The following is a 57,671-nucleotide window of genomic DNA, read 5'->3' on the forward strand; positions in this document are numbered from 1 at the left end:
TAAAGATTTCAATGACGAAGACAAACGTATCCATCGAGAGTGTACTGCGTGAACTTGAAAAACAAAGCGAGTATACTTTCTTCTACAATGACAATCAGGTAAAGCTGAACAAGAAAGTATCCATCAATGTGTCGGATGCTCCGATCGAAACTGTACTGAACGAAGTATTCAAGAATTCGGGATACACTTATAAGATCGTGGATAATCAGATCGTAGTATCTGCGACGAAAGAAGCGACAAAAGACGTACAGACAACTCAGCAACAAAAGCAGAGAAAAGTTTCGGGAGTTGTAAAAGATGCAATGGGTGAAGCCATCATTGGAGCATCAGTAGTAGAAAAAGGAGCTCCTTCTAATGGTACTATAACAGATATTAACGGACAATTCAGTCTGACAGTAGGCGGCAACGAATTACAAATTACCTATATCGGTTATATGCCTGAAACAGTATCGTTGAAACCAGGTGTTACTTCTTACAATGTTACCATGAAAGAAGATACAAAGACCCTTGACGAGGTAGTTGTAGTAGGTTACGGCGTACAGAAAAAAGCAAATTTAACAGGTGCAGTATCATCCATTAATGCTGAAGCACTGGAATCTCGTTCTGTATCAAGTGTTTCTGCAGCAATGGCTGGAACAATGCCGGGTGTAACAGCTATCCAATCTTCCGGTGCTCCGGGATTACAAACCGGAACAATTACCGTACGTGGTAAAAACTCGGTGAATGCGGCCAATCCGTTAGTCATCGTAGACGGTGTACCGGGTAGTATGAATACCATTGACCCACAGGATATCGAAAGTTTGACAGTATTGAAAGATGCTGCTTCTGCCGCAATCTACGGTGTACAGGCTGCCAACGGTGTAATCTTGATTACAACTAAAAAAGGTAAGAAAGGACAAGATGCCAAAGTATCCTATTCGGGTAGTGTAGCATGGGCAACTCCTACAACAAAACTAAACTTCCTTGGTTCGGCAGACTATGCTATGCTGTACAATGAAGCTGTAAAAAATGAAAATCCCAATGCCGCCCTTCCGTATAGCGATGAAGATATCGAGCTTTTCCGGAATGGAACTGATCCAATCGGACACCCCAATACAGACTGGTATAAAGAGACATTTAAAAATTTTGCATTTGAACAACAACACAATTTCTCAATCAATGGTGGCTCTGAAAAAACAAATTACAGTGCATCGGTTGGTTATCTCTATCAAGGTGGTTTAACAAACGAAAATGATTATAATCGTTTCACCGGTCGTATCAACGTTGAATCAGAAATCAGCAAATGGTTTTCTGCCGGACTGAATGTATCCGGATATAGAGGAACACGTGAGGATGGAGCTGTCGGATTTGCTACACTGATGAGTGAAGTGACCCGTAACAGCCCGACACTACCGGTTTACAATGAAGATGGTACATTTAATTATAGCGGAAAAGCCAATCCGGTAGCAGAATTAGGAAGAACCGGTTTTTATCGTCAGATGGACCAGCAGTTGAATGCTATCCTACATGCAACCGTACACATCTTACCGGAATTGAGCGTTAAGGGATTATTCTCTGTACGTAATGATATTCGTAACATCGATTACTTCAAGAAACATTATTCATATGGTACCGGATCAAATATTTCTGATTCTGGTTTGAGAGAAGGATACGATAAATATTATATCTGGAACGAATATACATCTCAGTTGTTGGTGAACTATAACAAAACGTTCAAGCAACATACTATCGGTGCATTGTTTGGCTTTGAGCAGTGGGAGCAACTTTATAAATATACAGAAGCCACACGTAAGGGTGGTGGTAGCGATGAACTAACAGAGTCATTGAATACACTGGATAAATCATCTCAAACCAATTCTGACGGTGGCACGGAGTTAGCCCGTCGTTCATACTTTGGCCGTATCCAATACGATTACGCTGACAAATATTTATTTGAAGCGAATCTGCGTGCAGATGCTTCTTCACGTTTCCCGAAAGATAATCGTTGGGGTGTATTCCCTGCATTCTCTGCCGGATGGAGAATCTCAGAGGAAAACTTTATTAAAGACAATCTGAACTGGATGAGTAACTTGAAGTTACGTTTAGGTTGGGGTCGTACCGGTAACGAAGAATTGAGCGATATCTACCCTGCAGTAGCGACTTATGCTTATGGTTCTTATATGTTTGGTAATACATTGAACACAACCGCCTATGAAGCGAGATATGTAAACAGTGCACTTCAGTGGGCCACAGTTACTAATTACGAAGTTGGATTAGACGCAGGATTCTTAGATAATAAACTTGGATTTGAACTGTCTGTATACAAGAAAAAAACAGATGACATGCTATTGAAACTTCCGGTACAGGGTATTTTAGGTATGTCAGCACCGGTTCAGAATGCAGGTAGTGTAGAAAATACAGGTTTCGATTTGAACATTTTCCACAATAACCGTATCAATAAAGATTTCAGCTATGCTGTAAATTTAAATCTGGCTTATGTAAAAAACCGTATCACAAACCTTGAGGGTACTGAAGGAGAAGATCCTGACAACAATAAATTATGGCGTTTAGAAGGTTATCCCATCGGTTCATTCTATGGTTACAAAGCAATCGGTTATTTCAATACTGAAGAGGAACTGGCCAACGAACCGAAACGTACAGGAACAGAAAAATTGGGTGATATCAAATATGCTGATTTGAATGGTGATGGTAAAATTGATGCTGCGAATGACCGTACAGTGATCGGTCAAAACTTCCCGAGCTGGACAGGTGGTTTAAGCATTAACCTGTATTGGAAAGACTTCGACTTCTCTGCTCTGTTCCAAGGTGCATTCGATGTCGATAAATACTGTGAAGCCGAATCTTCATACGCATTCTATAATGGTGGTAAAGTGCTGAAAAAACACTTAGATCGATGGACTCCGGAAAATCATAATGCCAGCTATCCTCGTATCACAAAAGATTCACAAACTAACTTCGTAACTTCTTCTTTCTGGTTGGAAGACGCGTCTTATGTACGTTTGAAGAATGTGTCATTAGGCTACAATCTGCCTAAGAGTTGGCTGAACAGAATTGGCGTTAGCAGAATCAAAGTCTATGTAGCTGGTGAAAACTTACTGACATTCTGTGGTCTTGAAGACATTGACCCGGAAGAATCAAGTACACGCGGATGGTCATATACCAACGTGAAGAAAGTTTCATTAGGCCTAAAAGTTTCATTCTAAATCCCTCAATACTATAAAAATATGAAAAAGAATTACTTATATATATTTGCAACAGCCCTTATAGTAGGGTTCAGCTCTTGTAGCGACTTTCTGGATCGCTATCCTCAGGAAGAGCTTTCTGATGGTAGCTTCTGGAAAACGCCGGATGACGCAAACAAAGTAGTCTCAGACCTCTATGGCTATCTGTCTACATGGGATCAAGACAACGACATTAATTCAGACAATGCCACAATGGGTATCAAATGGGCTGCAGGTAATATTTCCAAAGGAATTTATGACCCGGCAGACCAAGGTTGGAGCGGTGATTATGCAAATGTCCGTCAGTGTAACCTGATTCTTTCAAAAATAGATGAGATTCCTGATTATCCTGAAGCAGATAAAACCAAAGCACTCGGACAGGTATATTTCTTCAGAGCGTATATTTACTTTAATCTGATCCGTTCATTCGGAGACGTTCCATACATTGATAAACCTCTGGACTTAAAAGACATGGAAGGAATCACACGTATGCCAAGAGCAGAAGTATATGAGAAAGTCATGGCTGATTTTGACAGAGCAATTGCTGCCCTTCCAACAGAATGGCCTGCTTCTGACTATGGACGAATTACTAAAGGAGCCGCTATGGCAATGAAAGCAAGAGCTGCTTTATACTACGGAAATTGGGATGTAGCTGCCAAAGAAGCCAAAAATGTAATGGATTTAGGCTTGTATGAACTTTATGATAAAGACAATACAGGCAAATATGCTGAACTTTTCTGGGAAAAAGCCGATGGTTGTGACGAATTCATACTTGTTACCCAATTTAACTACCCGGACAAAACTCACTACCTGATGGGTTGGGAATGTTTCCCTACAAAAGGTTGGGGTGGCATGAACCCCACTCAAAGTCTGGTGGACGCATTCGAAGATAGTGAAGGCGCTCCGATCAGTAAATCTAAAATATACGATTCAACAGATCCATTCAAAAACCGTGACCCACGTTTGGAGGTAGACATTTTGCACGATGGTGAGGAAATGTATGGCGTAACAATAAAAGTCGCTCCTTTGGCTTCAAGCGGTAGCACAGGCATCAACCAACATAATGATGCTACAGAAACCGGATATTATGGCCAGAAATGGCTGGACCCAAGTTTAGATCCTCAGTCTGATGGCTGGAACATGGGTAAGGACTGGGTACATATCCGTTATGCTGAAGTACTCTTAACTTATGCTGAAGCCATGAACGAACTTAAGGGGTTGGATCCGGCTGCATTTGATGCTGTCAATCAGGTAAGACGTCGTGTAGGTATGCCTGAACTTCAGAATACGGATGCCAGCAAGCCTACTTATTGTGCTACTCAGGATGATCTCCGTCAACGTATCCGTAACGAATGGCGTGTAGAATTTTGTCTGGAAGGCGGAAAACGTATGTGGGATATCCGTCGTTGGGGAATTGCCAAAGACGTATTGAATGCACCATTCGAAGGATTGAAATATAAGATTGTAGACAACCCGAATGATCCCGACAAAAAAGTAGATGGTGGAAAAATGTGTATCCTTTATCAGGGAGAACCGATTAAGTTGGTAGGAAGCAGATACTCGGACAATAACTATTTGTTCCCTGTACCGCAAAGCGAAATTGACTTGAATCCTGCTCTGACACAGAATCCGGGTTATTAATAATAGTGTTTAGACAATGGGGGCATTCCAATCAGGGAGTGCCCTCATTTCTCTTATTATCTTGCATCTATACTTATGAAGCGGTTACCATACCTACTTTTTTTACTACTTTTCATTACCTATTTCCTTTGTTACCAAGGGGTACTTTCACATGTGATTTATTATCACGAACAACACCATTTGTTCCTGTTCTCTAAAGAATACTTCTTCAAACAAATTCATACGGAAGGGTTGATCGCATATCTGAATGATTTCGTCGTTCAATTCTTTTATATACCCATATTGGGAAGTGCAATATTATCCGGGATATTGGCGGGAATATATCTGTTGACGCACTATTCTTTCAAAAAAATAACAGGACAAACAGACCTGTTACAATTATCCTTGTTTCCCTCTATATGTCTTTTCATTTATACAATGCCTGTAGATCATTCATTAACACCTGTCGTGGGAGTTTTCTTGGGGCTTTTGTTACTTGCCGGAATTAATATCTTCATAACCAAACAATGGAAATGTTTCATCCGCATTCCATGGATTAATGTTCATGGAAATAAAAAGAATATGGCAATTTCCACAATTTCTACAATCATATATGCCATTGCCGCATGTTATATATTCGTACAATCATATAATATGCCGGAACGCATCATGTTGATGGCTGAGAAAAGCGTAAAAGAGAGAAATTGGGAAAACACATTGACACAAACAGAAAAATATATAAATTCAGGGAGAACCAATCAACTGATCTCCTATTTTCACAACCTGGCTTTATATCACACAGGAAAGCTACCTTACCACCTATTTGATTATCCACAAAAATTAGGAGTCAAAAGTCTGTACTTCCCATGGAATAGTGACAGCCGTGAAAGCGAATATGGACATTTCATTTATGAAGACCTGGGATATATCAACGAGGCACAACGGTGGGAGTTCGAATCGATGGTTGTCTGGGGAGAGACCGCTCCGCACCTGATTAACCTGGCACGGTATAACATAGCCAATAAACGTCCCAAAGTGGCACAGAGGTTTATCAACCTGCTTAAACAATCTCTTTTCTACAAGAAAGAGGCCGAAGCATTGGAGAAATGGCTACCGACAGGAAATGTTCCCGGGTTGAAAGTATCACCCGGCAAGACCTCCAACACGCCTGTACGATTCGCGAATGTTATAAATATAGGACCGGAACTGCAATATCTGTGCGAACAAGACTCAACAAACCGGATGGCTTTCGAATATCTGATGGGTAACTTACTGTTGAGCAACAATGTCATACGTTTTGTGAATAACCTGAAGTTCATACATAATTTCGATTACCCTCAAATGCCACCCGCTTACGAAGAGGCACTCTATATCTATAAATTAGGAGTAGGCGAAGAAACTTTTTCAAAATCAGGTTTCACTGTAAGCGAACAAACCGAAAAACGATTCCAACAATATTATGGTTTATATAAAAACAGAGAAATGCAAAGGTTGAAATCCGAGTTTGGAAACACCTATTGGTACTATCTGAACTTCATCAGTCCCTATGGAGATAAAATCATTAAGAATTAATCTGCACTGATATGAAAACTACCTATATTCTTTTTATGATGGCTCTTGCCTGGATACTACAAGCCTGCACAGAGCAATGTCAAAGGCCGGACTTATATACAGATAGTATTCCCTGTATATACCCGGATTATACAGGAGTCACCTTCCCGGTTAATATTGCTCCGCCAAATTTCATTATCAAGGAAGAAGCTGATGTTTTTCAAACAGAAATTGGTGTAGAAAAAGTGACAAATATTCTATATACCAGCAAGCAACCGGAAGTGATTATCCCATCCAAAGCCTGGAAAAAACTTCTCCAAAAGGCAGCCGGAAAGGAAATCTTTATTCGAATCACCCTCCTGAAAGATGGAAAATGGACACGCTTCGCAGATATTACAGATACCGTTTCTAATGAAATGATAGATCCATACCTCGCCTACCGGCTACTCTACCCGGGATATGAACTCTGGAACGAGATGGGAATCTATCAACGAAACCTGACTAATTATGAGGAAACTCCCATAGCGGAGAATAAAGCATTTGAAAAACAATGCATAAATTGCCATACGTTCAACCGGAACTCGCCCGAAACCATGATGATACATGTACGTGGAAAATCGGGAGGAACACTGATATCAAAGAATGGAAAAGTAGAAAAAGTCAATACAAAACCGGAAGGAGCCAAGAATGGAGGAACCTATGCAGCATGGCATCCTACAGGGCGATATATTGCTTTCTCTATGAATGAGATACAACAGTTCTTCCATTCATCGGGACAAAAACCCATCGAGGTGTCAGACCTGGCCGCCGACTTGATGGTATATGACACGCAAAAGAAAACGTTCCTCACGGACTCCCTGATTTATGGGGATAAATACATGGAGACATTTCCGAACTGGACACCGGACGGGAAGACGCTATACTTCTGCCGTGGAAACGCTTATAAAGAAAAGATGCCGCTGGACAGTATTCATTATGACCTATGCCGGATTGGATTCGACCCCGAATCAGGTAAGTTCGGGAGCTTGGAGTGTGTATATAAAGCTTCGGAACAGGGGAAGAGCGTGTCTTTTCCAAGAGTTTCTCCGGATGGCAGATACCTGATGTTCACTCTATCTGATTATGGTAACTTTTCTATCTGGCATCCGGAAAGCGAGCTTTGCCTTTTAACGATAGATACCGGAGAGATACGGCTTTTAAACGAGGTGAACAGTGATGACGTGGAAAGCTTCCATACCTGGTCGTCATCCGGAAAGTGGTTCGTATTCAGCAGCAAACGACTGGACGGACTTTGGGCACGACCATTCTTCGCCAGTTTCAATCCGGAAACAGGAAAAGCGGGAAAACCGTTTTTATTGCCACAGAAAGATCCGCGTTTCTATGATACGTTTACTAAAACGTATAATTTACCGGAGCTGATTAAAGAACCGGTGCGTAACGGAAATGAACTGATAAAAGCTATACATTAATTTAACACACTTTACCCCGAAAGAGAGGGCTTTCCATTTTGCAGTAAGCCCTCTTTTTTAGAACTTTGCGACATCACTCAATAAACATTTAATTCAAAGAAAACACATGAAAAACATTTTCCTTACCTTAAGTTTGGCTATCGGATTGCTTTTACCTTGCAATCTGTATGCTCAAAGCCAGTATCCGTTCCAAAACACGACATTATCTACCGAAGAAAGAGTAAATGACCTTATCGGACGTATGACCCTTGAAGAGAAAATAGATTTGCTTGCCGGATACAACGATTTCTATCTGCACCCGTGCGAACGATTGGGAATACCGGCATTCAAACTGGCTGACGGTCCGCTGGGCGTTGCCTCCTGGGGATTGTTCGGACGTGCTACCGCATTTCCATCGGCACTTTCTCTGGCTGCCTCATGGAACAAAAATCTGGCAGAAAAGACAGGAGCCATGTATGCCCAGGAATGGCGTGCGAGAGGTATTCATTTTCTTTTAGCTCCGGGGGTAAACAACTACAGGGCTTCCAAAGGAGCCCGTAATTTCGAGTATTTCGGCGAAGATCCCTATCTGACATCCGAAATGGTAGTCCCTTTTATTAAAGCGGTACAAGACGGAGGAGTAATCGCCACCATAAAACACTTCGCAGCCAACGATCAGGAGTTTGACCGCTATACAGTCAGTACGGAAGTATCCGAACGCGCGCTGCAGGAAATTTACCTTCCACCTTTTAAAGCTGCCGTACAAAAAGCAGGTGTCAAAGCCGTCATGACGGGTTACAACTTAGTGAACGGAACACATTGTACTGAAAACAAACATCTGATCGATATTTTAAAGAAGGACTGGGGTTTCAAAGGCATGTTGATGTCAGACTGGGCATGTACCTATTCCGCTGACAATGCCGCAAACTACGGTTTGGATCTTGAAATGGGCAGCAACGACTGGTTCACCCGCAAAGAACTTCTCCCACTTATTAAAGAAGGAAAGGTTACAGAGGAAGTGATCAACGATAAAGTACGCCGTATTTACGGAGCCTGCATCTCAATGGGATTTTTTGATCGGCCTCAGCAAGACACCCATATCCCGACTTTCAACCCACAAGCCAATCAAATGGCATTGAATGCCGCCTGTGAAGGTATCATCCTGTTAAAGAACGAACAAAACACATTACCCATCCGCCAACCTAAAGTAATTGCCGTGATCGGTCCTACAGCCAATCCGGCGATTGTTTCGGACAGAATATACAATGTCAACAGCATTGTGTATGGCGGAGGTGGAAGTTCTAAAGTTCACCCCTGGTATGTCGTTTCAGCATTAGAGGGTATCTGCCAGGAATTTCCGGAAGCAACAGTATATTACACCGAAGGAATATCCAACCAGTTCAAACCCCGGTTGTTCCGTAACAGTAAGTTCCGTACCAAAGATGGTAAACCCGGACTGGAAGCCAGTTATTATGCATTGTCATCTGACAGTTCTGCTATGCTCTCCGACAAAATGATCCAGCAACAGGCAGTAGCTGCCGGAAGAACAGTAAACAGCAATCAACCGAGCAACACAGCATCCGGAAACGGTAAAGATGAAAACGGACTGATCATTCGCCGTATCGACCGCACAGTAAATTACGAATGGTGGGGATACCCTTTCAACGAGAGCAAATTGGGAAGTGACTACCGGATATGTTGGGAAGGATACGTGGATGCCGAGAAGACAGACAGCCTCCGGTTCTTTGTCGATGCACAGGGAGCGTATCGCTTGTGGATAGACGGAACATTGGCATTGGACGCTTCCCGGTCTCAATCGTTCGACGTACGCAATATTGCCGTTTCAGTACGGAAAGGAGATACCAAACACGTTCAACTGGAATTCTGTAACCAACGTAGCACCCCGGCAGAGATCCGGATGGGATATGCTTATCAAAGCGACATTGACTTTTCTGAAGCAAAGCGACTGGCCGAGAAAGCCGATCTCGTGGTGTTCTGTGCCGGATTGGACGGAAGCATCGAACTGGAGGGGCGCGACCGACCGTTCGATTTGCCTTATGGACAAGACCTGCTAATCGAGGAATTGATTAAAGTAAACCCCAAACTGATAGTAGCTATTCATGCCGGAGGCGGAGTAAACATGACCCGGTGGATCAATCAGGTACCCGCTGTAGTACATGCCCTCTATCCCGGGCAGGAGGGTGGACACGCATTAGCCCACATTCTTTCGGGCAAAGTAAATCCGTCAGCCAAACTCCCGTTCACAATCGAAAAAAAATGGGAAGATTCGCCGGCATACGGGCACTATGATGAAACCCGAAAAGAAAAGAAGGTATATTATACAGAAGGAATCTTCACCGGTTACCGGGGATACGACGAAAAAGGTATCGAACCTCTTTTCCCATTTGGATTCGGACTCTCGTATACCACTTTTGATTATACGGACCTCAATATCCGTATTACAGATAAAAAACAGAAGAAAGTCACAGTTTCGTTTACCATAACCAATACCGGGCAGCAAGACGGATACGAAATTGCCCAACTTTATGTACATGATATACAGTCTAAAGAGCCCCGTCCACAGAAAGAATTAAAAGGCTTTGACAAAGTATATCTGAAGGCAGGAGAAAGCAAACAGGTAGAGATCGAACTGGATGAAGACGCATTCCGGTATTTCAATGCCCGACAAAACCGTTGGGTATTTGAGAAAGGAGAGTTTGAAATCCTGGTAGGTGCCTCTTCCAGAGACATCAAACTGACAGGAAAGATCAAGATATAATCTTTATCAGTTGACGGGGAAAAGCGATAACCGGCTTTCCCCGTCAGCCTGATCTCTTCTATCCTTTTTTCACCTTCTTATATTCTCTGGGAGACATACCCATTATCTGGCTAAACAGCCGTGAAAAGTAATAAGCATCTTCAATACCTACCCGATAGCATACCTGATTCACTTTCATATCCGTAAAATCGAGAAACTGACAGGCTTTCTGAATCTTGATCTGATTGAAATAACTCAATGGTGCATAGCCCGTACGTTTCAAAAATAAATTAGAGAAGTACGAAGGCGAATATCCTGTATAATCTGCCAACTCGGCTAAAGTCAGCTTCTTACCCAAATTCTCCTTCATATAATGAATGGCTGCACTAACGGGATCTTCCTCACCCATCAGGCGGTGTTCTGAAAAAGCCTCCCGATACTCCCTGAGATAACGTAAAGAACCCAGATAATGATGAAATACAGAGCTGGCATACGAAAGATTCTCCAGACTGTACCCCATTTTCAGTACCCGAAATATTTCCTCAAACAATTCTGTCCGGTAACTGATTCGCGAATGCATTCCCGGCTTTATTTCCGTGAGCCGGCAAGTTCGGTGCGTACAATAGAGTGAAGCCAGTGTTCCCCCGAAGTGAATCCAATAAATTGTCCATGGTTCTTTTTCATCGGCGCCATAGGCATGAGGGAGTCCTGCCGGAAGTATGAAGTATTGATTGGGAGCTACCGGGTGCTTCTGCCCATCCAGGCTGAACCACCCCCTACCCTCCGTACAATAGATAAATACATATTGGTCAATCGGAACATCCCGTTCCCGAAAATGATTATAAGCCTTTGGATAATAGCCTATATCGGTAATATACAGTACAGAGGTCGCAGGCTCTGTCTTCATGCGTTGTACAATGGCCGGAGGCAATACCAATGCCTGTTCGCCGAGAAAACCGTCTTTTTGTTTTGCCATACTAACAGATTCATAGATTCACGTCACAAATATACATATAAAAAAGAAAGATAGTCCATCTTTTTAGCTGGTTTCTCTATTTATTTTCACCTCCAAACCCGCTTACTTTGCATTAATCATTTAAACCATTTAATAACATGAAACAGACACAAGGCTATTTACTACTAATCTGCATCGTCTCAGCTATGGGCGGGCTGTTGTTCGGCTATGATTGGGTTGTCATCGGTGGAGCTAAAATCTTCTACGAACCTTTCTTCGGAATTGAAAATTCAGCAGTTCTACGCGGCTGGGCCATGAGCAGCGCATTGATAGGCTGCCTGGTAGGGGCTTTGCTATCGGGTGTTTGGAGTGACAAGTACGGACGTAAAAAGATGCTCATCATAGCCTCCTTCCTGTTTGCGCTTTCAGCTTTAGGTACGGGAATAGTCGATAGTTTTTCCTATTTTATCTTCTATCGCATTGTAGGAGGACTGGGTATCGGCATCGCATCCAACGTTTCCCCCGTCTATATCGCAGAAGTTTCCCCTGCCCATGTACGAGGTAAATTCGTATCACTCAACCAGCTTACCATCGTATTAGGCATTTTACTGGCGCAACTGGCAAACTGGCAGATAGGAGAATACTATACACACGGTTCCGACGTACTGAGTGACACCAGTATAGAGTGGGCCTGGCGATGGATGTTCTGGGCAGAACTGATTCCGGCAGGAATCTTCTTTCTATTATCATTCGTCATCCCTGAAAGTCCCCGCTGGCTGGCTACTGTCCATCAACAGGAGAAAGCACGGAAAACACTGATGCGCATCGGAGGAGAAACCTATGCCCGGCAGACCCTGGAAGAACTGACACAAGTAACCCGGGGGCAAGACGGAAAACAAGATTACGAATGGAAAGCTGTCTTTCGCCCGGAAATGCGCAAAGTGCTGATCATCGGCATCGTCCTGGCTATATTCCAACAATGGTGTGGCATCAATGTAATCTTCAATTATGCACATGAAATCTTTTCATCGGCCGGTTATGCCGTTTCCGATGTGTTGATGAACATTGTAGTGACCGGAATCACCAATGTGATATTTACCTTCGTAGCCATCTATACAGTGGATAAATGGGGACGTCGCACCCTGATGCTTATCGGTTCTGCCGGATTGGCACTGATTTACCTGACACTGGGAACTTGCTACTTTCTGGATGTAAGCGGTCTGCCCATGCTCCTGCTGGTAGTGCTTGCCATTGCCTGCTATGCCATGTCACTCGCTCCGGTAGTCTGGGTGGTTTTATCCGAAATTTTCCCCGTGAAAATACGAGGTATGGCCATGGCCCTCTCCACCTTCTTCCTTTGGGTAGCTTGCTTTGTACTGACCTATACCTTCCCCGTTTTGAATGAAAGTATAGGTGCCGAAGGTACTTTCTGGCTGTATGGTGGCATCTGTCTGGCCGGATTCCTGTTCATACGCCGGAAGCTGCCAGAAACCAAAGGGAAAACACTGGAAGAAATAGAAAAAGAATTAATCAAATAATCCATAAAATAAGATGAAAGAGAATGTAAAAGTATGGGAGGAGGACATCCTGCTCCCTACCTATGGCATCGGACGTCCCGAAAAGAACCCGATGTTTCTGGAAAAGCGTGTCTATCAAGGCAGCAGCGGAGTAGTATACCCGTATCCGGTCATCGAGAAGATTGAAGACACTTGTGAAGAGAAAAGCTATCATGCCGTATGGTTGGAAAATGAATACCTCAAAGTCATGATTCTGCCCGAATTAGGAGGACGCATCCAGATGGCTTTCGATAAAATAAAGCAACGGCATTTTATTTATTACAACCACGTGATAAAACCGGCTTTGGTAGGACTGACCGGTCCCTGGATTTCAGGGGGCATTGAGTTCAACTGGCCTCAACACCACCGCCCCAGCACATTCCTGCCGGTAGATTACAGCATTGAACAATGCAAAGACGGAAGTGTCATTGTATGGGTAAGCGAACGGGAACGGATGTTCGGCCAGAAAGGAACAGCCGGATTCACACTCCGCCCCGGCCGGGCTGTACTCGAGATACAGGGAAAAGTTTCTAACCCGACTCCTCTGCCACAGACTTTCCTGTGGTGGGCCAATCCGGCAGTAGCAGTCAACGCAGACTATCAGTCTGTATTCCCCTCGGATGTTAACGCCGTATTCGACCATGGAAAGCGGGATGTATCCCGTTATCCTATCGCTACCGGAACCTACTACAAGATGGACTATTCCGCCGGAGTGGATATTTCAAGATATAAAAACATCCCTGTACCGACTTCCTACATGGCAATCCGGTCCGAATACAACTTTGTGGGCGGATACGAAAACGACACCCAGGCAGGTGTTCTGCATGTTGCCAATCATCACATATCTCCAGGAAAGAAACAATGGACGTGGGGAAACGGAGATTTCGGACAAGCATGGGACCGCAATCTGACGGATGCCGACGGACCGTATATAGAGCTGATGACAGGAGTCTATACGGACAATCAACCGGATTTCAGCTGGCTGCAACCCTATGAAGAGAAGACTTTTACACAATACTTCATGCCCTACCGGGAACTGGGAGTTGTGAAAAACGCCTCCTCGGAACTCCTGATGAATCTGGAGCCCGAAGGAACAGAGAGCAGGTTAAAGCTCTTTGCTACCTCTGCCCAACAGGGATTACACATCGTAGTCCGGAAAGCAGGAAACATCTGTTTTGAACAAACCTGCGACCTCTCTCCGGAACAAGTGTTCGACAGACTGGTCCCCGTCAACGACCTTAGTGAAACAGAAGTCATCATCTACGATACCAACGGACGGGAGAAGCTCAGTTGGAGGGCTGAACCGGAAACTATCAAAGAGGTTCCGGAAGCAGCCCGACCCGCCCTCGCACCGGAAGAAATTAAAACAAATGAGGAACTCTACCTAACCGGACTGCATCTGGAACAATACCGACATGCAACTTATTGTCCGACCGATTATTATTTGGAAGCACTCCGCCGTGACAATGAAGACGCCCGTTGTAACAATGCCATGGGGCTGTGGCTTATACGCAAAGGACAGTTCGCGCAAGCAGAGCCCTACCTGCGGAAAGCGATTTCCCGACTGACCGAGAAGAATCCTAATCCGTATGATGGTGAAGCTTTCTACAACCTTGGGCTTGCGCTGAAATTCCAGGGAAAAAACGATGAAGCATACAATTCATTCTATAAATCGTGCTGGAACGCGGCATGGCAGGATGCAGGCTATTATTCACTGGCTCAAATCTCCGTTTCACGCGGCAACTGGGAAGAAGCTTTCGGAGAAATTGAAAAATCCTTATTACGCAATTGGCACAACCTGCGCGGTCGCCATCTGAAAGCAATGATCCTCCGCCATCTTGAACGTCCGGAGGAAGCTCTTGCCTGGATAGAAGACTCCCTGAAAATCGACGCATTCAACTTTGGCTGCCTGTTCGAAAAATATCTGATAACCCGGGAAGAAACCGTACTGTCCCAACTCCGACACCTGATAAAACGCGGCGCACCCGACTACGAGGCATTAGTGCTCGACTATACCTCTGCAGGACGATTTGAAGAAGCACTGGCCGTTGCCGAGTTGGCTATCGGCCAACCCATCGGCGAACAGACTCTGCTGCACTATTACAAGAGTTGGTGCCTGATTCGTTTAGGAGAAACAGACAAGGCGCGAACAGCCATCAGGCTTGCTGAAAAAGAACCGGCCGACTACTGCTTTCCCAATGCCCTGGAAGCGATAGAAGCTCTTCAGTGTGTGGCCGACTTTATGGGAGAAGCCCCGAAAGCCCTCTATTATTTGGGAAATCTTTGGTATGACAAACGCCAGTATACCCCTGCCATCGCAGCTTGGGAACGTTCTTCGCGTGAGGACGAAACATTTCCTACCGTATGGCGTAACCTGGCTCTGGCCTACTTCAACAAATTGAATCGCCCGGAAGAAGCCGTCCTCTTGCTGGAAAAAGCATTCCGCCTGGATCCGACCGACGCCCGCGTACTGATGGAACTCGATCAGCTGTATAAACGGCTGAACCGCCCGCACACAGAAAGAATGGCTTTTCTGGAACAACATATGGATATCGTAATAACTCGTGACGATTTATATCTGGAATATGTCACCTTGCTGAACCAGACCGGACAATACAGGGAAGCCATCCGCCGGATCGATCAGCGAAAATTCCATCCGTGGGAAGGCGGTGAGGGAAAAGTTCCCGCACAATATCAGATAGCCCGCCTGGAACTGGCAAAGGAACTGATCGCACGTAAAGAATACGATGAGGCACTCATCCGGATAGAAGAGTGCTACGCATACCCACCACATCTGGGTGAAGGCAAACTCCCGGGAGCACAGGAGAATGACTTCAATTATTACAAAGCCTGCATCCTGCAACAACTGGGCAAACAGAAAGAGGCACACGACCTGTTCCTCAAAGCCAGCATGGGAGACAGTCAGCCAGCCGCTGCCATGTATTACAACGACCAAAAACCGGACAAGATCTTCTATCAAGGACTTGCATTCCGAAAACTGGGACAAGAGAAAGAGGCACGCAGCCGCTTCAACAAATTAATCACTTATGGAGAAGAACATCTCTTCGACATATTCCAGATGGATTATTTTGCCGTATCTTTACCCGACCTTCTGATCTGGGAAGACGATATGGATAAGAAGAACCGCATCCACTGTAACTATCTGATGGCTCTGGGACATCTGGGACTGGGAAATACGGCAAAAGCCGAACACTTCTTTGAAGTAGCCGCTTCGATGGATAACAATCATCAGGGGATACAGATTCACCGGAAATTAATGAATACATAAAAGAAATGAGGCCTCACCACAGAATACACAGATTAGTACAGAACATTTAATCTTACCAATCAAAAAGAAATAAACGATTAATCTGTGAAAATCCGTGTAATCTGTGGTGAATAAAACCATACAATCATGAAAAAACCAAATCAAAACACCCGACATCGAGCCATCCTGATCCTGACCGGATGCCTGCTCGCCATGGCCGTTATGGCACAATCGACAAAAAATGATGTCCTCGACCTGTCAGGTATGTGGCGCTTTCAACTGGACCCGATGGGATTCGGCAAGACTCCCGGCTCCGAGCTCTATCTGGACAAACTCTCGGAAACCATCATGCTGCCCGGATCGACGGACCAGGGTGGCAAAGGAATCAAAAACACCGCACGTTATGTAGACCGCCTGAGTCGAAAATTCGAGTATCAGGGGGCTGCCTGGTACCAACGGGAAGTAGTGATCCCCGAGGACTGGTCCGGCCGTGAGATTTACCTGAAGCTGGAGCGTTGTCATTGGGAAACAACTGTCTACGTAGACGATAAGGAAGTAGGTGTCATGGAGCACCTGAGTACTCCAAACACATTCGTACTGACTCCGGTGCTCAGCCCCGGCATCCATACGCTGACCATCTGCGTAAACAATACGCTCAAATATCCAATGGATCAGTGGAACCACGGAACTACCGAATATACACAAACCAACTGGAATGGAATAGTCGGTGACATTTCACTGTATGCCAAAGAAAAAGCGCACATCCGCCGGATTAATGTATATCCCGATGTGACAGCAAAAGAAGTGGAAATAGCAGTACAACCCGCCCCCCTGAAGCACGGGCAAACGGGAACGCTGGAGCTATGTATCCGGGAGAAAGGGGGCAAAGTGATAGTTCGCCAGAGCATGAGTGCAGATAGCCTGCAGGCACATGCCGGCATTCGGCAAACCCTTCCGATGGGTAAACAGGTGAAACTCTGGGATGAATTTACACCTTATTTGTATGAGCTTGAGGCCAGCTGGAACGTAGATGGCAAGACAGACACCCAAACCCGGACTTTCGGCATGCGAAATGTGGAACAAGGCAAGCATCACATCCGTCTGAACGGAAGAGACATTCACTTGCGCGGAGTGCTGGACTGCGCGGTTTTCCCTCTGACCGGCTATCCGTCGACAAACGTCGATGACTGGAAGCGTATCTTCAACACCATCAAGGAATATGGAATGAACCACGTACGTTTCCACTCCTGGTGCCCGCCGGAAGCCGCATTCGAAGCGGGCGACGAAACAGGCATGTACCTCCAGGCCGAACTCCCCATGTGGATCAAAGACGTGGGCAAATATCCTGCCCGACGCGATTTCTTCGAAAAAGAGATGTATGCCATTCTCGACGCTTATGGCAATCATCCCTCTTTCATCCTGATGTGTAACGGAAACGAAAATGAAGGTGATTTTGCCGTATTGGAAGATCTGGTGAAAAAAGCACAGGCTTATGACAACCGACGTCTTTACAGCGCCTCAACCGCCCGCACACACACTCCCTCGGATCAATATTATGTGTCGCACGTCACTTCGAAAGGATGGATCACCGTATACGAAGGGAAACCCTCGACTGACTGGGATCGTTGCAAGGAGTCGGACATCGATGTTCCGGTGATTGCCCACGAAACGGGACAGCGCTGCATGTACCCCAACTTCGAAGAAATAAAGAAATATACAGGCGTAGTCGAAGCACGCAACTTTGAAGTGTTTCGCGAACGACTTGCCAGAAACGGCATGTTGCATCAAGCCGATGATTTCTTCAAAGCAACCGGAGCACACACAGTGCTGCAATATAAAGAGGTGAACGAATCGTTGCTGCGCACTCGCAATTCCGGTGGGTTCCAATTATTGGGACTGGCCGATTTCCCAGGACAGGGCAGCGCTTTTGTCGGTATCCTCGATGCCTTTTGGGAAAGTAAAGGCCTCGTATCCCCCGAAAAGTTCAGAGAATCGTGTGCCCCTACCGTGCTTCTGGCACGCCTGCCCCAACGTACTTTCAAGACCGGAGAGAATCTGAAAGCAAAGATGGAGATTTACCATTACGGCAAGAATGCCCTGAAAGACCGGAAACTGAACTGGACATTGACAGGAGAAGATGGAACCGTGTACCGTAAGGGAAGCCTGAAAGTAAAAGAAATACAACCCGCCACGGTAGATTCGCTTGGGATCATCGAATTATCTCTGAATGGTGTGGAGAGTGCCCGCAAGCTGACACTGAAGGCTGAATTGGGAAGTTGTCGCAATGAATGGGACGTATGGGTATACCCCGAACAGCCAAAAGTTGAAGAGACTAACTTTATCTACACCCGTACCTGGAATGACAAGACCAAACAGTGGCTCGACGAAGGAAAGAGCGTACTGTTGATCCCCGAAAAGTGCCAAGGACGCAAAGCACACTTCGCCAGCCACTTCTGGAATCCGATTATGTTCAACTGGAACCCGATGATCGTAGGTACACTGATCGATAACGAGCACCCTGCTTTCCGCGATTTCCCCACGGGAAGCTATGCTGACTGGCAATGGTGGGATATCCTTAACTATTCGACAGCTCTGGAACTGGACGAACTGAAAGAAATCACTCCACTGATACAAAGCATCGACTCTTATGAAACCAACCAAAAGCTGGGAATCTCGTTTGAGGCGAATGTAGGAAAAGGAAAATTGTTCGTGCTCTGCGCCGATCCTGAAAAGAAAATCGGTGAAAGGCTTGCCATGCAGCAGTTGCTCACCTCTGTCCGGAATTACGTTTCATCCGATCGTTTCAAACCGGAAAGAAGTTTGCCTGTCTATCAGTTGGACGCACTCTTCGCTCCGGCAGCCGAAGAGAAATCCGGAAATAAAGGAAGCAAAGCGATCGAACTGTTGTTGAATAAATAATACCGACCGACAGCCGCCGGACCCGTTTATATCCGGACGAAGGTTCGCCGCATAGCCGGAGCATAGACTAAAATTTATTAAAAGAATAGCAGCCTCCCTATGGTGACTGCTATTCTCTTTGTATTCATTATAATAGCACAAGTCTGAAAGTAAATCATCGTAAACCATTCTTTTTTAATATTATGAAAATCAAACTACTATTGCTACTTTGTTGTGGTCTGTGGGGCAGTTGCAGCTCGTACGACTACTGCCCGGTCACTCCTTCGGAGAGTGACCTTGTATTCACCGGACTTGCCCGATCGTGGGACGAAGCGATGCCTCTGGGCAACGCCACCGTCGGCGCACTGGTATGGCAACGCGACTCCTCCCTGCGCCTGTCACTGGACCGGACCGATCTATGGGACTTGCGCCCGGTAGACAGCCTGTCGGGAGATAACTTCCGCTTCTCCTGGGTAAAAGAGCACATCCGCACAAAAGACTATCTGCCCGTACAGAAAAAACTGGACTGGCCTTATGACATGAACCCTGCCCCATCCAAAATCCCCGGAGCCGCAATCGAGTTTCCATTGGAAAAGATAGGCGCTCCCACCCAAGTACGACTTTATCTGAATAATGCTCTGTGCGAAGCGAACTGGGCAGACGGAACACAGATGCAGACTTTTGTTCATGCCACCGAACCGGTCGGATGGTTTGTATTCCGTAACCTGAAAACTCCGATAGAGCCGTCTATCCTTACCCCCGTATACAATAAAACGAAACCGGACGGCAGCCTCGATCCGGTTTCGGGACAGGATCTCCACCGACTGGGCTACCAGCAAGGAGAGACAGTCCGCGAAGGCAACCGGATCACCTATCACCAGAAAGGCTACGGAGACTTCTGGTATGACGTAGTAGTGTGTTGGAAACAGGAAGGAGAAACCCTGTACGGTACTTGGAGCGTCACCTCTTCCCTATCCGGCGAAAAAGCAGCCGAAAAAGCAGAAGCCGCCCTGCAACGTGGATTAAAACAGGATTATCAGGCACATCTGGAATATTGGGACAAGTACTGGGCACAATCATCCGTTACTCTGCCCGACTCCATTTTGCAAAAACAATACCAGAACGAAATGTATAAATTCGCCTCTACCACCCGCGAACACTCCTATCCCATCTCCCTGCAAGCCGTATGGACAGCCGACAACGGAAAACTCCCTCCCTGGAAAGGGGACTATCACCACGACCTCAACACACAGCTGAGCTATTGGCCCGCCTATACGGGCAATCACCTGACGGAAGGCATGGGATACCTGAACACCTTATGGAACCAGCGGGATACATACAAGCGCTACACCCGCCAGTATTTCGGAACCGAAGGTATGAACATACCGGGCGTCTGCACCCTGACAGGAGAACCGATGGGGGGATGGATACAGTACTCCATGTCGCAGACAGTGGCTGCCTGGCTGGCACAGCACTTCTATCTGCACTGGAAATATTCGGCAGACCGCACCTTCCTCAAAGAACGTGCTTACCCCTTCCTTAAAGATGTGGCAATCTACCTGGAACAAGTCTCCGAAGTCACCCCCGAAGGAGTACGCAAACTGGAATTCAGTTCAAGTCCCGAAGTATTCGACAACTCCCTGCAAGCATGGTTCAGCGACATGACCAACTACGACCTGGCAATGATGCACTTCCTCTTTAAAGCAGCCGCCGAACTGGCTCACGAACTGAATCTGACAGACGAGTCGTCCCACTGGGCAGCTTTAGAAGCCCAATTGCCGGACTACGATGTGGATGAAGAAGGTTGCCTCACCTTTGCCAAAGGATATCCTTACAATGAATCGCACCGCCACTTCTCCCATGCCATGGCCATTCACCCGATGGGACTGATAGACTGGAGCGACGGAGAAAAGTCACAACACATCATACGGGCCACCCTGAAGCGGCTCGACGAAGTGGGGCCGGACTACTGGACAGGCTATTCGTACAGTTGGCTTGCCAATATGAAAGCCCGGGCATTCGACGGCAAAGGTGCGGCACAGGCCCTGAGAACCTTTGCTGAATGTTTCTGCCTGAAAAACACCTTCCACGCCAACGGTGACCAGACCAAAAGCGGCAAATCCCGTTTCACTTACCGCCCCTTCACGCTCGAGGGTAACTTTGCTTTCGCATCGGGCATCCAGGAGATGCTGTTGCAAAGCCATACGGGCACGATACGCATCTTCCCCGCACTGCCCGAAGAGTGGAAAGATGTATCGTTCGAAGGACTGCGTGCAATGGGTGCATTCCTTGTCTATGCACAGATGGAAGGCGGAGAAATCACCCGTGTACGTATCTATTCGGAGAAAGGCGGCATGTTGAAAATAGCCCGCCCCGGCACACTGAAACCGGATAAAAACTATACGTTGTCCGGTCCGGATATTCTCAACATAGATACTCAGGCAGACGAATGGATTGAGTTGAAGCCCTGATACATTCTGACAAGAAGGCAGCAATGTATATTTATTATCATTTTGTATTTTCTACCCGGTGTAGCCTGCGCTATATCCGGGTAGTCTTCTTTCCGATGAATAATATCACCCTCTCCGGCGATTACATTTTTTCAGGTTATCACCCTTTCGGCTGATTTCGGATCAGGGCACTATCCTTTCTGGTCCAAACATTACATTATTTCTTGCTATGCCCCCGAACAGGAACATTCTGACACTCTAACGGCGGTAGCCTGCACCGGGCTAAAAAATAAAAAGAAAGCCGAATCAGGATAACGATTGCTCTCTTCCTCCCCAATGCCACCTCGGTTTTGATGAAACGGAGCCTTGGTTTGAAACCAATGCCGCCTTTCTTTATTAGAAACGGAGCCTTAGTTTAAAAGCCTCAATGCATATATATAGAAGAATCCACGCCATCTACGCATACTTTTGCGGTTCATATTCATTTTATATGCAGTTCTGCTCTCCGGTTCAACTATTTCACACCGATTGCAAGTCAACAAAAAACAGGATATACTATCAGAATCATACTATTCAGAACATTCTGCTTTCAAAAGTAAAAAGCGGCTTTAAGGTTTATCATTTATTAAAATATTATAAAATTAAGCTATAACACAGAGGGTCACTCCCCAATGATGTGTATTTATAGCGTATATCAAAAAGTAAATTATTGCTCGAGCGACCAAACGAAAGAAAAGAATCTCATAACAAAGAAACAGAAGAATGAATAAAAGAGTTGCAACCCACAACACACTACACGCTGCATTATATACCCCGGAAAAACATTGCACTACCGGGTTCAAACAACTTGTAAAAGATGACATTACCAGGATTTTGCAGAAAGCAAAACCAGCCTGCTGCAGAGATGGTATCTTCCATTCAACAACGGAAGTGACCGTCTCTGCAGGCTGACAGGATTTATCCTGTTATAATAATAACCGGAATATCTATGAATTAAAGATGTAACAGAGAACGTTTTAATCGTATAAAAGATAAGAGTTGTGAAAAGTATTCTTATCTTTGCACGAGAAATGAAACACTATTATTAACAACAATTTTATTAACTAATCAAATCTTATCAAACATGTTTAAACATCTAAATGCCCTGTTTATCGGACTTGCATTGTTTGCTTGCACCTCGGGTGCAGTAGCACAAACCATCAAGCCTATCGAGACTCCAGTGCCTGTACGTCCCGCCGGACAAAAAGACGTAGTCGGACTGACTGCTCCTAAACTCGACGTGGTACGTGTCGGATTCATTGGCTTGGGTATGCGTGGACCGGGTGCAGTAGAACGCTTCACTCACATCCCCGGAACACAGATCGTAGCCCTTTGCGACCTTATCCCCGAACGCGTAGCCGGTGCACAGAAAATCCTGACCAAGGCAAGCCTGCCTGAAGCAGCTTCTTACTCCGGTAGCGAAGATGCCTGGAAAAAACTTTGCGAACGTAACGATATCGACCTCGTTTACATCGCAACTGACTGGAAACATCACGCACAGATGGCTATCTACGCCATGGAACACGGCAAGCACGTTGCCATCGAAGTTCCTTCGGCAATGACCATGGACGAAATCTGGGCGCTGATCAATACCTCTGAAAAAACTCGTAAACACTGTATGCAGCTTGAAAACTGTGTATATGACTTCTTCGAACTGACTACACTGAACATGGCTCAGCAAGGCGTATTCGGTGAAGTGCTTCACACAGAAGGTGCTTACATCCACAACCTCGAAGACTTCTGGCCATACTACTGGAACAACTGGCGTATGGATTACAATCAGAATCATCGTGGCGATGTATATGCCACTCACGGTATGGGCCCGGCTTGCCAGCTGCTCGACATTCACCGTGGTGACAAAATGAACTACCTCGTATCTATGGATACAAAGGCTGTCAACGGTCCGGCATACATCAAAAAAACAACCGGCAAAGAAGTAAAAGATTTCCAGAACGGTGACCAGACTTCTACACTGATCCGTACGGAAAAAGGTAAAACGATCCTGATTCAGCACAACGTAATGACTCCGCGTCCTTACAGCCGTATGTATCAGGTAGTAGGTGCCGACGGTTATGCAAGCAAATATCCTATCGAAGAATACTGCATGCGTCCGACTCAGATCGCTTCAAACGACGTACCTAACCACGAAAAGCTGAACGCACACGGCTCTGTACCCGCTGACGTTAAAAAAGCCCTGATGGATAAATACAAACACCCGATCCACAAAGAACTGGAAGAAACAGCTAAAAAAGTAGGTGGACACGGTGGTATGGACTACATCATGGATTACCGTCTGGTTTACTGTCTGCGCAACGGTCTTCCTTTGGATATGGACGTTTATGACCTTGCAGAATGGTGCTGCATGGCCGACCTGACCAAGCTTTCTATCGAAAACAGCTCTGCACCGGTAGCTATCCCTGACTTCACTCGTGGAGCATGGAACAAGGTGAAAGGTTACAGACACGCTTTCGCAAAATAATAAAACCTCTTTTTGACACGGGTTTCACGAGTCCTCCGGCAAGTAGTTCGCTACGCAATGCCGGCCGGTTCATGAAATCCGTGTCCGATTATAAGACTACACAACCCATCCATGAAGATGAAAATATCAAAGCCCTCTAAACAGGGAGTAATCAGAGAAACGAAAGACTACTTAATGATTGCCTTGGGAATGATCCTTTACGGCATCGGTTGGACTCTCTTCCTGCTTCCTAACGACATCACCACCGGTGGAGTGCCGGGCATTGCCTCTATTGTTTATTTCGCTACCGGATTTCCGGTTCAATACACTTACTTCGCCATCAATGCTGTATTGCTGATGGTATCCCTCAAAGTGCTGGGATTTCGATTCAGTCTCAAAACCATATTCGGTGTATTCACTTTAACCTTCTTCCTGTCTATCATCCAAAAATTAACGGCGAACGTAACCTTACTACACGACCAGCCGTTCATGGCTTGTGTGTTGGGTGCCTCTTTTTGCGGAAGTGGCATCGGTATTGCTTTCTCGGCCAACGGAAGTACCGGAGGAACAGATATCATTGCGGCTGTTATCAACAAATACCGCGACATCACTCTGGGAAGAGTCATGCTGATCTGTGACCTGATCATCATCTCCTCCAGCTACTTTGTATTGAAAGACTGGGAAAAGGTAGTTTACGGATATGTGACTCTTTATGTTTGCAGCTTTGTGCTGGACCAGGTGGTGAACAGTGCACGACAATCCGTACAATTCTTCATTATCTCCAACAAGTACGAAGAAATAGGCAAACGCATCAACGAATATCCACACCGGGGAGTAACCGTCATCAATGCAACCGGGTTCTATACCGGCAAAGAGCAGAAGATGATGTTCGTCCTGGCCAAGAAACGGGAATCAACCATTATCTTCCGGTTGATAAAAGACTGTGATCCGACTGCTTTTGTTTCGCAAAGCGCAGTGATCGGTGTATACGGAGAAGGCTTTGATCATATAAAAGTTAAATAAATTATCATTCTAATACCCTCGAAACATGAAATTAAGACTATCTGATACCTTAAATAGCCTTATGCTGGGTGGCCTCCTGATGGCCTCCGCTTTTGCTTCGGCCGGCAATGAACCGAAGAAGCCTTACTGGCAAGACGTACAGGTAGTAGCCGTAAATAAAGAATACCCCCGTTCTTCATTTATGACCTACGAAAACCGTGCAAACGCCTTGACCGGAAAGTTCGAAAAAAGCAAATATTATCAACTTCTGAACGGAACCTGGAAGTTCTACTTTGTAGATTCATACAAGAATCTGCCGGCCAACATCACCGACCCTTCGGTGAGCACAGCCGACTGGACAGATATAAAAGTACCGGGCAACTGGGAAGTACAGGGCCATGGCGTGGCTATCTATACCAATCACGGTTATGAATTCCAGCCCCGTAACCCACAACCTCCGACTCTACCGGAGGCCAATCCGGTAGGTGTGTACCGTCGCGACATCGATATCCCCGCCGATTGGGACGGACGTGATATTTATCTTCACCTGGCCGGTGCCAAATCGGGTGTATACGTGTACATCAACGGGCAGGAAGTGGGTTATAGCGAAGATTCCAAAAACTCTGCGGAGTTCCTGATCAACAAATTCGTGAAACCCGGCAAAAATGTACTTACTTTAAAGATTTACCGTTGGAGTACCGGGTCTTATCTGGAATGCCAGGACTTCTGGCGTATCAGCGGCATCGAACGTGATGTTTTCCTCTATTCACAACCTAAAGCCGCGTTGAAAGACTTCCGCGTGACATCGACCCTGGACGATACATACAAAGACGGTATCTTCAAACTGGGTGCAGACCTGAGAAATAACGGTTCGGCTACCAGCAACATGGCTCTGGTATACGAATTGCTCGATGCCAAAGGTAACGTAGTAGCCACCGGAGAAAAAACTGCTGATGTAGCTGCCGGAGAAACCCGCACAGTATCTTTCGTCCAGACACTCCCGGGAGTCAAAACCTGGACTTCGGAAGCTCCTAATCTTTACAAGCTGGTGATGACCGTGAAAGAAAACGGTAAAGTGAACGAAATCATTCCGTTTAACGTGGGTTTCCGCCGTATCGAAATCAAACCGATCGAGCAACTGGCGGGTAACGGAAAGCCTTATGTATGCCTCTTTATCAATGGCCAGCCGCTGAAACTGAAGGGAGTAAACATCCACGAACACAATCCGGCTACCGGTCACTATATGACCGAAGAGCTGATGCGCAAAGATTTCGAATTGATGAAACAACATAACCTGAATACGGTCCGCCTATGCCATTATCCGCAGGACCGCCGCTTCTATGAGTTATGCGACGAATACGGACTTTATGTATATGATGAAGCAAACATCGAAAGCCACGGTATGTACTACGACCTGAAAAAAGGCGGTACGTTAGGAAACAACCCCGAATGGCTGAAAGCACATATGGACCGCACGATCAACATGTTCGAACGTAACAAGAACTATCCGAGTCTGACTTTCTGGTCACTGGGTAATGAAGCCGGTAACGGTTACAACTTCTATCAGACCTACCTTTGGTTGAAGGATGCCGATAAAAACATCATGGACCGCCCGGTAAACTACGAACGCGCCCAGTGGGAATGGAACTCCGATATGTACGTTCCGCAATATCCGGGAGCACAGTGGCTCGAAGCTATGGGTAAACGCGGCAGCGACCGTCCGATAGCCCCTTCCGAATATTCACACGCAATGGGTAACTCGAACGGTAACCTCTGGGATCAATGGAAAGCAATCTATAAATATCCGAACTTGCAGGGTGGATACATCTGGGACTGGGTGGACCAGGGCATTGACGCAGTAGACGAGAACGGACGTCACTTCTGGACATACGGTGGTGACTATGGTGTAAATACGCCGAACGACGGTAACTTCTGCTGCAATGGTATCGTTAGTCCGGACCGTACACCGCATCCGGCAATGGCTGAAGTGAAGTATGTCCATCAGAACGTAGCTTTCGAACCGGTGGATCCGGCCAATGGAAAATTCCTGGTTAAGAATCGTTTCTACTTCACAAACCTGCAGAAGTATATGATCTCGTATACCATTAAAGCAAACGGAAAAACGGTGAAAGGTGGTAAAATGTCAGTCAATGTAGAGCCACAGGGAAGTAAAGAAATTACTATTCCGGTAAGCGGACTGAAATCGAAACCCGGAACCGAATACTTCATATACTTCAACGTAACTACGACTGAACCGGAGCCCTTGATTCCGGTTGGACACGAAATTGCATACGAACAATTCCGCCTGCCGGTTGAACCGGGTGAACGTACTTTCGCTACCGGTGGTCCAACTCTGAAAGTATCGGCAGAAGGCAACGAACTGAGTGCTTCCTCTTCAAAGGTAAGCTTCGTATTTGATAAGAAAACCGGCTTGGTTTCTTCATATAAAGTAGGCGGAACCGAATACTTTAAAGATGGTTTCGGACTTCAGCCTAACTTCTGGCGTGCACCGAACGATAACGACTATGGCAACGGTAACCCCAAACGCCTGCAAGTATGGAAACAATCGAGCAAAAACTTCAATGTAGTAGACGCCAGCATAGTAATGGACGGCAAAGATGCCGTATTGACCGCCAACTATCTGCTGGCTGCCGGTAACCTTTACATTGTTACATACCGCATCCATCCTTCGGGTGTAGTAAAGGCTGATTTCACTTTCACTTCTACCGATATGGAAGCTGCCAAGACCGAAGCCTCCGAGGCAACGCTGATGGCTACTTTCACTCCGGGAAGCGATGCGGCGCGCAAGGCTGCTTCTAAACTGGAAGTACCCCGTATCGGTGTACGCTTCCGTCTGCCTGCAGAAATGAACCAGGTAGAATACTTCGGACGCGGACCGGAGGAAAACTATGTGGACCGTAATGCCGGTACTCTGATCGACCTCTATAAAACAACCGCCGACAATATGTACTTCCCATACGTACGTCCGCAGGAAAACGGCCATCATACCGACACCCGTTGGCTGACCCTGAATAAAAAAGGCGGTAAGGGACTGACGATCTATGCAGACAAAACAATCGGCTTCAATGCACTGCGCAATTCGGTAGAGGATTTTGACGGAGAAGAAACCGTATCACGTCCGTATCAATGGCTGAACCGTGATGCCGGTGAACTGGTTCACGATGAAAGCAAAGCCAAAGATCAGTTGCCGAGAAAGACACATATCAACGATATCTCACCGAGAAACTTCGTTGAGGTATGTGTGGATATGAAGCAGCAGGGTGTGGCCGGATATAACAGCTGGGGTGCACGTCCCGAACCGGGCTACAACATTCCGGCAAACCAGGAATACAAATGGGGATTTACAATCGTACCAAGATAAACTAACTTAAAAATAGAAACCATGAAAGATTTACTGAACATCGTATCTAAATTCAAAGTACAAGGCACTGTAAGCGAAATCAAACCACTCGGCGCCGGACTGATTAACGACACTTATAAGGTAAACACTACCGAAACAGATGCTCCCGACTATGTGTTGCAACGTATCAACCACGCCATTTTCCAGAATGTGGAAATGCTTCAGGACAACATCGCTGCTGTAACCGGACACATCCGCAAAAAACTGACGGAAGCCGGAGAAACAGATATTGACCGCAAGGTACTGACTTTCCTCCCGACAGAAGAAGGCAAAACATACTGGTTCGACGGTGACAGCTACTGGCGTGTGATGGTATTCATCCCCCGTGCCAAAACTTATGAAACAGTAAACCCGGAATATTCATATTATGCCGGAGCTGCTTTCGGTAACTTCCAGGCAATGCTGGCTGACATCCCGACAACACTGGGTGAGACTATCCCCGATTTCCATAACATGGAATTCCGCCTGAAGCAACTTCGTGAAGCTGTAGCAGCCAATGCAGCCGGACGAGTAACTGAAGTACAGTATTATCTGGACGAAATAGAGAAACGTGCAGACGAAATGTGCAAGGCCGAACGCCTGTATCGTGAAGGCAAACTGCCGAAACGCGTATGCCACTGCGATACGAAAGTGAACAATATGATGTTCGACGAAGATGGCAAAGTGCTTTGTGTAATCGACCTCGATACAGTAATGCCAAGCTTTATCTTCTCTGACTACGGTGATTTCCTGCGTACAGGAGCCAATACCGGAGACGAAGACGATAAAAACCTGGATAATGTCAACTTCAACATGGAGATATTCAAAGCATTCACCAAGGGATATCTGGAAGGAGCCGGTTCATTCCTCACTCCGATCGAGATTGAGAATCTGCCTTATGCAGCAGCTCTCTTCCCTTATATGCAATGTGTACGCTTCCTGGCAGACTACATCAACGGAGACACTTATTACAAGATTAAGTATCCCGAACATAATCTGGTTCGTACAAAAGCACAATTCAAGCTATTGCAAAGCGTAGAAGAACATACTCCCGAAATGGAGGCATACATCAAAGAGTGTCTGGGATAAACTTCCCACCTTTCCAGGTGTAAACAATTGAACGGCGGAGAAACGGTTTCAGTTTTTCCGCCGTTTCTTTTTCCATATACTCCGGAGTAGTCAGAGTAAAAGTCAACGTCTCATCCTCTTTAGAAAGCTCCGCCTTCATCAAAGTCATATCGGCTTGCAGACGGGCATCGATAAAATCGTAATCAGTAGAGTCGGAAGAAGTAAAGAAATTATCTATATGAGGTTCTGAAGGCAGAAACCCATCGGCAGGAAGTTCTTTCCAATCGGTGGTATAGAAGCGGATATGACTGTCGCATGCCGGAGCACAAACTGTAGAAACAGCACAGACCACTTTTACACTATCGTTCAGCGGTAACAGTTTCATCTGCCAACTGCTCGCATCAGACATTTTAAGAGATATATAATCGGGACTTAATTCCGTCATTTCCGACTTACCCCCGAAACGGTTGGTCACCTGGGCCTTCATCTTACTTTCGATGAAATCGATACAATCTGCACGGTTCACCGATGTCAGCAACGGACACAGTGAGTCAGGTATATTCACGAACACCGTTTTGGCCTCCTGCGCTTTGACAGCAAAGGAAGAAAAAATACCCAGAATAAATACCAGGAGGGTAAGAGTAGAATTTTTCATATCTGATAATCTTGTTTCTTTACGTTCTTATTTAGTTCCCAAATATAGGAATATCATTCCGATTAACACCAGAATAAGGTCAATCGCCTTGCTTTTTAAATTCTTTTCACGGAACATCATAGCACCGAAAAGGAAAGATACGATGACGCTTCCTCTCCGAACCATCGAGACAATCGAAATCATCGAATCTTCGTAACTCAATGCATAGAAGTAAACAAAGTCCGCAGCGCAGAGGAAAATGGAAATAAAGATGATGGCCCAGTCCCAGCGGAAGGGTGTGGACGACTTACGTTTGGGCCACCAGAGCAAGGCAAGGATAGGACACATGATGAACACCTGATAGACATTATACCACGACTGTACCACCATCGGGGGCAACTGCTTCATCAGATACTTATCATACAATCCGCTTACCGCACCTGCTACGGCTGCCAACACAATAAAAAGAATCCACTTGTTATGTTTAAAGTCAATCCCTTCTTTCTTCCCCGAACGGCTTAGCATAAAGAAAGAAACTACAGCCAGCAACACACCGATCCACTGATAGAGATTCAGACGCTCGCCAAAAACCAGCATGGCTCCCACAAGCACCATTACAGGGCGGGTTGCATTAATGGGACCTACAATCGTAATAGGCAGGTGTTTCATCCCGAAATAGCCGAGTATCCACGAAGAAAGTACGATAAAAGACTTGATAATGATAAATTTGTGTACTTCCCACCCGACGACCGGTACATCGAACATAGTACCCTCCAGCACTCCGGGGACAAATGCCGACAACAAGATGAAAGGCAGGAATATAAGACTGGAAAAGAGCGTATTGAGAAACAAGACAGGCAGAACCGCATTGTCCTTTAACGACTTCTTTTTAAACACATCATAAAAGCCCAGCAAGGTCGCTGAAAGAAAAGCAAGGAGTAACCACATAACAGAGTTTATTTAAAAAGAACTCATTCAAATATATCTTGAGGATATTCTACATTCACCAGGAAAAGCGCATTGCCGGGAGCAGAGGTTCCGGCTTTACAACGGTCTTGTTGCTCGATTATTCTACGGAAGTCATCTACCGACAACTTACCTCTGCCTACTTCCAATAAAGTACCGACGATGGCACGTACCATGTTGCGCAGGAAACGGTCGGCCTGAATGGTAAACACCCAGGTATATTCATCCTCCTGTGTCCATTCGGCATGCATAATCTTGCAGATGTTGGTCTTTACATCCGTATGCAATTTACTGAAACTGGTAAAATCCGTATAATGAAACAAGGTCAGAGCGGCCTCGTTCATCTTCTGAAAGTCGAGCGGATTGTGTATCCGGTAACGATACTGGCGATTAAAAGGATACTTTACGGTAGTGATATAATATTTATAAGTACGGGCTGTCGCATCAAACCGCGCATGTGCGTCCGGCCTTACCCGGCAAACTTTATAGACTGAAATATCCTGAGGTAAAAGACGATTCAACTTCTCGGTTACCTTATCCGTATCCAGCACCTCTCCTTCGTAATCGAAGTGAGCAACCATCAGCGAAGCATGTACCCCGGCATCTGTCCGTCCCGCCCCAATCACTTCCGTATCTCTCCGTAAAAAAGTGGCAAGTGCCTTCATCAGGCATTCCTGTATACTGATACCGTTAGGCTGAATCTGCCATCCATGATAATGGGTGCCATCATAGGCCAAATAAATAAAATATCTTTGCACGCTCATTCCGTTCACTTGGTTTTTGCGTGCAAAGATACTGCTTTAATTGATAAGTAGGGATTGATACTTATCAATAATTAATTGCTTTACTTGATCCACACATTGATTATCTCACCGATATACATCTTGTGCAAAGGTTTATCCTTCCATTCTCCTTTCAATTCCGGACTATCAAAAGCACCGGAAGCAATCGGCTGGGAGAGCATTTTTTTGCATTCTATAATCATCCATGCTTCCGAGAAAGCTTTACTGCCCGAAGGAGTAGTGAGAGGAGTCAGTCCGGCGCCTTTCACCTTATCAGTATCACCTCCACTATGGCTTCCACAATATTTCAGAGCATCCCGATAAGCTTCCGTATAAAAGCTGATAGTATATGTGTCATTCTTTTCCATCAACTGATAAGTATAACGCGTAGGATAAATGAAACAAAACGAAACCGGTTTATTATAAAGATATCCCAATCCGCCCCAACTTGCCGTCATCATGTTATATTTTTCTTCCGTACCGGCTGTAATCAGCATCCAGTCCTCAGAAAGCATCTTAATGATATTGCCCGGGATCTTATCCGCAGAGATGCGTCTGTAGCCTGCCATGGAACCGTCCGCAGCAGTCCCCGGAATTTCCCGGCTAAACTCTCCCGGAACAACTTTAGGTTCTTTGGCTATGAGAGGAACCAACGCTTCCGTTCCTCCCAACGCCTTCGCTGCCTTTTCTGTCAGGTCATCAAACAGATCGATTGTTTTGATACGGAGTTTTCCATACTTGGCAACCACTTTTGTTTTGGCTTTATTCAGTCCCGCCTCATCTGTTATCCAGTCTTCGGCCTCCATTTCTTTATTGTCACCATGAAAATAAGAAATGTTGTACATCTCCATCTTGCAAGATCCATCCAGACAGTTCATCACCAATCGATATTTGATGGTAGCACGATCCAAAAAGAAACTGTTGGTTGCAGATAGTTGAAGATATTCTTCACCCAGACATGCGATCTGCCCTCTTTCCTTATCAAAATAGGCAACTCTGCCCTTTTGTCCTTTTGAAGGTGCAAAACGTTTCTCGGCCCACTTCAACAATACATCATAAACTTGTTGTTTTGATAACCCGGGAGCCTGAATATGTTTTGTAAAGATGATCTTTCCATTAACAACCGGCACTGCACCAGCCAAATATTTACTATTGTCTTCCTGCGCCCAAAGAAGTATAGGGAAACAGATTAAAAGGGATAATAAAATTCTCTTCATACGTTTATAAGTATTTTACAGAGTCCCGACTTTACTCTGAAATCTTCACGTTTGTTACCCGTTCAAGCAAGAAACGGTTTTTATTCCAGTGGAAAGGCTTAAATTCTGTATTGGTTTTTATCACATTGTTGCGGAATATCAACCCGTCTACTGACTTTGCATAAAGAATCGGTGCGTCAAATGTATCGAATTCATTGTCCTCAACCACAATACCTCCGTCTTTACCACCATGAAAATACTTCTGTTGATCTTTCAAATTAGGTATTTCAGGATAAATAGAGATAATTGCATTGGTAAACTGGAACATGTTGGTAAGCGCATTGATAAAACGATTGCGGCGAATGGTAACATCACGACAAGCACCTGTCTCAAACCAGCCATTGCAATCGCCACACAATAAAATAGCCGTACCGGAGGTATGATCAAACAGATTGTCTTCTACCACTGTTTTTTTAGGAGTGCTGAACAGTGTACCGCGAGCACGGTTATTGCGAATCGTATTGCCGGCAAACAGCACTTCAGGAGTCCATGTCAGGTTTTCAATCCCAAAACCACTTTTTTCATTGATAGTCGGATCAACAGGGTCTTTAAAAGTAATGCTGAACTCACGGGCTCCTGATATTTCATTTTTATCATAAGGACGAATTGCAGTAATCTGGTTTTGATTACCAATCAACTCCATTGTTTCAGAACGTACAAACTGAACATCATCCCCCGGACATCCCCATTCGAAACCCCAGGACTGATCGTGCATATAGCGTCCTATCAACGTATGATCATCTACCCGCTTGATTACTTTCAGATAAGTTCCGTGTACATTAATGGCGTCATCCATCATTCCTTCGTACAGGCCATTCTTCGAAATAATCTTTCCCTTACATCCGGAGAAGTGAGTGGCATCTGCCTGCGTTGTGAAATAACGAGGATCATTATCGCCTTTCAGACAAACCCCGAAACCATCGAGTGTAATATCTTCGCAAAGCTGTGCCAAAAGTCCCATGCCTTCGGCATAATGCACTTTAACATTAAGCAAAGAAGTATTAATGTCATGTGACATGAAAATACCGGGAGTAGGACGTCCCCATCCACGCATGGCCACTACCGTGCCAAGCACCAGACGCGCATCTTTCCATTTCGGAGAACAGATACGGCGGGGAGCCACTTCGAAAGCTCCTTTGGTAGGACAACCGATATCACTGGTGTTGTATACGACATGTTTTGTTTTACCATCGAAAGCAATTCCCCAAGAGTATCGCATTGTCCAGCCTTCACCCAGTCCTTCAAATACAGAATCCTTACTTATACGATAATCCACCCACGATGCAGGTTCAAAAGTGATTCCTTTTTCCGGATCATTCTCTATCACTTGCACCTGAGCAATATGAGGCTGTTCAAAATCAATACTGAAGTTCTTCAGTACACAATTCTCCGAACGGAGCAAAGAAACCGGAATCATCCTTCCATAAAATACAAACTCGGAACCTTGTCCGTCAATAGTCAGGTTCTTCATATCTTCCAAGGCAATGCCCACCTTTTTGGGATTGTCCTGATCGTGATTGGATATATAATATTCGCGTACATCCGAACCGTTTTCATGGAAATTGTAGCGTCCGGCAGGAAAACGAAGTACCACTTCTTCACCATTACGGCATTCAGCTTTAATCTTAGCTATGGCCTTACGCACAACAGGTGATGCGTTTTTCTTACTATTGGCTTTCAAGCCAAACTGGGAAATGTCGTAAACACGTTCTTGTGCACAAACATCCGACACGGATAAAGAGAGCAGCAGACTCAGAGTAAAGAGTAGGATTGTCTTCATAGTTTTTTCAATTTCTGTTTAATAATTAGGGTACAAATATACATTCATTTTCCGATTCTTCCATTTTTTTGTTAGTTTACCTTTGCATATAAAAACCAAAGATGTATATTTGGGGACTATATCTATAAAATGATCCATTAAACACCTATTGCCATGAGTAGTAATATTTTCCTAACCATTGCTATTGTCACGACAGGCATTTTTGCAGTACAATTCATCCTATCCGTTTTTTTTGGTGATTTCGACGCAGATACGGACATCGACACTGATATCAGCAGTGTGGTTTCCTTTAAAGGATTGACCCACTTCGGTATCGGATTCGGCTGGTATATGTATCTGCAGCACAACACCGAAATACAGACTTACCTGACTGGATTTGTCATCGGACTGATATTTGTATTTGCCGTCTGGTTTTTATATAAGAAAGCCTACCAGCTGCAACAGACCAATCACTCGGAGAGAACAGAACAATTAGTAGGAAGAGAATGTACCATTTACTTCAAACAGAACGAAAAAAAGTATACCGTACAAGTCAGCCGGGATGGTGCCATGAGAGAAATTGATGTTATCACGGAATCAGGTAAACCCTATCAAACCGGAGATAAAGCAACGATCACCTCCTACAAGGACGGAACTTTATATATCCAATAATTAAAAACTCAAAAAAGAGAACTATGACCCAAGAAATGATGATTATGGCTGCCATACTCGTGGCGGTAATCTTAATTACATTTATCGGTATCCTTTCACGCTACCGGAAATGTAAAAGTGACGAAGTATTAGTAGTATATGGTAAGACAGGCGGAGACAAAAAGTCTGCAAAACTATATCACGGTGGTGCCGCTTTCGTATGGCCTATCGTACAGGGATATGAATTCCTGTCGATGAAACCGATGCAGATAGACTGTAAACTGACAGGAGCACTTTCCGCCCAAAATATTCGTGTGGATGTACCGACTACCATTACAGTAGCTATCAGTACGGATCCCGAAGTCATGCAAAATGCTGCCGAACGTATGCTGGGGCTGACCATGGACGATAAACAAAATCTGATAACAGATGTGGTTTACGGACAGATGCGTCTGGTTATTGCCGACATGACAATTGAGGAGTTGAACTCCGACCGTGATAAATTCCTCTCTAAAGTAAAAGATAACATTGATACAGAACTCCGCAAATTCGGTTTGTACCTGATGAATATTAACATCAGCGATATTCGCGATGCTGCCAATTATATCGTCAATTTAGGAAAAGAAGCGGAAAGTAAAGCTCAAAACGAGGCACAAGCCAATATTGAAGAACAGGAAAAACTGGGTGCTATCAAGATTGCCAACCAGATTAAAGAACGTGAAACCAAAGTGGCGGAGACTCGTAAAGATCAAGATATCGCCATTGCGGAAACCAAAAAGCTGCAAGAAATCTCCGTAGCCAATGCCGATAAAGACCGTATCTCCCAGGTAGCTATCGCCAATGCGGAAAAAGAATCGCAAGTGGCTAAAGCAGAAGCAGAAAAGAATATCCGGATAGAGCAGGCCAATACCGAAAAGGAAAGCTGCATTGCAGAGTTGAACTCCGACATGGAGATCAAACAAGCTGAAGCACAAAAGAAAGCTGCCATCGGACGAAACGAAGCACAAAAAGAAATCGCGTTGTCTAACTCCGAACTGGCCGTAACCCAAGCCAATGCCGACAAACAAGCCGGTGAAGCTGCAGCCAAATCGGAAGCAGCCGTACAGACAGCTAAAGAAATCGCTCAAAAAGAAGTGGAAGAGGCAAAAGCACGAAAAGTAGAATCATCTCTGAAAGCAGAAAAAATAGTACCGGCAGAAGTTGCCCGCCAAGAAGCTATTCTGCAAGCAGAAGCCGTAGCCGAAAAAATCACCCGTGAAGCAGAAGCCCGTGCCAAAGCAACACTGGCACAGGCAGAGGCAGAGGCAAAAGCGATTCAACTGAAACTCGAAGCAGAAGCAGAAGGTAAAAAACGCTCGTTACTGGCAGAAGCAGAAGGTTTCGAAGCCATGGTGAAAGCTGCCGAATCAAATCCGGCTATTGCTATTCAATACAAGATGGTAGATCAGTGGAAAGAAATAGCAGGCGAACAGGTAAAAGCCTTCGAACATATGAACTTAGGCAATATCACTGTATTCGACGGAGGTAATGGAGGCACAAGTAATTTCTTGAACACATTGGTAAAAACTGTCGCGCCAAGTTTAGGAGTATTGGACAAACTGCCTATCGGAGAAACGGTTAAAAACATTATTCACCCGGAAGAAAAAGACAAGAAGGAGGAAAAAGAAGATAAAAAACAGTAAACAACAATGAACGATAAACGATGAACAGGCTGCGCTACTTCTGCGAGTCTTTGTTCATCGTTTATAGTTTACCGTTTATCTCGTTGTTATATGAAAACATCCTTGTTTCAGTTCATACTTTATATAACATTTATCAGCCTTGCGAACATCACGCAACACTTCAGCCAACACTAACTTTAAGGTATCGGCACTTACATCCTGAAGAGGACGTCCCTCCTCATCTTCTACTTTCTTAAACCGCTTCCAGCTTACATCGAATGTTGTTCCGTAGAAATGACATGAGTTTTTTGACGCATTGCCATTCCGGCGACGCAAACGTTTTACATCATTCTCTGTCCGAAGCACAGATGTAACAATAATCTTATTCGGATTGAGTCCTTTGGCAGTCAATGAATCTAAAAAATTCGCTCCAATCGTATCGAGTAATGCACTGGCACGCGGTACTAAATAAGGAATGGAATGAGTAAGTGAATCCACTGCATAAAATTCATTATCAGTAATGTGAACCAGTTTTCCATCCATATTTTCCGCTTCTTCACGCGAGGCTAACGGAGTAATTCCCCAAGTATGGGCCGCTTTTAGCTGCACATCATTCAAATCCCCGAATGAACGTTTATAACTTACCACTCCCCTGATGTTACGCGGTTCGTTAAGTTTAAGAGACATATCTTTCTTTTTGCAACCTGCCAGAAAAGCCGGGGTAAAACATAAAAATACAGAAATAGTAAATAGATACCTGTAGTTGGATAAATCCATAATTAGCCTTTTTATAAGTTCCGAGGGCACAAATATACTGGAATTGTCTTTCTCAGGAAAGAGCATCGCAAATTAATTCGGCAAGAATCGGCAAAGTATGAGAACGATTCATTAAATTTGCAGTCCATTTCACAGCGTATGCGTGAACCTTTAAATTGATTCAATGATAGAAAAGCTGATAGTTCTTGAGGATATCGATCCAGTTATCTTTTATGGCGTAAACAACGCTAACATACAATTAATAAAAGCTTTGTATCCAAAGCTGCGCATTGTTGCCCGAGGCAATGTCATTAAAGTACTGGGCGACGAGGAAGAAATGTGCGCTTTCGAAGAAAACATCACCAAGCTTGAAAAATATTGCGCCGAATACAATTCACTGAAAGAAGAAGTCATTATCGACATTATAAAAGGGAATGCGCCGCAAGCCGAAAAAGCAGGCAATGTGATTGTATTCAGTGTCACGGGAAAACCCATTATTCCACGCAGCGAAAATCAATTGAAGCTGGTAGAAGGATTTGCCAAGAACGATATGGTATTTGCCATCGGACCTGCAGGTTCGGGCAAGACCTATACGGCCATAGCCTTAGCGGTTCGTGCACTGAAAAACAAAGAAATAAAGAAGATTATCCTCAGCCGCCCTGCGGTAGAAGCCGGTGAAAAGTTAGGTTTTCTGCCCGGAGATATGAAAGATAAAATAGACCCGTATCTGCAACCTCTTTATGATGCTTTGCAGGACATGATTCCAGCTGCCAAACTAAAGGAATACATGGAACTGAACATCATCCAGATTGCCCCATTAGCCTTTATGCGCGGACGTACGCTAAATGATGCAGTCGTAATCCTGGACGAGGCTCAGAATACTACCACGCAGCAAATTAAAATGTTCCTCACCCGTATGGGAATGAATACCAAGATGATCATCACCGGAGATATGACCCAGATAGACCTTCCGGCTTCACAAACATCGGGGTTGGTGCAGGCATTGCGCATTCTAAAAGGAGTCAAAGGAATCAGTTTTGTTGAACTGAATAAAAAAGACATAGTGCGCCATAAGCTGGTAGAACGGATTGTAGACGCTTACGAAAAGTTCGACAAAGAAAAGAAAATCGAACGGGAAAAGTTAAACGGCGAGCGGCTCACCATAAGCAAAGAACGGCAAAACGTTGGTAATTTGTAATTCATAATTATATAGAAGTATGAAAGCATTAACAAAAACAGATTTCAACTTTCCGGGACAGAAAAGCGTGTACCACGGAAAAGTACGTGATGTGTACAACATCAATGGCGAACAACTCGTAATGGTAGCTACCGACCGTATCTCGGCCTTTGATGTAGTATTACCCGAAGGCATCCCTTATAAAGGACAAATGCTGAATCAGATTGCAGCTAAATTTCTGGATGCAACAACAGACATCTGTCCGAACTGGAAAGTCGCAACTCCGGATCCAATGGTTACAGTAGGAGTGCTTTGTGAAGGTTTCCCGGTAGAAATGATCGTGCGCGGTTATCTTTGCGGAAGCGCATGGCGTGCCTACAAAAGCGGTGTACGCGAAATCTGTGGTGTAAAACTTCCTGAAGGCATGAAAGAAAACCAGAAGTTCCCCGAACCCATCGTGACTCCAACCACAAAAGCAGAAATGGGACTGCACGATGAAGACATCTCCAAAGAAGAGATTCTGGCCCAGGGACTGGCTACTCCGGAAGAATATGCTACACTTGAAAAATATACATTGGCCCTGTTCAAACGTGGAACTGAAATTGCAGCAGAACGCGGTTTGATTTTGGTAGACACCAAATATGAATTTGGTAAACACAACGGTACCATCTACCTGATGGACGAAATCCACACTCCGGACTCAAGCCGTTACTTCTATGCCGACGGTTACCAGGAACGTTTCGAAAAAGGTGAAGCCCAAAAGCAACTCTCCAAAGAATTTGTGCGTGAGTGGTTAATGGAAAACGGATTCCAGGGTAAAGAAGGACAGAAAGTTCCTGAAATGACTCCTGCCATCGTAGAAAGTATCAGCGAGCGTTATATTGAATTATTCGAAAACATCACTGGTGAGAAATTCGTTAAAGAAGATACCAGCAACATCGCTGAACGTATCGAGAAGAACGTAATGGCATTTCTAAAATAAGAAGCCCGAATCAGAAACGAATAAGATTCACCACAGGGTATACAGAGTACACAAACATGGTTTTGAAACCCAAAACCGTCCACTTTTGTAAACCCTGTGGTGAATAAAACTCTGAATGAAAAATGAACTACCCACAAGAACAAATCAAACCTTATAGCAATGACGGGAAAAAGAGCGAACAGGTAGAACAGATGTTCGACAACATTGCCCCTGCATACGACCAACTGAATCATACCCTTTCATTAGGGATTGACCGGAGTTGGCGACGAAAGGCAATCAATTGGCTCAAACCTTTCCGCCCGCAACAGATAATGGATGTGGCAACCGGTACCGGTGACTTTGCCATTCTGGCATGCCGCGAACTGCAACCCGACCAGCTGATCGGAACAGACATTTCTGAAGGAATGATGAATGTGGGACGTGAAAAAGTGAAAAAGGAAGGTCTTTCCGAAAAGATATCTTTTGCAAAGGAAGACTGTACCTCCCTCTCGTTTGCCGACAACCGTTTTGACGCTATCACTGTCGCTTTTGGTATCCGCAACTTTGAAGATTTGGATAAAGGGCTTTCCGAAATGTGCCGTGTCCTCAAACCGGGCGGGCATCTGGTAATCCTTGAGCTGACAACTCCGGATCGATTTCCGATGAAACAATTATTTTCCATTTACTCAAAAATAGTCATTCCAACCCTCGGCAAACTATTATCGAAAGACAACAGTGCTTACAGCTACCTGCCTCAAACAATCAAAGCATTTCCCCAAGGAGAGGTTATGAAAAACGTTATCTCGCAGGTTGGCTTCAGCCAGGTACAATTCCGACGGCTGACATTCGGCATCTGTACACTTTATACGGCTACGAAATAAATATTAATTTAACATCCTCCCCCTTTATGCAAAAGTATGGTTTAATTGGCTATCCACTGAAACATTCGTTTTCTATCGGCTTTTTCAATGAAAAGTTTAAGTCTGAAGGCATAGACGCCGAATATGTCAACTTTGAGATTCCTGAAATCAACGATTTTATGGAAGTGATCGAAGAAAACCCCAATCTGTGCGGACTGAACGTAACAATCCCTTATAAAGAGCAAGTCATCCCTTTCCTTGACGAGTTGGATAAAGACACTGCCCAAATAGGTGCAGTCAATGTTATTAAAATTGTTCGTGGTCCTAAAGGAAAAGTAAAACTGACAGGATATAATTCTGACATAATAGGATTCAGCCAGTCCATTCAGCCATTGTTGCAACCTTATCATAAAAAAGCATTAATCCTGGGTACAGGCGGTTCGTCCAAAGCAATCTATCATGGCCTGAAGAATCTGGGAATCGATAGTATATTCGTGTCCCGTACCCAAAAAGAAGGCATGCTGACCTACGAAGAACTGACTCCGGAAATCATGGCAGAACATACAGTGATTGTAAACTGTACACCGGTAGGTATGTATCCGAAAGTAGACTTTTGTCCTGCCATTCCCTACGAATTACTGACACCAAACCATTTATTGTACGATTTGTTATATAATCCAAACACCACTCTTTTCATGAAAAAGGGAGAGGAGCATGGGGCCGTAACCAAAAACGGTCTCGAAATGTTATTGCTGCAGGCATTTGCCGCATGGGAAATATGGAATAAATAATGAAAAAAGGAATCAAGATAAGCGTCGTTATATTATTGCTGCTGCTTACCGGATGTACGATAGGCGGAAGTTTCTTCATGCTCAACTATTCGCTCCGCCCGGAAGCGAAGATACGTGCCAAGAATGCCGATTCTTATCCTTTCATGTACGAAAACTATCCGTTTTTACGTCCTTGGGTGGATAGCCTCAATCAGGCTCATGCACTTCGGGACACTTTTGTTTTAAATCCGGAAGGCATCCGCCTGCATGCTTATTACATCGCAGCCCCGCAGCCGACCAAAAAGACAGCGGTCATTGTACATGGCTATACGGACAATGCAATCCGCATGTTCATGATAGGCTATCTATACAATCGCGACCTGCAATACAATGTGCTTTTGCCCGACCTGCAACATCAGGGAGAGAGCGGTGGACCGGCCATTCAAATGGGATGGAAAGACCGTCTGGACGTAATGCAATGGATGCACATCGCCAATGAGCTTTATGGTGACAGTACTCAAATGGTTGTACATGGCATTTCAATGGGAGGGGCCACCACAATGATGGTATCCGGCGAAGTACAGCCCTACTTCGTGAAATGTTTCGTTGAAGATTGTGGTTACACCAGTGTCTGGGATGAATTCTCGCACGAACTGAAAGCAAGTTTCCACCTTCCTTCATACCCATTAATGAATACCACCAGCCTGCTGTGCCAGAAAAAATACGGATGGAACTTCGAAGAGGCTTCATCATTGAACCAGGTTAAAAAAAGCCGCCTGCCGATGTTCTTCATTCATGGGGACAAAGATACGTACGTGCCCACATGGATGGTTTATCCCCTTTATGAAGCCAAACCGGCTCCCAAGCAGCTTTGGATTGTACCGGGAGCCGCACATGCCTTATCTTATAAAGAGAATAAGGAAGAATATACCCGGAAAGTAAAAGAATTCACAGACCGCTACATTCATTGATATGAAACAGATACTCACTTATTTACTTTTCGTGTGGATATTCCTCCCACTGAAAGCACAGGAAAAGATATACACCGTAGAGAATATCCCCAAAGTACATTTGCAGAACAAGATGCAATATGTCTGTAACCCTGCCGGCATCCTGTCACAACAGGCTTGTGACGAAATGGACTCGATGCTGTATGCTCTGGAACAAAAAACAGGTATCGAGACTGTAGTTGCCGTAGTACCTTCCATCGGAGATAAAGACTGCTTTGAGTTCTCCCATCAATTGCTGAACCAATGGGGAGTGGGCAAGAAAGGAAAAGATAACGGACTGGTCATCTTACTGGTCACCGATCAGCGATGTATACAGTTCTATACCGGCTACGGACTGGAAGGTGACCTGCCGGACGCAATCTGCAAACGCATACAAACCAAGGACATGATCCCTTATCTCAAAAAGGGAGACTGGAACCGGGGAATGGTAGCAGGAGTACAAGCAGTATGCCGGCGTCTGGATGGCTCCATGATAAATGATGATAAAGATACCGGAGAAAAGGGGATATCCGCCTCCATGCTTCTCTTTGCTATTTTAGGTTTCATTGTGGTGGCCGGAGTGGTAGGTATACTGGCTGCACGGGCAAGTACCCGTTGCCCTAAATGTGGAAAACATCAACTTCAACGGAGCGGTACGAACTTAATATCGAACCGCAGCGGAGTAAAGACCGAGGATATTATTTATACTTGCCGCAATTGCGGACACACCGTAGTCCGGCGTCAACAATCATACGATGACAATTACAGGGGACGTGGCGGAAGAGGCGGAGGTCCTTTCATCGGAGGCTTCGGAGGGGGAAGTTTCGGAGGCGGCGGAGGCGGCTTCGGTGGTGGAAGCTTCGGAGGAGGTTCGGGCGGAGGCGGAGGTGCCGGCTCACGTTTCTAAGCAACCCAATCATTCTATTAGTCATTAATCAGTAATCAAAAAGAAACAATATGAAAAAGTCAGTTATTATCCTTATTGCCGTAGTGGCAGTTATCGTCATCTGGGCCATCAGTGCCTACAACGGACTGGTATCCATGGACGAGAATGTAAGCAGCCAATGGGCTAACGTAGAGACACAGTATCAACGTCGTGCCGATCTGATTCCTAACCTGGTCAACACTGTCAAGGGATATGCCTCACATGAAAAGGAAACACTTGAAGGCGTAGTGGAAGCCCGCAGCAAAGCGACTCAAATCAAAGTAGACGCTAATAACCTCACTCCGGAAAAGTTAGCCGAGTATCAGAAGGCGCAAGGAGCAGTCACTTCTGCATTGGGCAAGCTGCTTGCCATCACCGAAAACTACCCGGACCTGAAAGCCAACCAAAACTTCCTTGAATTGCAGGCACAACTGGAAGGTACGGAAAACCGCATCAACGTTGCCCGCAAAAATTTTAATGACGCTGCGCAGGCATACAATACCTCTATCCGTCGGTTCCCGAAAAGCATCTTTGCTTCCATATTCGGTTTCGAAAAACGTACTTATTTCGAAGCAGCCGAAGGCACGGAAAAGGCACCGGAAGTAAAATTCTGATAAGTCACGCAAATCCTTTTCACCAGAAAAGATTATCGATACACAATACCCGATGAATAAAGTGGAAAATAACCCTCAACAGGGTATATTTCCCACTTTATTCATTCATATAATCTGCTCCGCAGTCACCCTCTCTCCGTCCCGCTCTCGCCTCCCCCACTCTTTTCTCAAACCCTGTTCCAAAGTTCTTCAAATACAAAATGACATTATTCCGTTTAAAGTACTAAAGAACTAAAAGGAAACTCGTTTCAAACAATAATTAAAGTTCATCTCAGGTGCTACGATGTATATCTTAGCGGGCAAGATACATATCTTAGCCGCCAAGATGTCTATCTTAGCAGCTAAGATAAAGAATTTCATATGAAAAAGCTCTTTTTACTAAAGGTCCGGCAAAACTTTCACCAAAACTTTTTCGTGCTTTGGGCTTTAACTTCGCAGCGAGTGTATGTAAGTCCATTTGCCTGATCTGCACTAACAACAGATTGAAGGGCGGATTGCAAAGCGCTTTTGAACTTTTCATTTCAAACTTCCAAATTAAAAACGGACTCTCTCCCTGTCGTATTACTCCATCGTTATATCCGCCAATTTGTTGGCTATAAGGAAAAAAAGCAGTACTTTTGCCGTTGTATACAAAATCCAAATAACTCATGAGTAATCAACGATACATGATGCGAGGCGTCAGCGCATCAAAAGAAGATGTGCACAATGCCATCAAGAACATCGACAAAGGAATTTTTCCACAAGCATTCTGTAAAATAATCCCTGATATTCTGGGTGGAGATCCGGAGTATTGCAATATTATGCATGCTGATGGTGCAGGAACCAAATCGAGCCTGGCCTATATGTACTGGAAAGAAACAGGGGACCTCTCCGTGTGGAAAGGGATTGCCCAGGATGCACTGATCATGAACATAGACGACTTGCTTTGTGTGGGCGCAGTCGACAATATTCTGGTATCTTCAACCATCGGACGCAATAAACTTCTTATTCCCGGAGAAGTAATTTCCGCCATCATCAACGGAACAGACGAACTGTTGGCCGAACTCCGTGAAATGGGAGTAGGTGTGTATGCCACCGGTGGTGAAACAGCCGATGTGGGTGATCTCGTCCGTACCATTATCGTAGACAGTACGGTAACCTGCCGTATGAAACGGGCAGACGTTATCAACAATGCCAATATCCGCCCGGGGGATGTTATTGTAGGCCTTGCCTCACACGGACAAGCCACTTATGAAAAAGAATACAATGGCGGTATGGGCAGCAATGGGCTGACTTCTGCCCGCCATGACGTTTTTGCCAAATATCTGGCAGAGAAATATCCCGAAAGCTATGATGCAGCAGTGCCCGAAGAACTGGTTTATTCGGGCGGACTGAAGCTGACAGACGCAGTAGAAGGTTCTCCGATCGACGCGGGAAAACTCGTCCTCTCTCCCACCCGCACTTACGCACCGGTAGTGAAAAAGTTGCTCGATGCGCTACGTCCTGAAATTCACGGAATGGTACACTGCTCGGGTGGTGCACAAACCAAAGTGCTGCATTTCGTAGGCGATGTACGCGTGGTAAAAGACAACCTCTTCCCCGTGCCCCCATTGTTCAGAACCATTCAGGAACAAAGCGGAACCGATTGGGCAGAAATGTATAAGGTATTCAACATGGGCCATCGCCTTGAAGTATACCTTTCACCCGAACACGCGGCCGAAGTTATCAAGATCAGCGAATCTTTCGGTATCCCTGCACAAATCGTGGGACGCATCGAAGAAAGCGATAAGAAAGAACTGATTATCAAGAGTGAGTTCGGAGAATTCACTTATTAAAAAACGAACAAGATCCATCACAGAGGACACAGAGAGCTTGCAGAGGCACTACACGCACTTACGAAAACCTCTGTATCTTCCGTGACGGATAAAATTCGCAGCTCATTTAACTCCTAAATTTATGGCAGACAACAATAGTATATTAGAAAAACTCGACGGTCTTGTTGCCCGTTTCGAAGAGGTGTCTACCCTTATTACCGACCCGGCAGTGATTGCCGACCAGAAACGATACGTAAAATTAACCAAAGAATACAAGGATCTGGACGATTTGATGAAAGCCCGTAAAGAGTACATGCAACTGCTGGCCAACATTGAAGAAGCTAAAGACATTCTCTCAAACGAGTCGGATACCGATATGAGAGAAATGGCCAAAGAGGAAATGGACAACAGCCAGGAACGCCTTCCGGTATTGGAAGAGGAAATCAAACTGTTACTGGTACCGGCCGATCCTCAGGACGGTAAAAATGCCATTCTTGAAATTCGCGGAGGTACAGGTGGAGACGAAGCCGCCATCTTTGCAGGCGACCTTTTCCGGATGTACGCCAAATTTTGTGAAACGAAAGGTTGGAAGATGGAAGTATCCAGCGCCAATGAAGGTGCTGCCGGCGGATATAAGGAAATCATTTGCAGTGTTACCGGCGATAATGTATATGGCACATTAAAATACGAATCGGGTGTACACCGCGTTCAACGCGTGCCGGCAACAGAAACCCAGGGACGCGTGCATACCTCGGCAGCCTCGGTAGCTGTACTTCCCGAAGCGGAAGAGTTTGATGTAGTGATCAACGAAGGTGAAATCAAATGGGATACTTTCCGTTCGGGAGGTGCCGGCGGACAAAACGTAAACAAAGTTGAATCGGGCGTCCGCTTACGTTACATCTGGAAGAATCCCAATACGGGAGTAGCAGAGGAAATCCTGATCGAATGTACTGAAACCCGCGACCAACCTAAAAATAAAGAACGTGCTTTGGCGCGCCTTCGTACGTTTATCTACGACAAGGAACATCAGAAGTATATCGACGACATCGCATCCAAACGTAAGACAATGGTTTCGACGGGCGACCGTTCGGCCAAAATCCGTACTTATAACTATCCCCAAGGACGTATAACCGACCATCGCATCAATTATACCATCTATAACCTGGCCGCCTTCATGGACGGAGATATTCAGGAATGCATCGATAAGTTGACTGTGGCCGAAAATGCTGAACGTCTGAAAGAGAGTGAATTGTAACGAGAAGGCAACTTCAATCGTAAATCGTAAATTTGTAAATAAAGAAAGATGAACAAGCAACAATTATTTGAAAACATCAAACGCAAAAAATCATTTCTTTGCGTAGGACTCGACACAGATATTAAAAAGATACCCGATCATCTGTTGGATGATCCGGATCCCATCTTCGCTTTCAATAAAGCAATCGTTGATGCAACAGCAGACTATTGCATCGCTTATAAACCTAATCTGGCTTTCTATGAGAGCATGGGCGTAAAAGGATGGATTGCTTTCGAAAAAACTGTAAATTACATCAAAGAAAATTATCCCGACCAGTTTATCATTGCTGACGCCAAACGCGGTGATATCGGAAATACTTCAGCAATGTACGCCCGCACCTTCTTCGAAGAACTCGACATCGACTCTGTCACTGTAGCTCCTTATATGGGAGAGGACAGCGTTACTCCGTTCTTATCTTACGAAGGGAAATGGGTAATTCTGCTGGCTCTGACTTCAAACAAAGGCTCACACGACTTCCAACTGACGGAAGATGCCAACGGCGAACGCCTTTTCGAGAAAGTATTAAAAAAATCACAGAAATGGGCCAATGATGAACAGATGATGTACGTTGTGGGCGCTACTCAGGGACGTGCTTTCGAAGACATCCGTAAGATTGTCCCCAATCACTTCCTTCTGGTTCCGGGTATCGGCGCTCAGGGAGGTTCTCTTGAAGAAGTATGCAAATATGGCATGAACAGTACCTGTGGACTCATTGTGAATTCCTCCCGCGGAATTATTTATGTAGATAAGACCGAAAATTTTGCCGCTGCCGCCCGTGCCGCTGCCAAAGAAGTGCAAGAGCAAATGGCAGAACAGCTGAAAGCTATCTTATAATGCCTCACGAACGGAAGATAATCAACGATCCGGTATTCGGGTTCATCAACATACCAAAGGGGTTGCTGTACGACATCGTACGGCATCCCCTTTTGCAGCGTTTAAACCGCATCAAGCAAGTAGGGCTTTCATCCGTAGTCTATCCCGGTGCACAGCACACCCGGTTCCAGCACTCTCTGGGAGCTTTCCACCTGATGAGCGAAGCTATCACGCAACTGGCCTCCAAAGGGAACTTCATATTCGACAGTGAAGCCGAAGCCGTACAGGCAGCCATCCTTCTGCACGACATCGGCCACGGGCCTTTTTCGCATGTTCTTGAAGACACCATTGTCAAAGGAGTATCCCATGAAGAAATCTCCCTGATGCTGATGGAACGGATGAACAAGGAGCTGAACGGACAACTTAGTTTAGCCATTCAGATATTCAAAGACGAATATCCCAAACGCTTCTTGCACCAATTAGTCAGCGGACAACTGGATATGGACCGTCTGGATTACTTGCGCCGTGACAGTTTCTATACCGGAGTTTCGGAAGGCAATATAGGTTCGGCACGCATCATCAAAATGCTCGACGTAGCAGACGACCATCTGGTAGTGGAGTCCAAAGGAATCTATTCCATAGAAAACTTCCTTACAGCACGGCGACTGATGTACTGGCAGGTTTACCTGCACAAAACGTCAGTGGCCTATGAACGGATGCTGATCAGTGCCCTGTTACGTGCCAAGGAACTGGCTTCGCAAGGAGTGGAACTGTTTGCCTCGCCGGCGCTGAAATTCTTCCTGTACAACCACATCGACCCGGAAGTATTTTACAATAACCCTGACTGTCTGGAAAACTTCATTCAGTTGGACGATAATGATATCTGGACGGCTCTTAAAGTATGGAGCACCCATACGGATAAGGTTTTATCAACATTAAGCCTGGGTATGATTAATCGTAACATATTCAAGGTTGAGATATGCGCTGAACCTATCAGTGAAGAGCGAAAAAAAGAATTGACTTTGCAGATCAGCCAACAATTAGGCATCACTCTTTCCGAAGCAGACTATTTTGTCTCTACCCCCAGTATCGAAAAGAACATGTACGATTCGGCAGATGACAGCATTGATATTATTTACAAAGACGGAACAATAAAAAATATTGCAGAAGCATCGGACATGCTAAACATTTCATTGCTTTCTAAAAAGGTAAAGAAATACTATATCTGCTACTTGCGTTGGGATAGATAAGTATAAAATATTCATCAAAGAGTAAGGATATATAAAAAAAAAGTCCGTTATTTGCGTACTAATTAAATTTTAAAGTAAGATTATGGAGTTCTCGGCTAAGCAAATTGCAGCATTTATCCAAGGGGAAATTATAGGTGACGAAAACGCTACTGTACATACATTCGCAAAGATAGAAGAAGGAATACCGGGCGCTATCTCTTTCCTTTCTAATCCGAAATATACACCTTATATATATGAGACCGAAGCTAGCATTGTATTGGTGAACAAAGATTTTACTCCCGAACAAGAAGTAAAAGCAACATTAATCAAAGTAGACAATGCTTACGAGAGCCTTGCCAAACTGCTCAATCTATATGAGATGAGCAAACCCAAAAGAACCGGTATCGACCCACGTGCCTATGTAGCGGAAACCGCTAAAATAGGAAAAGACGTATATATAGCTCCTTTCGCCTGCATAGGCGACCATGCGGAAGTAGGAGATAATACGGTTATTCATCCGCATGCCACTGTAGGCGGTGGTGCCAAAATAGGCAGTAATTGTATCCTATATGCCAATGCAACAGTATATCATGATTGCCGGGTAGGAAACAATTGTATCCTGCACGCAGGATGTGTGATCGGAGCAGACGGCTTCGGTTTCGCTCCTACCCCGCAAGGATACGAAAAAATTCCTCAAATCGGTATCGTCATTCTTGAAGATAATGTAGAAGTCGGAGCCAATACCTGCATAGACCGCGCAACCATGGGAGCGACCGTGATTCATAGCGGAGTGAAATTAGATAATCTGATCCAGATAGCTCACAACGACGAAATAGGTTCGCATACCGTAATGGCTGCCCAAGTGGGTATCGCAGGTTCTACCAAGGTAGGCGAATGGTGTATGTTCGGCGGACAAGTAGGTATTGCCGGACATCTCAAAATAGGCAACCAAGTAAATCTGGGAGCTCAATCGGGTGTACCGGGGAATATAAAATCCGGTAGCCAACTTATCGGAACTCCTCCTATGGAGCTAAAACAATACTTCAAAGCATCCATCGCACAAAAAAGCCTTCCGGAGATGCAGATCGAATTACGCAATCTCCGCAAAGAAATAGAAGAATTAAAACAACAATTAAATAAGTAACCAATGCTGAAACAAAAAACTCTGAAAGATAGCTTTTCACTGAGAGGAAAAGGTCTTCACACTGGACTTGACCTGACTGTTACGTTTAACCCTGCCCCGGATAACCATGGCTACAAAATACAGCGCACGGATCTGGAAGGGCAACCCATTATCGATGCCGTAGCTGATAATGTAGTTGAAACGACAAGAGGAACCGTGCTGTCAAAAAATGGAGTAAAAGTAAGCACAGTTGAACATGGAATGGCAGCCCTCTATGCTTTGGGCATCGACAACTGCCTGATCCAGGTTAACGGACCGGAATTTCCGATTCTGGACGGAAGTGCACAATATTATGTACAAGAAATAGAGAGAGTAGGAACCGAGGAGCAAAATGCTGTTAAGGATTTCTATATCATTAAATCAAAAATAGAGTTTCGTGACGAGGAGACAGGTTCATCCATCATTGTATTACCCGATGAGAATTTCAGCCTGAACGTACTGGTTTCTTACGATTCGACCATCATCCCGAACCAGTTTGCAACACTGGAGGATATGAAGAAATTCAAAGAAGAGATCGCCCCCAGCCGTACCTTTGTATTTGTACGTGAAATCGAACCTCTGTTATCAGCCGGACTTATCAAAGGAGGCGATCTGGACAATGCCATCGTTATTTACGAACGCGAAATGTCGCAAGAGAATTATGATAAGTTAGCCGATATTATGGGTGTTCCCCATATGGATGCCAAACTACTGGGATATATCAACCATAAACCGTTGGTATGGCCCAACGAGTGTGCCCGCCATAAGTTACTGGACGTAATCGGAGACCTTGCTTTGATTGGTAAACCGATTAAAGGAAGAATCATCGCTACACGCCCGGGACATACCATCAATAACAAATTCGCACGTCAGATGCGTAAAGAAATCCGCCTGCATGAGATACAGGCACCGACCTATGACTGTAACCGAGCTCCGATTATGGACGTAAACCGTATCCGTGAGCTACTTCCTCATCGCTATCCGTTCCAGTTGGTGGATAAGGTGATCGAAATTGGTGCCAACTACATCGTAGGTGTTAAAAACGTAACCTCCAACGAGCCCTTCTTTCAGGGACATTTTCCTCAGGAACCTGTAATGCCCGGTGTATTGCAAATAGAAGCAATGGCCCAAATCGGCGGACTACTCGTTTTAAACTCAGTAGACGAACCGGAGCGTTATTCTACTTATTTCATGAAAATCGATGGAGTGAAGTTCCGTCAGAAAGTAGTACCGGGTGACACCCTGATCTTCCGCGTAGAGTTGTTGGCTCCTATCCGCCGGGGAATCTCGACGATGAAAGGCTATGCTTTCGTTGGCGAAAAAGTAGTCTGTGAATGCGAATTCATGGCACAAATAGTAAAAAACAAATAATTTATAAGCATGATAAGTCCCTTAGCGTATATTCATCCCGAAGCAAAAATCGGTGAAAACGTAGAGATTGCTCCGTTTGTTTACATTGATAGAAATGTAGTCATCGGAGATAACAATAAAATTATGGCTAATGCCAACATCCTGTACGGTTCACGTATCGGAAACGGAAATACAATCTTCCCGGGAGCCGTTATCGGAGCAATTCCCCAGGATTTGAAATTCAAGGGTGAAGAGAGCACAGCCGAAATAGGTGATAATAACCTGATTCGTGAAAATGTGACCATCAACCGGGGTACAGCTGCCAAAGGCAGAACCATTGTAGGCAATAATAACCTGCTGATGGAAGGTGTCCATGTAGCTCACGACGCATTGATCGGTAACGGCTGTATCATTGGTAATTCTACCAAAATGGCCGGTGAAATCGTTATTGACGATAATGCCATCATCAGTGCAAATGTATTGATGCACCAGTTTTGCCGGGTAGGCGGATACGTGATGATCCAGGGAGGTTGTCGTTTCAGCAAAGATATTCCCCCATACATCATAGCCGGTCGCGAACCCATCGCTTATAGTGGAATCAACATCATCGGACTCCGTCGTCGTGGTTTTTCAAATGAAGTTATTGAGAATATTCATAATGCATACCGCATCATTTACCAAAGCGGACTCAACACATCGGACGCCCTTGCAAAGGTTGAATCAGAAATACCCGCCAGTCCCGAAATAGAATATATCGTTGATTTTATTCGTAACTCGGACCGGGGAATCATCAGGTAAATAAATAGAAATCAATAAGAAAAAGGAGGATGCCCGGAAAGCATCCTCCTTTTTTGTGGAATAAACCCAGCCATCTTATTTGCAATCTTTCGGTTTTTTATTACTTTTACGCCATCAATAAAACAGTAACAACTATGATATACAGATTTACCATTATATCTGATGAGGTTGACGATTTCGTCAGAGAGATACAGATTGACCCGGAAGCTACTTTCTTCGATTTTCACGAAGCTATCTTGAAAGCAGCGGGTTACACGAATGACCAGATGACTTCTTTCTTTATCTGCGATGACGATTGGGAAAAAGAGAAAGAAATTACTCTGGAGGAAATGGACAATAATCCGGAAATGGACAGCTGGATAATGAAAGAAACCCGCCTCAACGAACTGATTGAAGACGAAAAACAAAAACTGCTCTATGTATTCGACTACATGACGGAACGTTGTTTCTTTATCGAATTATCCGAAATCATCACCGGAAAAGAAATAAAAGGTGCCAAATGCACCAAAAAGTCAGGTGAAGCTCCTAAGCAAACAGTAGATTTCGAAGAGATGGCTGCCGCAGGAGGCTCACTCGACTTAGATGAGAATTTCTATGGTGATCAGGACTTCGACATGGAAGATTTTGATGCAGAAGGATTTGATGTTAACGATGGTGCATCCGGTGGTGGAGGTTCATACGACGAAGATAAATTTTGAATAATATGCCCATGTGACAATACACCTGCCGACCACGTTATCATATTGCATAGCAGCCGACATATTGTCACATGGACACATTATCACATTACTAATCGTTATGACTACCAAAACTTTAATCGTACTTATAGGGCCTACAGGCGTAGGAAAAACGGAGTTAAGCCTCCGTATAGCAGAACATTTCAAGACGAGTATCATTTCGTCTGATTCCCGGCAGTTATACGCCGAACTTAAGATAGGAACAGCAGCTCCAACCCCGGAGCAATTAAAACGGGTTCCACATTATTTTGTAGGTACTTTGCAACTCACCGATTATTACAGTGCCGCCCAATATGAGACGGAGGTAATGTCTCTCCTTGAACTTTTATTCAAACAGCATGATGTCGTTCTCCTCACAGGAGGTTCTATGATGTATGTAGATGCCATCTGTAAAGGTATTGACGATATACCGACCGTGGATACGGAAACCCGCGAACTTCTGCTACATAAATACGAAACAGAAGGACTGGATAATCTCTGTGCCGAACTGAAATTGCTGGACCCGGAATATTATAAAATTGTAGATTTAAAGAATCCCAAACGAGTCATTCACGCATTGGAAATCTGCTACATGACAGGAAAGACTTATACCTCCTTCCGCACCCAACAAAAAAAAGAACGTCCTTTTCATATTCTGAAAATAGGATTGACTCGGGATCGTACCGAACTGTATGACCGTATCAACCGCCGCGTAGACCAAATGATGGAAGAAGGCTTACTGGAAGAAGCACGTTCTGTATATACCCACCGAAATCTAAACTCTTTGAATACTGTTGGTTATAAAGAGATATTCAAATATCTGGATGGAGAATGGGAACTACCTTTTGCCATTGAAAAGATAAAGCAAAACTCACGTATCTATTCACGCAAACAAATGACTTGGTTTAAGCGGGATAAAGAAATCCAATGGTTCCATCCTGAACAAGAGATAGAAATACTATCGCACCTCCACTCTCAATTAGATACTTATAAATAGCAGATATATTCTTAAAGAATAGAGAAAAGAAGCCGAATAAAAAAAGAGCAAAGCAAGTGTTATTATAAAAAAATTAATATATTTACCAACATAGATAATAATATTAATCTTTTAAAGTTAACACTATGCAAAAACGCGGTATCGCAGCTACTGCTTTGTGCGCAATCACTACAATTGAGTTTAATCTTAAAAACCAAAAGCAGGATATAATTTTAGCCAATATTGAGGCACTGGCACAAACTGAATTTGATTATAATAATGGTGCTGAAAGAAGAATAATGGACTCTTTCCAAAGTGAGCCTGTTTATCAAGTAGATGTAAACGGAAACAAAACTATAGAAACAATTTTTGTTTATACGGAAACGAGTTGTTATGGCAGCGGTATAATCGCATGCGAATATGATTTTAGTGCAGACATTAGTCAAAGACCTCTTTAATATGAAAAAAAAGATATTTTTCTCCGGCTTCCTATTGATGACAATGTTCTGTGGATGTATGACCCAGAATGAAATAACAAGCTCGATTGCAGAGTTAGAAACAGTAGAGAAATCAGTGAATGACACTCTTTTTCTACAAAATCCGCAGGTCTTCTGCCTGGAAACAAAAGACAATGCATTGATAAAACGCATTAATCGGGTAATAGAGTGGAAAAACACCTATTATATTTTAGATAAATCCATGAAGCAAGTGTTGGCTTTCAATGACAAAGGCAAACATCTATTTACCATACACCGTGTAGGAGCAGGTAAAGGAGAATATGGAAGCATACTGGATATAGCCATAGACAGGCAAAATGAAAATTTAGTATTCTTAGCCGACCCGACCTCACTGATATATTATGACTTGCAAGGGAACTTTATCAGAACTACAAAACTACCAGGACACTATCATTCAATAGCTATTGATAACAGAATGATATACTTAGAAAATGCCACACTTATTAATAATCAGTTATCCACATCATCCATCACAGTAATAGCCCCGAACGATCAAAAGACTGAATTATTAAAACCACTCCGAGAAATAGCTCCTTATTGTTTTATCGGAGGACATCAACTGGGCGGAACAGCTCCTGTTGTATTTACCAGAAAGTTCGATGATACGATCTATCAACTGGAAGACGGGAAAATAAGTCCTTACTACTCCTTCAATTTTATGAATGAAAGCTTTCCGGAAGCAGCCAAAGACAAAGAATACACCTGCCGCGAACTTAATAAGTTCACATGGGACCGATATGTATATTTAATGACTAATGTGGCAAATGCTCCCCAGTATTTAATGTTCAGAGCGAATCTACTCGGTATATATGTGTTTGATAAAAATCAAAACAAATTATCGAAATACAACAAGGTATACAATACGGAATACCAAGCAAACCTGCACCAATACATACCGGTAGAAGGAGCCAACAACCGCGTATTCTTCACAGTTTCTCCCACAACGCTGTTCAGCCTCAAAACTATAGTAGACAATCATCCATCGTTCAAAAACAAAATGTCCGATAAACTATATAAATTGACAGAATCATTGGATAGTGACTCTAATCCGGTGATTTTTAGCTATCAGGTAAAATAAACCGCATCCCACCCCCCACCGATTGAGGGTGTGTCGCTGTGATGAGTTATGACACACTCTCAGTCGGTGGCAGCAAAAATTTTATCTTTTTTATTTCTCCAGACCGTCTAAATCAATCTCTACGATCACATCTGTTCCTTTGCCTGGAACAGAACTTAGAGTCAGAACTCCTTTCAGGTTTTCCACACGTTCCTTTATGATAACCAGACCAATTCCCAACTTTCCGGTTTGTTGTTCAAAACCTTTGCCATTGTCAGCTATTGTCAACTTTATCCTGTTTCCTTCCCGAACAAGAATAATCTCAATATGGGTGGCCTGCGCATGTTTCAGTGCATTGCTTGTAGCTTCCTGTACAATTCGGTAAATCTCCAATGCCACTTTCTGCGATAAATGGTCGAATCCCTCCTCCGGTTCAAGCGCCAAAGTCAGCTCGGTCTGTCCCGGTTGATTACGCTGACAGACATAATCCTGAAGAATCTCCGACAGGGAAGCATACTTAAAGACAGGCGGCATCAAATCATGTGAAATTCCCCGCACTTCGGTTTGCAAAGCCTGCAATGTATCCAAAACCTCTTCCCTACTACTCGTCCCGTCAGCAATTTTCATTTTAATAGCCAGTAATTCGTTCGAAACATTATCATGGAGCTCTTTAGCCAAACGGTTTCGCTCTACCTCCAGGCCCTCAAGATAATACTGCACTTTACGCTGTTGTGCCTCATGCACCAAGGCTTGAAATTCGCGTTCCCTCTCCTCCAGCTTCGCCTTCTGCAATTCGACTGTCAATTCCGTTTCCTGCTGTTTCAGTTTGGCAATCTGCAACATCCCCTCATGAATACGCTGACGGGAACGATAACGTATCAGCAACAAAACAATCGTAATCAACGCCAATACAATCAGGGTGACAGAGAGAATATTAATCCACTTGTTCTTTTCATTGATAGCCGTAAGCTGCTTCACCACCCTCTCTTTTTCGTCCAGACTATATTGTGTCCGTAACTTCTGAATAGTCTTACTACTGTTTTTATCAAACAACCGGGTTTCATATTTCAATGAATTGCGGGCAGCCTCCAGAGCTTTATTATAAAGCTCCTGTTTCTCGTACACCTTGGCCAATAAGGTATAGAAATCAATCAAAGAGTGATAATAATCCACCTCCTGTTCTTCATTCATTTTTTTCAGTTCATGCAATCCATCCTGCAGATGCCTCTCGGCCAATTCATAATCCGCCTGATAATAGGCAATCACCCCCGAAACATAGCTAAGTGACACGTTTGCATCGATCTTTTTAGGATTCATCAGTTTTTTACCCGTTTCAAAACATTGTTCCGCTTCCTTTATCTTACCGGCTTCACTATAGACAACTGCCTGATGCAAATAATTATCGGATATCACATAGCCCACATCATATGGATTCTCGGTTGATGTGTATACTTCGAAAGCTTCCTGATTATATTTTGTCACAGAGTCCAATAAATCCATCCGGTGTTCATT

The 57,671-nt window shown here is 44.6% G+C and carries 42 protein-coding genes (1 of these 42 running past the window's edge); 33 read left to right on the forward strand and 9 right to left on the reverse strand.

Features of this window, described 5'->3' with window-relative positions; genetic code table 11:
- From QK890_RS06575 to QK890_RS06595, 5 genes are all read left to right on the forward strand, one after another.
- A partial coding sequence (locus QK890_RS06575; protein ID WP_032531195.1) for a TonB-dependent receptor occupies positions 1 to 3,203 on the forward strand: 3,203 nt, incomplete at its 5' end.
- 21 nt (positions 3,204 to 3,224) lie between these two features.
- Positions 3,225 to 4,862: a RagB/SusD family nutrient uptake outer membrane protein gene (locus tag QK890_RS06580; protein ID WP_005810142.1), complete on the forward strand. Its 1,638-nt coding sequence runs from the start codon at positions 3,225 to 3,227 to the stop codon at positions 4,860 to 4,862.
- A 75-nt stretch (positions 4,863 to 4,937) separates the two neighbouring features.
- Positions 4,938 to 6,413, forward strand: coding sequence for a DUF6057 family protein (locus QK890_RS06585; protein ID WP_032541158.1), 1,476 nt, complete (start codon positions 4,938 to 4,940; stop codon positions 6,411 to 6,413).
- 11 nt (positions 6,414 to 6,424) lie between these two features.
- The gene (locus QK890_RS06590) at positions 6,425 to 7,861 is read left to right on the forward strand and encodes a cytochrome C biosynthesis protein (RefSeq protein WP_367627264.1); all 1,437 of its coding nucleotides are present in this window, start codon (positions 6,425 to 6,427) and stop codon (positions 7,859 to 7,861) included.
- Between the two features lie 106 nt (positions 7,862 to 7,967).
- Positions 7,968 to 10,619: a glycoside hydrolase family 3 protein gene (locus QK890_RS06595; protein ID WP_032541156.1), complete on the forward strand. Its 2,652-nt coding sequence runs from the start codon at positions 7,968 to 7,970 to the stop codon at positions 10,617 to 10,619.
- A 58-nt stretch (positions 10,620 to 10,677) separates the two neighbouring features.
- Here QK890_RS06595 and QK890_RS06600 read toward each other — a convergent pair whose 3' ends face one another.
- Positions 10,678 to 11,574, reverse strand: coding sequence for an AraC family transcriptional regulator (locus tag QK890_RS06600; RefSeq protein ID WP_005775668.1), 897 nt, complete (start codon positions 11,572 to 11,574; stop codon positions 10,678 to 10,680).
- Positions 11,575 to 11,711: 137 nt separating this feature from the next.
- Here QK890_RS06600 and QK890_RS06605 point away from each other — a divergent pair, with 137 nt between their 5' ends.
- The 8 genes from QK890_RS06605 (at position 11,712) to QK890_RS06640 (ending at position 29,713) form a co-directional block, all read left to right on the forward strand.
- Positions 11,712 to 13,091 (forward strand): sugar porter family MFS transporter, encoded by a 1,380-nt coding sequence (locus tag QK890_RS06605; RefSeq protein ID WP_005810153.1) that lies wholly within the window; start codon positions 11,712 to 11,714, stop codon positions 13,089 to 13,091.
- Between the two features lie 13 nt (positions 13,092 to 13,104).
- Positions 13,105 to 16,398: a DUF5107 domain-containing protein gene (locus tag QK890_RS06610; RefSeq protein ID WP_032540858.1), complete on the forward strand. Its 3,294-nt coding sequence runs from the start codon at positions 13,105 to 13,107 to the stop codon at positions 16,396 to 16,398.
- Positions 16,399 to 16,524: 126 nt separating this feature from the next.
- On the forward strand, positions 16,525 to 19,296 hold the full coding sequence (locus tag QK890_RS06615) for a glycoside hydrolase family 2 protein (RefSeq protein ID WP_032540856.1): 2,772 nt from the start codon (positions 16,525 to 16,527) through the stop codon (positions 19,294 to 19,296).
- Positions 19,297 to 19,478: 182 nt separating this feature from the next.
- The gene (locus tag QK890_RS06620) at positions 19,479 to 21,746 is read left to right on the forward strand and encodes a glycoside hydrolase family 95-like protein (protein WP_367627265.1); all 2,268 of its coding nucleotides are present in this window, start codon (positions 19,479 to 19,481) and stop codon (positions 21,744 to 21,746) included.
- Positions 21,747 to 22,848: 1,102 nt separating this feature from the next.
- Positions 22,849 to 24,243, forward strand: coding sequence for a Gfo/Idh/MocA family protein (locus QK890_RS06625; protein WP_005775661.1), 1,395 nt, complete (start codon positions 22,849 to 22,851; stop codon positions 24,241 to 24,243).
- Positions 24,244 to 24,354: 111 nt separating this feature from the next.
- Entirely contained in the window at positions 24,355 to 25,245 is an 891-nt protein-coding gene (locus QK890_RS06630) for a YitT family protein (RefSeq protein ID WP_032531179.1), read from the forward strand.
- A 61-nt stretch (positions 25,246 to 25,306) separates the two neighbouring features.
- A complete protein-coding gene (locus QK890_RS06635; RefSeq protein WP_234212105.1) occupies positions 25,307 to 28,606 on the forward strand; it encodes a glycoside hydrolase family 2 TIM barrel-domain containing protein in 3,300 nt (1,099 codons plus the stop codon).
- A 21-nt stretch (positions 28,607 to 28,627) separates the two neighbouring features.
- Positions 28,628 to 29,713 carry a phosphotransferase enzyme family protein gene (locus QK890_RS06640; protein ID WP_005810171.1) on the forward strand — a complete coding sequence of 362 codons (1,086 nt, stop codon included), beginning with the start codon at positions 28,628 to 28,630 and terminating at the stop codon, positions 29,711 to 29,713.
- Here the strand turns inward: QK890_RS06640 and QK890_RS06645 are convergent.
- The 5 genes from QK890_RS06645 to glaB form a co-directional block, all read right to left on the reverse strand.
- Complete coding sequence (locus QK890_RS06645) at positions 29,694 to 30,347, reverse strand: DUF3256 family protein (protein WP_005775655.1); 654 nt, start codon at positions 30,345 to 30,347, stop codon at positions 29,694 to 29,696. The two genes, QK890_RS06640 and QK890_RS06645, sit on opposite strands and share 20 nt — an antisense overlap.
- Positions 30,348 to 30,374: 27 nt before the next feature.
- A complete protein-coding gene (locus tag QK890_RS06650) occupies positions 30,375 to 31,274 on the reverse strand; it encodes a DMT family transporter (RefSeq protein ID WP_005775654.1) in 900 nt (299 codons plus the stop codon).
- A gap of 23 nt (positions 31,275 to 31,297) precedes the next feature.
- On the reverse strand, positions 31,298 to 32,056 hold the full coding sequence (gene truA, locus QK890_RS06655) for a tRNA pseudouridine(38-40) synthase TruA (RefSeq protein WP_250726348.1): 759 nt from the start codon (positions 32,054 to 32,056) through the stop codon (positions 31,298 to 31,300).
- A gap of 80 nt (positions 32,057 to 32,136) precedes the next feature.
- Positions 32,137 to 33,291 carry a DUF4468 domain-containing protein gene (locus QK890_RS06660; RefSeq protein ID WP_250726347.1) on the reverse strand — a complete coding sequence of 385 codons (1,155 nt, stop codon included), beginning with the start codon at positions 33,289 to 33,291 and terminating at the stop codon, positions 32,137 to 32,139.
- Positions 33,292 to 33,322: 31 nt separating this feature from the next.
- The gene (gene glaB / locus QK890_RS06665; RefSeq protein WP_250726346.1) at positions 33,323 to 35,110 is read right to left on the reverse strand and encodes an alpha-1,3-galactosidase; all 1,788 of its coding nucleotides are present in this window, start codon (positions 35,108 to 35,110) and stop codon (positions 33,323 to 33,325) included.
- A gap of 153 nt (positions 35,111 to 35,263) precedes the next feature.
- Here glaB and QK890_RS06670 point away from each other — a divergent pair, with 153 nt between their 5' ends.
- A complete protein-coding gene (locus QK890_RS06670) occupies positions 35,264 to 35,761 on the forward strand; it encodes a hypothetical protein (protein WP_005775649.1) in 498 nt (165 codons plus the stop codon).
- A 23-nt stretch (positions 35,762 to 35,784) separates the two neighbouring features.
- Positions 35,785 to 37,422 carry a flotillin family protein gene (locus QK890_RS06675; protein ID WP_234190939.1) on the forward strand — a complete coding sequence of 546 codons (1,638 nt, stop codon included), beginning with the start codon at positions 35,785 to 35,787 and terminating at the stop codon, positions 37,420 to 37,422.
- 75 nt (positions 37,423 to 37,497) lie between these two features.
- On the opposite strand, the gene QK890_RS06680 is transcribed toward QK890_RS06675, so the two are convergent.
- On the reverse strand, positions 37,498 to 38,178 hold the full coding sequence (locus QK890_RS06680; protein ID WP_044300028.1) for a DUF5715 family protein: 681 nt from the start codon (positions 38,176 to 38,178) through the stop codon (positions 37,498 to 37,500).
- Between the two features lie 163 nt (positions 38,179 to 38,341).
- Between QK890_RS06680 and QK890_RS06685 the strand changes: the two genes are divergently transcribed.
- The 7 genes from QK890_RS06685 to QK890_RS06715 all read left to right on the forward strand — a co-directional run bounded on the left by QK890_RS06685 (position 38,342) and on the right by QK890_RS06715 (position 44,453).
- Entirely contained in the window at positions 38,342 to 39,355 is a 1,014-nt protein-coding gene (locus tag QK890_RS06685) for a PhoH family protein (protein ID WP_005810185.1), read from the forward strand.
- Between the two features lie 19 nt (positions 39,356 to 39,374).
- Positions 39,375 to 40,316: a phosphoribosylaminoimidazolesuccinocarboxamide synthase gene (locus QK890_RS06690; RefSeq protein ID WP_005775645.1), complete on the forward strand. Its 942-nt coding sequence runs from the start codon at positions 39,375 to 39,377 to the stop codon at positions 40,314 to 40,316.
- A gap of 122 nt (positions 40,317 to 40,438) precedes the next feature.
- Positions 40,439 to 41,176: a bifunctional demethylmenaquinone methyltransferase/2-methoxy-6-polyprenyl-1,4-benzoquinol methylase UbiE gene (gene ubiE / locus QK890_RS06695; protein WP_005775644.1), complete on the forward strand. Its 738-nt coding sequence runs from the start codon at positions 40,439 to 40,441 to the stop codon at positions 41,174 to 41,176.
- A gap of 26 nt (positions 41,177 to 41,202) precedes the next feature.
- Positions 41,203 to 41,946: a shikimate dehydrogenase gene (locus QK890_RS06700; RefSeq protein WP_005775642.1), complete on the forward strand. Its 744-nt coding sequence runs from the start codon at positions 41,203 to 41,205 to the stop codon at positions 41,944 to 41,946.
- Positions 41,946 to 42,896 carry an alpha/beta hydrolase gene (locus QK890_RS06705; RefSeq protein ID WP_005810187.1) on the forward strand — a complete coding sequence of 317 codons (951 nt, stop codon included), beginning with the start codon at positions 41,946 to 41,948 and terminating at the stop codon, positions 42,894 to 42,896. The genes QK890_RS06700 and QK890_RS06705 overlap by 1 nt, the downstream gene beginning before the upstream one ends.
- A 1-nt stretch (position 42,897) precedes the next feature.
- On the forward strand, positions 42,898 to 43,821 hold the full coding sequence (locus QK890_RS06710) for a TPM domain-containing protein (protein ID WP_022011941.1): 924 nt from the start codon (positions 42,898 to 42,900) through the stop codon (positions 43,819 to 43,821).
- A gap of 50 nt (positions 43,822 to 43,871) precedes the next feature.
- A complete protein-coding gene (locus QK890_RS06715) occupies positions 43,872 to 44,453 on the forward strand; it encodes a LemA family protein (RefSeq protein ID WP_122141655.1) in 582 nt (193 codons plus the stop codon).
- A gap of 334 nt (positions 44,454 to 44,787) precedes the next feature.
- Here the strand turns inward: QK890_RS06715 and QK890_RS06720 are convergent, their stop codons facing one another.
- Positions 44,788 to 45,102 (reverse strand): hypothetical protein, encoded by a 315-nt coding sequence (locus QK890_RS06720; RefSeq protein WP_182423840.1) that lies wholly within the window; start codon positions 45,100 to 45,102, stop codon positions 44,788 to 44,790.
- On the opposite strand from QK890_RS06720, the gene QK890_RS06725 reads away from it, so the two are divergent.
- The 11 genes from QK890_RS06725 (at position 45,101) to QK890_RS06775 (ending at position 56,180) form a co-directional block, all read left to right on the forward strand.
- On the forward strand, positions 45,101 to 46,267 hold the full coding sequence (locus tag QK890_RS06725) for an AIR synthase-related protein (RefSeq protein ID WP_005775636.1): 1,167 nt from the start codon (positions 45,101 to 45,103) through the stop codon (positions 46,265 to 46,267). The two genes, QK890_RS06720 and QK890_RS06725, sit on opposite strands and share 2 nt — an antisense overlap.
- Positions 46,268 to 46,388: 121 nt before the next feature.
- The gene (gene prfA / locus QK890_RS06730) at positions 46,389 to 47,501 is read left to right on the forward strand and encodes a peptide chain release factor 1 (RefSeq protein ID WP_005775635.1); all 1,113 of its coding nucleotides are present in this window, start codon (positions 46,389 to 46,391) and stop codon (positions 47,499 to 47,501) included.
- A gap of 48 nt (positions 47,502 to 47,549) precedes the next feature.
- Positions 47,550 to 48,374 carry an orotidine-5'-phosphate decarboxylase gene (pyrF, locus tag QK890_RS06735; protein ID WP_005775634.1) on the forward strand — a complete coding sequence of 275 codons (825 nt, stop codon included), beginning with the start codon at positions 47,550 to 47,552 and terminating at the stop codon, positions 48,372 to 48,374.
- Complete coding sequence (locus QK890_RS06740; RefSeq protein ID WP_005775632.1) at positions 48,374 to 49,603, forward strand: HD domain-containing protein; 1,230 nt, start codon at positions 48,374 to 48,376, stop codon at positions 49,601 to 49,603. Before pyrF ends, QK890_RS06740 begins: the two co-directional genes overlap by 1 nt.
- A gap of 82 nt (positions 49,604 to 49,685) precedes the next feature.
- Entirely contained in the window at positions 49,686 to 50,726 is a 1,041-nt protein-coding gene (gene lpxD / locus QK890_RS06745) for a UDP-3-O-(3-hydroxymyristoyl)glucosamine N-acyltransferase (RefSeq protein ID WP_005775631.1), read from the forward strand.
- Positions 50,727 to 50,729: 3 nt separating this feature from the next.
- A complete protein-coding gene (locus tag QK890_RS06750) occupies positions 50,730 to 52,115 on the forward strand; it encodes a bifunctional UDP-3-O-[3-hydroxymyristoyl] N-acetylglucosamine deacetylase/3-hydroxyacyl-ACP dehydratase (protein WP_005775630.1) in 1,386 nt (461 codons plus the stop codon).
- Positions 52,116 to 52,124: 9 nt separating this feature from the next.
- Positions 52,125 to 52,892, forward strand: a complete 768-nt coding sequence (gene lpxA, locus QK890_RS06755) for an acyl-ACP--UDP-N-acetylglucosamine O-acyltransferase (RefSeq protein WP_005775629.1) — start codon at positions 52,125 to 52,127, stop codon at positions 52,890 to 52,892.
- 134 nt (positions 52,893 to 53,026) lie between these two features.
- Positions 53,027 to 53,590: a hypothetical protein gene (locus QK890_RS06760; protein WP_005775628.1), complete on the forward strand. Its 564-nt coding sequence runs from the start codon at positions 53,027 to 53,029 to the stop codon at positions 53,588 to 53,590.
- 100 nt (positions 53,591 to 53,690) lie between these two features.
- Positions 53,691 to 54,605 (forward strand): tRNA (adenosine(37)-N6)-dimethylallyltransferase MiaA, encoded by a 915-nt coding sequence (gene miaA / locus QK890_RS06765; protein WP_032537158.1) that lies wholly within the window; start codon positions 53,691 to 53,693, stop codon positions 54,603 to 54,605.
- A 125-nt stretch (positions 54,606 to 54,730) separates the two neighbouring features.
- Complete coding sequence (locus QK890_RS06770) at positions 54,731 to 55,042, forward strand: hypothetical protein (protein ID WP_005775625.1); 312 nt, start codon at positions 54,731 to 54,733, stop codon at positions 55,040 to 55,042.
- A complete protein-coding gene (locus QK890_RS06775; RefSeq protein WP_032537159.1) occupies positions 55,005 to 56,180 on the forward strand; it encodes a 6-bladed beta-propeller in 1,176 nt (391 codons plus the stop codon). The genes QK890_RS06770 and QK890_RS06775 overlap by 38 nt, the downstream gene beginning before the upstream one ends.
- A gap of 90 nt (positions 56,181 to 56,270) precedes the next feature.
- Here the strand turns inward: QK890_RS06775 and QK890_RS06780 are convergent, their stop codons facing one another.
- Positions 56,271 to 57,671, reverse strand: partial view of a sensor histidine kinase gene (locus QK890_RS06780; RefSeq protein ID WP_032537160.1) — the 3' portion only. It continues 642 nt past the right edge of the window; the window shows 1,401 of its 2,043 coding nt (coding positions 643-2,043); the start codon falls outside the window, past its right edge — the gene reads right to left on this strand; it ends in the stop codon at positions 56,271 to 56,273.

The organism is Bacteroides sp. NGMCC 1.200775, from assembly GCF_040798045.1.
GTDB lineage: Bacteria > Bacteroidota > Bacteroidia > Bacteroidales > Bacteroidaceae > Bacteroides > Bacteroides hominis.

Bases quoted from the DNA above. Each gene is read 5' to 3' on its own strand.
- QK890_RS06675 (WP_234190939.1), top strand. From the start codon at position 35,785: ATGACCCAAGAAATGATGATTATGGCTGCCATACTCGTGGCGGTAATC.
- QK890_RS06670 (WP_005775649.1), top strand. From the start codon at position 35,264: ATGAGTAGTAATATTTTCCTAACCATTGCTATTGTCACGACAGGCATT.
- miaA (WP_032537158.1), top strand. From the start codon at position 53,691: ATGACTACCAAAACTTTAATCGTACTTATAGGGCCTACAGGCGTAGGA.
- QK890_RS06750 (WP_005775630.1), top strand. From the start codon at position 50,730: ATGCTGAAACAAAAAACTCTGAAAGATAGCTTTTCACTGAGAGGAAAA.
- QK890_RS06635 (WP_234212105.1), top strand. From the start codon at position 25,307: ATGCTGGGTGGCCTCCTGATGGCCTCCGCTTTTGCTTCGGCCGGCAAT.
- ubiE (WP_005775644.1), top strand. From the start codon at position 40,439: ATGAACTACCCACAAGAACAAATCAAACCTTATAGCAATGACGGGAAA.
- QK890_RS06625 (WP_005775661.1), top strand. From the start codon at position 22,849: ATGTTTAAACATCTAAATGCCCTGTTTATCGGACTTGCATTGTTTGCT.
- QK890_RS06605 (WP_005810153.1), top strand. From the start codon at position 11,712: ATGAAACAGACACAAGGCTATTTACTACTAATCTGCATCGTCTCAGCT.
- QK890_RS06650 (WP_005775654.1), bottom strand. From the start codon at position 31,274: ATGTGGTTACTCCTTGCTTTTCTTTCAGCGACCTTGCTGGGCTTTTAT.
- QK890_RS06775 (WP_032537159.1), top strand. From the start codon at position 55,005: ATGATTTTAGTGCAGACATTAGTCAAAGACCTCTTTAATATGAAAAAA.
- QK890_RS06630 (WP_032531179.1), top strand. From the start codon at position 24,355: ATGAAGATGAAAATATCAAAGCCCTCTAAACAGGGAGTAATCAGAGAA.
- QK890_RS06770 (WP_005775625.1), top strand. From the start codon at position 54,731: ATGCAAAAACGCGGTATCGCAGCTACTGCTTTGTGCGCAATCACTACA.
- QK890_RS06760 (WP_005775628.1), top strand. From the start codon at position 53,027: ATGATATACAGATTTACCATTATATCTGATGAGGTTGACGATTTCGTC.
- QK890_RS06590 (WP_367627264.1), top strand. From the start codon at position 6,425: ATGAAAACTACCTATATTCTTTTTATGATGGCTCTTGCCTGGATACTA.
- truA (WP_250726348.1), bottom strand. From the start codon at position 32,056: ATGAGCGTGCAAAGATATTTTATTTATTTGGCCTATGATGGCACCCAT.
- QK890_RS06660 (WP_250726347.1), bottom strand. From the start codon at position 33,291: ATGAAGAGAATTTTATTATCCCTTTTAATCTGTTTCCCTATACTTCTT.
- QK890_RS06680 (WP_044300028.1), bottom strand. From the start codon at position 38,178: ATGGATTTATCCAACTACAGGTATCTATTTACTATTTCTGTATTTTTA.
- QK890_RS06685 (WP_005810185.1), top strand. From the start codon at position 38,342: ATGATAGAAAAGCTGATAGTTCTTGAGGATATCGATCCAGTTATCTTT.
- QK890_RS06700 (WP_005775642.1), top strand. From the start codon at position 41,203: ATGCAAAAGTATGGTTTAATTGGCTATCCACTGAAACATTCGTTTTCT.
- QK890_RS06610 (WP_032540858.1), top strand. From the start codon at position 13,105: ATGAAAGAGAATGTAAAAGTATGGGAGGAGGACATCCTGCTCCCTACC.
- QK890_RS06710 (WP_022011941.1), top strand. From the start codon at position 42,898: ATGAAACAGATACTCACTTATTTACTTTTCGTGTGGATATTCCTCCCA.
- QK890_RS06580 (WP_005810142.1), top strand. From the start codon at position 3,225: ATGAAAAAGAATTACTTATATATATTTGCAACAGCCCTTATAGTAGGG.
- QK890_RS06645 (WP_005775655.1), bottom strand. From the start codon at position 30,347: ATGAAAAATTCTACTCTTACCCTCCTGGTATTTATTCTGGGTATTTTT.
- QK890_RS06720 (WP_182423840.1), bottom strand. From the start codon at position 45,102: ATGAGTTATTTGGATTTTGTATACAACGGCAAAAGTACTGCTTTTTTT.
- QK890_RS06585 (WP_032541158.1), top strand. From the start codon at position 4,938: ATGAAGCGGTTACCATACCTACTTTTTTTACTACTTTTCATTACCTAT.
- lpxD (WP_005775631.1), top strand. From the start codon at position 49,686: ATGGAGTTCTCGGCTAAGCAAATTGCAGCATTTATCCAAGGGGAAATT.
- QK890_RS06690 (WP_005775645.1), top strand. From the start codon at position 39,375: ATGAAAGCATTAACAAAAACAGATTTCAACTTTCCGGGACAGAAAAGC.
- lpxA (WP_005775629.1), top strand. From the start codon at position 52,125: ATGATAAGTCCCTTAGCGTATATTCATCCCGAAGCAAAAATCGGTGAA.
- QK890_RS06620 (WP_367627265.1), top strand. From the start codon at position 19,479: ATGAAAATCAAACTACTATTGCTACTTTGTTGTGGTCTGTGGGGCAGT.
- prfA (WP_005775635.1), top strand. From the start codon at position 46,389: ATGGCAGACAACAATAGTATATTAGAAAAACTCGACGGTCTTGTTGCC.
- pyrF (WP_005775634.1), top strand. From the start codon at position 47,550: ATGAACAAGCAACAATTATTTGAAAACATCAAACGCAAAAAATCATTT.
- QK890_RS06595 (WP_032541156.1), top strand. From the start codon at position 7,968: ATGAAAAACATTTTCCTTACCTTAAGTTTGGCTATCGGATTGCTTTTA.
- QK890_RS06715 (WP_122141655.1), top strand. From the start codon at position 43,872: ATGAAAAAGTCAGTTATTATCCTTATTGCCGTAGTGGCAGTTATCGTC.
- glaB (WP_250726346.1), bottom strand. From the start codon at position 35,110: ATGAAGACAATCCTACTCTTTACTCTGAGTCTGCTGCTCTCTTTATCC.
- QK890_RS06740 (WP_005775632.1), top strand. From the start codon at position 48,374: ATGCCTCACGAACGGAAGATAATCAACGATCCGGTATTCGGGTTCATC.
- QK890_RS06725 (WP_005775636.1), top strand. From the start codon at position 45,101: ATGAGTAATCAACGATACATGATGCGAGGCGTCAGCGCATCAAAAGAA.
- QK890_RS06615 (WP_032540856.1), top strand. From the start codon at position 16,525: ATGAAAAAACCAAATCAAAACACCCGACATCGAGCCATCCTGATCCTG.
- QK890_RS06640 (WP_005810171.1), top strand. From the start codon at position 28,628: ATGAAAGATTTACTGAACATCGTATCTAAATTCAAAGTACAAGGCACT.
- QK890_RS06705 (WP_005810187.1), top strand. From the start codon at position 41,946: ATGAAAAAAGGAATCAAGATAAGCGTCGTTATATTATTGCTGCTGCTT.
- QK890_RS06600 (WP_005775668.1), bottom strand. From the start codon at position 11,574: ATGGCAAAACAAAAAGACGGTTTTCTCGGCGAACAGGCATTGGTATTG.